Annotated in this window: 45 protein-coding genes, 1 other RNA gene and 1 pseudogene; 10 read left to right on the forward strand and 37 right to left on the reverse strand. The window is 52.7% G+C overall.

Translation table 11 applies throughout. The features are described 5' to 3' along the window. Positions 1-52: 52 nt before the first annotated feature. Both B4C79_RS10185 and B4C79_RS10190 read right to left on the reverse strand, forming a co-directional pair. Entirely contained in the window at positions 53-751 is a 699-nt protein-coding gene (locus B4C79_RS10185; RefSeq protein ID WP_291739886.1) for a transglycosylase SLT domain-containing protein, read from the reverse strand. Further along, a complete protein-coding gene (locus B4C79_RS10190) occupies positions 720-2,480 on the reverse strand; it encodes a proline--tRNA ligase (protein ID WP_105027258.1) in 1,761 nt (586 codons plus the stop codon). The genes B4C79_RS10185 and B4C79_RS10190 overlap by 32 nt, the downstream gene beginning before the upstream one ends. A 140-nt stretch (positions 2,481-2,620) precedes the next feature. On the opposite strand from B4C79_RS10190, the gene B4C79_RS10195 reads away from it, so the two are divergent. Further along, positions 2,621-3,181 carry an RNA pyrophosphohydrolase gene (locus B4C79_RS10195; RefSeq protein ID WP_008250450.1) on the forward strand — a complete coding sequence of 187 codons (561 nt, stop codon included), beginning with the start codon at positions 2,621-2,623 and terminating at the stop codon, positions 3,179-3,181. 30 nt (positions 3,182-3,211) lie between these two features. On the opposite strand, the gene B4C79_RS10200 is transcribed toward B4C79_RS10195, so the two are convergent. The 7 genes from B4C79_RS10200 to rplU all read right to left on the reverse strand — a co-directional run bounded on the left by B4C79_RS10200 (position 3,212) and on the right by rplU (position 8,338). Then, entirely contained in the window at positions 3,212-3,844 is a 633-nt protein-coding gene (locus B4C79_RS10200; RefSeq protein ID WP_291751169.1) for a hypothetical protein, read from the reverse strand. Beyond that, positions 3,841-4,401 (reverse strand): pesticin C-terminus-like muramidase, encoded by a 561-nt coding sequence (locus B4C79_RS10205; RefSeq protein WP_291739883.1) that lies wholly within the window; start codon positions 4,399-4,401, stop codon positions 3,841-3,843. Before B4C79_RS10205 ends, B4C79_RS10200 begins: the two co-directional genes overlap by 4 nt. An 83-nt stretch (positions 4,402-4,484) precedes the next feature. Continuing rightward, complete coding sequence (locus tag B4C79_RS10210; RefSeq protein ID WP_291739881.1) at positions 4,485-5,342, reverse strand: alpha/beta fold hydrolase; 858 nt, start codon at positions 5,340-5,342, stop codon at positions 4,485-4,487. A 19-nt stretch (positions 5,343-5,361) separates the two neighbouring features. Beyond that, a complete protein-coding gene (gene proB, locus B4C79_RS10215; RefSeq protein ID WP_105027262.1) occupies positions 5,362-6,483 on the reverse strand; it encodes a glutamate 5-kinase in 1,122 nt (373 codons plus the stop codon). 5 nt (positions 6,484-6,488) lie between these two features. Beyond that, positions 6,489-7,604: an Obg family GTPase CgtA gene (gene cgtA, locus B4C79_RS10220; RefSeq protein ID WP_171100569.1), complete on the reverse strand. Its 1,116-nt coding sequence runs from the start codon at positions 7,602-7,604 to the stop codon at positions 6,489-6,491. Between the two features lie 145 nt (positions 7,605-7,749). Beyond that, positions 7,750-8,010: a 50S ribosomal protein L27 gene (gene rpmA / locus B4C79_RS10225; RefSeq protein WP_105027263.1), complete on the reverse strand. Its 261-nt coding sequence runs from the start codon at positions 8,008-8,010 to the stop codon at positions 7,750-7,752. Between the two features lie 16 nt (positions 8,011-8,026). Next, the gene (rplU, locus tag B4C79_RS10230) at positions 8,027-8,338 is read right to left on the reverse strand and encodes a 50S ribosomal protein L21 (protein ID WP_105027264.1); all 312 of its coding nucleotides are present in this window, start codon (positions 8,336-8,338) and stop codon (positions 8,027-8,029) included. Between the two features lie 191 nt (positions 8,339-8,529). On the opposite strand from rplU, the gene B4C79_RS10235 reads away from it, so the two are divergent. The 6 genes from B4C79_RS10235 to zapD all read left to right on the forward strand — a co-directional run bounded on the left by B4C79_RS10235 (position 8,530) and on the right by zapD (position 14,941). Beyond that, positions 8,530-9,522 carry a polyprenyl synthetase family protein gene (locus B4C79_RS10235; RefSeq protein WP_291751171.1) on the forward strand — a complete coding sequence of 331 codons (993 nt, stop codon included), beginning with the start codon at positions 8,530-8,532 and terminating at the stop codon, positions 9,520-9,522. 110 nt (positions 9,523-9,632) lie between these two features. Further along, positions 9,633-11,330 carry a type IV-A pilus assembly ATPase PilB gene (gene pilB, locus B4C79_RS10240; RefSeq protein ID WP_291741590.1) on the forward strand — a complete coding sequence of 566 codons (1,698 nt, stop codon included), beginning with the start codon at positions 9,633-9,635 and terminating at the stop codon, positions 11,328-11,330. 20 nt (positions 11,331-11,350) lie between these two features. Next, positions 11,351-12,589, forward strand: coding sequence for a type II secretion system F family protein (locus B4C79_RS10245; protein ID WP_291741593.1), 1,239 nt, complete (start codon positions 11,351-11,353; stop codon positions 12,587-12,589). After that, on the forward strand, positions 12,586-13,425 hold the full coding sequence (locus B4C79_RS10250; protein ID WP_291741595.1) for a prepilin peptidase: 840 nt from the start codon (positions 12,586-12,588) through the stop codon (positions 13,423-13,425). Before B4C79_RS10245 ends, B4C79_RS10250 begins: the two co-directional genes overlap by 4 nt. Positions 13,426-13,432: 7 nt before the next feature. Beyond that, on the forward strand, positions 13,433-14,059 hold the full coding sequence (gene coaE / locus B4C79_RS10255; RefSeq protein WP_291741597.1) for a dephospho-CoA kinase: 627 nt from the start codon (positions 13,433-13,435) through the stop codon (positions 14,057-14,059). Between the two features lie 120 nt (positions 14,060-14,179). Further along, positions 14,180-14,941, forward strand: coding sequence for a cell division protein ZapD (gene zapD / locus B4C79_RS10260; RefSeq protein WP_414673444.1), 762 nt, complete (start codon positions 14,180-14,182; stop codon positions 14,939-14,941). On the opposite strand, the gene B4C79_RS10265 is transcribed toward zapD, so the two are convergent. The 5 genes from B4C79_RS10265 to B4C79_RS10285 all read right to left on the reverse strand — a co-directional run bounded on the left by B4C79_RS10265 (position 14,916) and on the right by B4C79_RS10285 (position 21,816). Further along, positions 14,916-15,926, reverse strand: a complete 1,011-nt coding sequence (locus B4C79_RS10265; protein ID WP_291751174.1) for a Nudix family hydrolase — start codon at positions 15,924-15,926, stop codon at positions 14,916-14,918. The genes zapD and B4C79_RS10265 overlap by 26 nt on opposite strands. Positions 15,927-15,931: 5 nt before the next feature. Beyond that, complete coding sequence (locus B4C79_RS10270; protein ID WP_105027271.1) at positions 15,932-16,798, reverse strand: ATP-binding protein; 867 nt, start codon at positions 16,796-16,798, stop codon at positions 15,932-15,934. Between the two features lie 12 nt (positions 16,799-16,810). Continuing rightward, positions 16,811-18,040: a bifunctional glutamate N-acetyltransferase/amino-acid acetyltransferase ArgJ gene (argJ, locus tag B4C79_RS10275; protein WP_291739154.1), complete on the reverse strand. Its 1,230-nt coding sequence runs from the start codon at positions 18,038-18,040 to the stop codon at positions 16,811-16,813. Between the two features lie 49 nt (positions 18,041-18,089). Beyond that, on the reverse strand, positions 18,090-20,849 hold the full coding sequence (secA, locus tag B4C79_RS10280; RefSeq protein WP_291739155.1) for a preprotein translocase subunit SecA: 2,760 nt from the start codon (positions 20,847-20,849) through the stop codon (positions 18,090-18,092). Positions 20,850-20,949: 100 nt separating this feature from the next. After that, positions 20,950-21,816, reverse strand: a complete 867-nt coding sequence (locus B4C79_RS10285; RefSeq protein WP_171100590.1) for a M23 family metallopeptidase — start codon at positions 21,814-21,816, stop codon at positions 20,950-20,952. Between the two features lie 211 nt (positions 21,817-22,027). Between B4C79_RS10285 and B4C79_RS10290 the strand changes: the two genes are divergently transcribed. Continuing rightward, complete coding sequence (locus B4C79_RS10290; RefSeq protein ID WP_291739156.1) at positions 22,028-22,447, forward strand: hypothetical protein; 420 nt, start codon at positions 22,028-22,030, stop codon at positions 22,445-22,447. Positions 22,448-22,512: 65 nt separating this feature from the next. On the opposite strand, the gene lpxC is transcribed toward B4C79_RS10290, so the two are convergent. The 21 genes and pseudogenes from lpxC to B4C79_RS10390 form a co-directional block, all read right to left on the reverse strand. Further along, positions 22,513-23,433 (reverse strand): UDP-3-O-acyl-N-acetylglucosamine deacetylase, encoded by a 921-nt coding sequence (lpxC, locus tag B4C79_RS10295; RefSeq protein ID WP_171100592.1) that lies wholly within the window; start codon positions 23,431-23,433, stop codon positions 22,513-22,515. A gap of 146 nt (positions 23,434-23,579) precedes the next feature. Next, complete coding sequence (locus B4C79_RS10300; RefSeq protein WP_105027276.1) at positions 23,580-24,083, reverse strand: peroxiredoxin; 504 nt, start codon at positions 24,081-24,083, stop codon at positions 23,580-23,582. Positions 24,084-24,266: 183 nt separating this feature from the next. Further along, on the reverse strand, positions 24,267-25,436 hold the full coding sequence (gene ftsZ, locus B4C79_RS10305; protein WP_008250414.1) for a cell division protein FtsZ: 1,170 nt from the start codon (positions 25,434-25,436) through the stop codon (positions 24,267-24,269). Positions 25,437-25,500: 64 nt separating this feature from the next. Next, entirely contained in the window at positions 25,501-26,733 is a 1,233-nt protein-coding gene (gene ftsA / locus B4C79_RS10310) for a cell division protein FtsA (protein ID WP_105029701.1), read from the reverse strand. Between the two features lie 25 nt (positions 26,734-26,758). Continuing rightward, positions 26,759-27,538, reverse strand: a complete 780-nt coding sequence (locus B4C79_RS10315) for a cell division protein FtsQ/DivIB (RefSeq protein ID WP_105027277.1) — start codon at positions 27,536-27,538, stop codon at positions 26,759-26,761. Then, positions 27,539-28,510: a D-alanine--D-alanine ligase gene (locus tag B4C79_RS10320; RefSeq protein WP_171100594.1), complete on the reverse strand. Its 972-nt coding sequence runs from the start codon at positions 28,508-28,510 to the stop codon at positions 27,539-27,541. Further along, a complete protein-coding gene (gene murC / locus B4C79_RS10325) occupies positions 28,507-29,907 on the reverse strand; it encodes a UDP-N-acetylmuramate--L-alanine ligase (RefSeq protein WP_291739276.1) in 1,401 nt (466 codons plus the stop codon). The genes B4C79_RS10320 and murC overlap by 4 nt, the downstream gene beginning before the upstream one ends. Further along, complete coding sequence (murG, locus tag B4C79_RS10330) at positions 29,904-30,977, reverse strand: undecaprenyldiphospho-muramoylpentapeptide beta-N-acetylglucosaminyltransferase (RefSeq protein WP_291739275.1); 1,074 nt, start codon at positions 30,975-30,977, stop codon at positions 29,904-29,906. Before murG ends, murC begins: the two co-directional genes overlap by 4 nt. Next, positions 30,974-32,194 carry a putative lipid II flippase FtsW gene (ftsW, locus tag B4C79_RS10335; RefSeq protein ID WP_371133807.1) on the reverse strand — a complete coding sequence of 407 codons (1,221 nt, stop codon included), beginning with the start codon at positions 32,192-32,194 and terminating at the stop codon, positions 30,974-30,976. The genes murG and ftsW overlap by 4 nt, the downstream gene beginning before the upstream one ends. A gap of 29 nt (positions 32,195-32,223) precedes the next feature. Further along, the gene (gene murD, locus B4C79_RS10340) at positions 32,224-33,699 is read right to left on the reverse strand and encodes a UDP-N-acetylmuramoyl-L-alanine--D-glutamate ligase (RefSeq protein ID WP_291739274.1); all 1,476 of its coding nucleotides are present in this window, start codon (positions 33,697-33,699) and stop codon (positions 32,224-32,226) included. Between the two features lie 27 nt (positions 33,700-33,726). Further along, a complete protein-coding gene (mraY, locus tag B4C79_RS10345) occupies positions 33,727-34,881 on the reverse strand; it encodes a phospho-N-acetylmuramoyl-pentapeptide-transferase (protein ID WP_291739273.1) in 1,155 nt (384 codons plus the stop codon). Then, positions 34,871-36,265, reverse strand: coding sequence for a UDP-N-acetylmuramoyl-tripeptide--D-alanyl-D-alanine ligase (locus B4C79_RS10350; RefSeq protein WP_291739272.1), 1,395 nt, complete (start codon positions 36,263-36,265; stop codon positions 34,871-34,873). Before B4C79_RS10350 ends, mraY begins: the two co-directional genes overlap by 11 nt. Then, entirely contained in the window at positions 36,258-37,754 is a 1,497-nt protein-coding gene (locus B4C79_RS10355) for a UDP-N-acetylmuramoyl-L-alanyl-D-glutamate--2,6-diaminopimelate ligase (protein WP_291751182.1), read from the reverse strand. Before B4C79_RS10355 ends, B4C79_RS10350 begins: the two co-directional genes overlap by 8 nt. After that, complete coding sequence (locus B4C79_RS10360; RefSeq protein ID WP_240605750.1) at positions 37,751-39,469, reverse strand: peptidoglycan D,D-transpeptidase FtsI family protein; 1,719 nt, start codon at positions 39,467-39,469, stop codon at positions 37,751-37,753. Before B4C79_RS10360 ends, B4C79_RS10355 begins: the two co-directional genes overlap by 4 nt. A gap of 34 nt (positions 39,470-39,503) precedes the next feature. After that, positions 39,504-39,785 (reverse strand): cell division protein FtsL, encoded by a 282-nt coding sequence (ftsL, locus tag B4C79_RS10365; protein WP_105027286.1) that lies wholly within the window; start codon positions 39,783-39,785, stop codon positions 39,504-39,506. Further along, positions 39,773-40,744, reverse strand: a complete 972-nt coding sequence (rsmH, locus tag B4C79_RS10370; RefSeq protein ID WP_105027287.1) for a 16S rRNA (cytosine(1402)-N(4))-methyltransferase RsmH — start codon at positions 40,742-40,744, stop codon at positions 39,773-39,775. Before rsmH ends, ftsL begins: the two co-directional genes overlap by 13 nt. Before the next feature lie 2 nt (positions 40,745-40,746). Beyond that, complete coding sequence (mraZ, locus tag B4C79_RS10375; RefSeq protein ID WP_105027288.1) at positions 40,747-41,175, reverse strand: division/cell wall cluster transcriptional repressor MraZ; 429 nt, start codon at positions 41,173-41,175, stop codon at positions 40,747-40,749. A 229-nt stretch (positions 41,176-41,404) separates the two neighbouring features. Continuing rightward, an RNA gene (gene rnpB / locus B4C79_RS10380) (RNase P RNA component class A) lies at positions 41,405-41,808 on the reverse strand. Between the two features lie 83 nt (positions 41,809-41,891). Beyond that, positions 41,892-42,635: pseudogene (locus B4C79_RS15880) on the reverse strand (DUF3025 domain-containing protein); the annotation flags it as partial. Between the two features lie 3 nt (positions 42,636-42,638). Further along, positions 42,639-43,760, reverse strand: coding sequence for a dihydroorotase (pyrC, locus tag B4C79_RS10385; RefSeq protein ID WP_291739591.1), 1,122 nt, complete (start codon positions 43,758-43,760; stop codon positions 42,639-42,641). 61 nt (positions 43,761-43,821) lie between these two features. Next, positions 43,822-45,168 (reverse strand): glycerate kinase type-2 family protein, encoded by a 1,347-nt coding sequence (locus tag B4C79_RS10390; protein ID WP_291739592.1) that lies wholly within the window; start codon positions 45,166-45,168, stop codon positions 43,822-43,824. A gap of 52 nt (positions 45,169-45,220) precedes the next feature. On the opposite strand from B4C79_RS10390, the gene B4C79_RS10395 reads away from it, so the two are divergent. Further along, positions 45,221-46,024, forward strand: a complete 804-nt coding sequence (locus B4C79_RS10395; protein WP_171100611.1) for a class II glutamine amidotransferase — start codon at positions 45,221-45,223, stop codon at positions 46,022-46,024. Here B4C79_RS10395 and B4C79_RS10400 read toward each other — a convergent pair. Then, complete coding sequence (locus B4C79_RS10400; RefSeq protein WP_291739593.1) at positions 46,019-47,110, reverse strand: aminopeptidase; 1,092 nt, start codon at positions 47,108-47,110, stop codon at positions 46,019-46,021. The genes B4C79_RS10395 and B4C79_RS10400 overlap by 6 nt on opposite strands. Before the next feature lie 105 nt (positions 47,111-47,215). Here B4C79_RS10400 and B4C79_RS10405 point away from each other — a divergent pair, with 105 nt between their 5' ends. Beyond that, a complete protein-coding gene (locus B4C79_RS10405) occupies positions 47,216-48,397 on the forward strand; it encodes a M20 aminoacylase family protein (protein WP_291739594.1) in 1,182 nt (393 codons plus the stop codon). A gap of 1 nt (position 48,398) precedes the next feature. Here the strand turns inward: B4C79_RS10405 and B4C79_RS10410 are convergent, their stop codons facing one another. After that, entirely contained in the window at positions 48,399-49,418 is a 1,020-nt protein-coding gene (locus B4C79_RS10410) for a transglutaminase domain-containing protein (protein WP_291739595.1), read from the reverse strand. Between the last annotated feature and the right edge of the window lie 213 nt (positions 49,419-49,631).

Raw genomic sequence — 49,631 nt, forward strand, 5'->3', positions numbered from 1 at the left:
AAACACCGCCGCCGATTGGGCGTTACGCCAGCGGTGACCCTTCAAGTTCAGATCAAAAATCACCCGCAACGCGCGGCGCAGGCTTCGGAGGTTCAACATAGCTGTAGCCCCAATTCCGATCCAAACGGTCATACACCAGGTTGGGATAGGTCATTTTTCCAAGGCTGCCGTTGTAACGCCCCAAGGCCCGGTCCAGATTGCCTTTTTCAATGTCGAGGTAATGCCGCAAAATAAGGCAGCCATAACGAATATTCACTCGCGGTTCGAACAACTCACGAGAACTTCCCCTCGATAACACATCAGTCCAAAACGGCATCACCTGCATCAAGCCAATGGCCCCGGCATGGCTAACCGCATCGGCTCGAAAGTTACTCTCTACTTCAATCAGGGCGAAAATAATTTGAGGGTCAATGCCAACTCGCTGCGCTTCATAGCGAATAATCTTGATGAGTTCTGTTCGCTCGGTGAAATCGGGAACACGGCGGGCCAAGCGGCGCGACATCTCGGCCATCCAGTCAATTCGATGGCCGACGGAATCAAAAATTGGACGTGGTGCCGCTGGGGCACTCAAGGCGGTGCGAAGCGCCAGGCGAACATGGTCCGCCATGGGTTCGTACTGCTGATTGGCAAAAACTGGCGAACCAACACCAGCGACAGCCAATACAGCCATGGCCAGCGCAAGCGCCCGGCGGGCACTGCAGGCCAACCGGGCAAACGGATTACAAACTGACTTGCCTGCTGGCAAGTTCAACACGCAACTGCTCAAAAATTTCCCCAACTTCGACATCGCGTTTTTCAACCTTGCCATCGCGAGACTGAAACTCCACTTTGCCTTCTTTCAGGCCACGGTCGCCCAAGGTAACCCGCAGCGGCACGCCGATCAACTCCCAATCAGCGAACATCACACCTGGCCGCTCATCGCGGTCGTCCAGCATCACATCCACGCCAGCGTCTTTCAGCATCTGATAAAGCTTGTCGGCCTGAGCCTTCACTTCTTCGCTTTTCTTGTAGCCAATTGGGCACAACACCACTTCAAAAGGCGCGATGCTCAATGGCCAAATAATGCCGCGGTCGTCAAAGTTTTGCTCAATGGCTGCACCCAAAATACGGGTAACACCAATGCCATAACAACCCATTTCGATCACTGCGGGCTTGCCGTTTTCATCCAGAAACTTGGCTTGCAGGGCTTCAGAGTATTTGGTGCCCAAATAAAACACATGGCCCACTTCAATACCACGGCACATGGCCAGTACACCTTTGCCATCCGGCGAGGGATCGCCCTCAACCACATTTCGAATATCAGCCACCTCGGGCTCAGGCAAATCACGGCCCCAATTCACGCCTGCGTAGTGATAGTCTGCGGCGTTGGCACCGCACACAAAATCACCCATGGCGGCGACACTGCGATCAGCCACAACCCGCACCTCGCCTTTCAAGCCAACGGGACCCAAATAACCGGGTTGGGTACCAAACGCAGCAACAATTTCAGCTTCTGTGGCCAAGCGCAGTTCTTGTACACCGGTCAGCTTGCCAAGCTTGATGTCATTCACTTCATGGTCGCCGCGCACCAGTGCCAATACAATTTGTACCTTCTTGGCAGGCTTGGTTTCATTTTTATCCAGCCACTCGTTGGCAAACACCACGCTCTTCACCGTTGCGGTCAAAGGCAAACCCAACTGCGCTGCAACGGCTTCACAGGTTGAATTACCGGGAGTGTGCACCTTGTCGATGGCCTTGCTGGCGGCTGGGCGCTGCGCGGTGCAAACCGCTTCGGCCAGCTCCACATTGGCGGCATAATCTGAACTTGGACAATACGCAATTGCATCTTCGCCCGTGTCGGCAATCACGTGAAACTCATGGCTGCGGTTGCCGCCAATTGAACCCGTGTCGGCATTCACTGCGCGAAAGTTCAAACCCAAGCGGGTAAAAATACGGCGGTAGGCGTCGTACATGACATCGTAGGTTTTCAGGGCAGCTTCTTGAGTACGGTCGAATGAATACGCGTCTTTCATCACGAATTCGCGGCCGCGCATCACGCCAAAACGTGGGCGAATTTCATCGCGAAACTTGGTTTGAATCTGATACAGGTTCAAGGGCAACTGGCGGTAGCTCTTCACTTCCTTGCGTACCACATCGGTAATCACTTCTTCGTGTGTAGGGCCAATCACGAAATCACGGTCATGACGGTCCTTCAAACGCAGCAGCTCGGGCCCATACTTTTCCCAACGGCCACTTTCTTGCCAAAGCTCAGCGGGTTGAACAGCGGGCATTAGCAATTCAAGAGCACCCGCGCGGTTCATTTCTTCGCGAACAATATTTTCTACCTTGCGAATGGAGCGCAGCCCCACGGGCATATAGGTGTAAATGCCACCGGCCAAACGCTTGATCATGCCAGCCCGCATCATCAGTTGATGGCTGATCACTTCAGCGTCAGCAGGGGCTTCTTTCAGGGTATTCAAAAAAAACTGGGTGGCGCGCATTTGCAAAAAACTCGTGAGTAATGAATTGGTTAGAACAGCGATTGTACTTTTATCCGCTCGCAGCGCGGATACCCTAGGTGTACAAACGCAAGCTCGTGCTTATAATGACTCTGAATTGTAAAGAAATCTGCGGGGCGCGTATGCTTGATAAAGAAGGCTACCGTCCCAACGTCGGCATTATTTTGACCAATTCCCGAAAGCAGGTCTTTTGGGGTAAGCGAATTCGTGAACATTCCTGGCAATTTCCGCAGGGCGGGATTAAACATGGCGAATCGCCTGAACAAGCCATGTACCGGGAACTCCACGAAGAAGTTGGCCTGTTGCCAGAACATGTTGAAATTATAGGAAGAACCAGGAATTGGTTGCGGTACACCGTGCCTGATCACTGGATTCGACGGGAATGGCGGGGAAGCTACAAAGGCCAGAAACAAATCTGGTTTTTGCTGAAATTGGTTGGAAGGGATTGTGATGTCAGCCTGCGGGCCACTGAACACCCCGAATTTGATGCCTGGCGTTGGAACGAGTATTGGGTTCCACTTGAAAACGTAATTGATTTCAAACGGGAAGTGTACAAACAAGCATTGGGAGAGTTGGCCAAACTGCTGTTTTCCAGAAATGACCCAAGGCGACTGCCAAGGGGAGATCACTGGGAACCCGCCGTTAAAACTGAGGAAACCCAAGAAAAACCTGAGTCGACATAAAAAAACGCGAACCACTTGGTTCGCGTTTTTTTATTGGGTAGCAATCCACATGCTTTTGGACTCGTCGAAAACAAACCAAACAGCCTCGTAAGAACGATAGGTGGCATCCAATATTTCGTCGATCACCCACACCCACATCTTCTTTGGCTTTTCAGGTTCCTTCACAAGCAAAACCGCGTTCAGCACGAAATTTCGCTCTTCTCCCTGGACTGCGCAAGTATTCACGCCGTCAACCGCTTCTGCACCGAACAACTGAGTCAACGTAGCATTCTCTGTTTCAATGCGTGGTCGAAGGGAATGCTTGAAACTGGCCAAATTTAAGCTTGAACACAATGACAGATCTTGATCAAGAAGCTTTCCGCCAGACTTTGGCGGCCATGTTTCAGCCAGCTTTAATGCATCGCAGATCAAATAATGCGAGCGTGCAGCGTAGTTCGCTGCCGACTCGGCAACACCACCTTCATGTCGGAAATATTGTTCACAGTTGCTTACGGTACTGCCATTGGTCAATTCAAGCAGAGGTCTAGGAATTAATAGCTCCTCGGATGAGTTTTGTACTTTCACCTGCACATTTGGATCAAGCCAGAAATAATCGTTTTGCGGGGATTCGGCACTTGAGCAGCCAACAAGCGCAACCAAAAAAGCCAGCAGGTAGTTTCTCAAAGTGCCTTCTCCATTAGGTCCGCTTCTTTATTTCTTCTTGTGGGGTATTGATCCTGGAAGTTGCGCAGAATTCTGACTGCGAGTTCCCAGTCCTGGGCGACAACTGAAGCCCAAAACTTAGGTGTGGATCGAACCAGTTCAAGCCCGTGTTGAAAAGATACTGAGGTGATGACAGTTTGAAACTCAGGCTTTAGATCCTCGAATTTCGTCGCACTATTGGAGATTGCGTTGTTGTAACGTCTAGCAAGTTGCGTTAAATAATGAGTTTTAACCACTTGATCAATTTGTAGACATTCGGTCGCAGTAATACTCAGCGGGCTTTTCTCGAGTTTCTTTGCAGCATCATGCTTCTTCAGCCCAAGATAAGGCGCCAACTTTTTAAACAAAGAACCCTGAATACCAAGTCGACGTAGATCATCCTCGTTACGTGCGCCCAAATCAAAGCCTGTGGCAACGGTTACTCCGCTTTTGCTCTTTTCCAGATCGGGGATGTAGCCACCGGTTCTGCACCCTCCTTCCAACTTAGAAAGAAACGAATAATCAACCTCAAACGACATCGCCATCTCCATTGAAAAAATGGAGAGTAGCGGGAGTCGAAAAACAGAGCAAAAACAGCTACATTTAGGTAATCATAGTTAGGCTAATTGGCGATCAACGGCCTCAATGCCGCCAACACCTGTGGCGCATTTTCCAAATGCGGATAGTGCCCCAAACCAGCCAGTCGAATGGTTTGTTTGCCAGGCACCAGTTCCTCGAAGCGCTGCACCATGTGTTCGCCGGAAATGGGATCTTCGACACCGTCGATCAGCGCAAAGGGCATGTCGGCTTTCTGCAAGGCTTGCACCCAACGGTCGCGGTTTTCTCGCCTCTCACGCATGTACTGAATCAGCAGGTGCATGCACAAGTTTCCTTTTTTGTGGGCCATCAACGTCCACGCCGCATCAATGTCGGCATCGCTCAGCCCTTCCGAGCATACGCTGCGAAGGCTGGCCGCCAACTTTTCCTTTTTCATGAAGCGTGTGAATACAAAGCCCAGAGGACTGAGCAGCAGTTTTTGGACCAGAATGGCGCGGTGTGTTTCTGGAAAAAGCCCGCCGTTGAGCATCACCACGCGCCGCAGGCGAAAACTCAGCTTTCCCTCCGCATGTCGGGCCAATAGCTCTTGCCCCACCGTGTCACCCACGTCATGCGTAATCATCGAGCATTCCTCAACCCCTTTGGTTTTCAGCAAAGCTTCTGCAATGTCGGCCTGATTAAAAATGGAATGCTGCCAGGTGCGCGGCTTGTCAGAATAGCCATAGCCCAGCATATCAAATGCAATCAGGCGATGAGTTTCGGCCAGTTCAGGCCATAGCAAATGGAAGTCGTAACTGGCGGTGGGAAAACCATGAATGAGCAGCAGAACAGGTTTGTTGGCGGCGGCTGTGTCTTGCACAAATATGGAGTGGCCTTTCCATTCAAATAACTGCCCGCTGTTTTTCCACATCGACAGTTCCATAGGCTCACTCCAATTCGTGTTAGGCCAATACCACCATGTTGTCGCGATGAATCAGCTCAGGTTCATCCAGATAACCAAGGATGGACTCTATCGCGCTGGTGGGTTGCTTGGCAATTTTTTTGACCTCAGCAGCTGCATAGTTCACCAGGCCACGCGCCACCTCGTCGCCCTCAGGGCTTAAACAGGCGACTACATCACCACGCTGAAAATTGCCTTGACAACCGGTGACACCAATGGGAAGCAGGCTGCCCTTTTTCTTGCGCAAAGCCTCTGCGGCACCCGCATCCAGCAAGAGTGAGCCTTTCAATTTTAAATGGTCGGCCATCCATTGCTTTCGCGCAGCCAGGCGACCCAGTGGTGCTTTCAGGTATGTACCTACAGCTTCGCCCTTCATCAGGCGAACGAGCACATTGGGCTCGTGCCCACTGGCAATTACTGTTGCAGCACCACTTCGTGCGGCGCGCTTGGCCGCCAGAATTTTCGTGATCATTCCGCCAGTGCCTACACTGCTGCCAGCACCGCCTGCCATTTTTTCGAGTTCTGGGTTGCCCGCGGTTTCTTCGTGGATGAATTTGGCGTCCGGGTTTTTGCGGGGGTCGGCGCTGTACAGGCCCACTTGATCGGTCAAAATAACCAAGGTGTCCGCTTCCACCAAGTTGGTGACCAAGGCACCCAAGGTGTCGTTGTCACCAAAGCGAATTTCGTCAGTAACCACGGTGTCGTTTTCATTGATGATGGGCACCACTTTGTGGCCCAACAAGGAATACAGGGTGGAACGGGCATTCAGGTAACGTTCGCGATCCGCCAGATCGGCATGGGTTAGCAGCACCTGCGCGCACACCAGGCCATGTTCAGCAAAGCCTATTTCATAGGCGTGAACCAAACCCATTTGCCCCACCGCAGCAGCGGCTTGAAGCTCATGAATTTCGCGCGGGCGCTTGGCCCATTTCAAGCGTTTCATGCCCTCGGCAATTGCGCCCGAGGACACCAGCACCACCTCGCAGCCCTGATTGGTTAATTCAGCGATTTGCGCTGCCCAGGCGCGTATGGACTCCATGTCCACGCCCTTTCCACCTTTGGTGACTAGGGAGCTGCCTACTTTAACTACTACACGTTGATTTGCCAGAGATTTCTCTGCCACGGAAATTACTCCTGATCGTCGCCAGTTTCTTGAGGATTGATGAGTGTACCTGTGCTTTCGCGAAAGCGAGCGTCAGGCTCGGGCGGAAACTCAACCTGCATTTGCTGCACGAGGTTTTCGTACACCGAACGCATCAAGTTCGCCGTGTTCTCACCAGTCAAACTCGAAATGGGGTGAACCTGGCCCTGCCAACCTGTTTTCTCGCGGTAGCGGGTAACAAAATCGTCGATTTTCGCTTTCCTGTCCTCTTCCGCAATCATGTCGATTTTGTTCAACACCAGCCAGCGTGGCTTGGCCCAAAGGTCTTCGTCGTATTTGCGCAATTCCTCCACGATAGCCGCAGCCTCGTACACTGGGTCTACGTTTTCATCGAAAGGGGCCAAGTCGACAAGGTGCAACAGCACACGGGTTCGGCTCAAATGCTTCAAAAACTGGTGGCCCAAGCCTGCACCTTCGGCGGCACCTTCGATCAAACCTGGCACATCGGCGATCACGAAGCTTTGCGCATGCCCAATGCGCACCACACCCAGGTTAGGGTGCAGGGTGGTAAAAGGGTAGTCTGCAATTTTCGGGCGAGCATTTGACACTGCGGCAATCAAGGTCGATTTACCAGCGTTGGGCATGCCCAGCAAACCCACATCGGCCAGCACCTTCAATTCAAGCTTGTAACGGGCGGACTCACCGTCTTTGCCCTTGGTAAACTGGCGTGGTGCCCGGTTCACACTGCTTTTGAAGTGAATATTGCCCAAGCCGCCATCGCCGCCCTTGGCAATCAACACTTGCTGACCATGCTCAGTAAGGTCAGCTACAACCAGGCCGGTTTCAGCATTCACAATGGTGGTGCCAACCGGCATTTTCAAAACAATGTCAGGGCCGGCTGCGCCATAACAATCGGAGCCACGGCCATTTTCACCGCCTTTGGCCCGGTGTTGTTTTGAAAAGCGATAGTCAATCAAGGTATTCAGGTTGCGGTCGGCTTCGGCAAACACGCTACCGCCCTTGCCGCCATCGCCGCCATCTGGCCCACCTTTCGGAATGAATTTTTCGCGACGAAAGCTGCCAGAGCCATTACCGCCCTTGCCTGCGAACACCTCAATTGTTGCTTCGTCGATGAATTTCATGCTTGTTCCTGATAACTGCGCCTAACGACCGCGCCCGACAGCTGTGCCGATTTACTTTAAAAACGAATGCACCTGGCCCAAAACGAAAATAGCCCTGCAATGCAGGGCTATTGGACCAAGCACGGTGTGCGGTGCAAACGAAGGATTAACCCTCGCTGACCACGCTCACAGTTTTGCGACGCAAGGCGCCTTTCACTGAGAACTGCACCTGACCGTCTGTCAGTGCAAACAATGTGTGATCTTTGCCCATGCCGACGTTGTCGCCAGCATGAAAACGTGTACCGCGTTGGCGAATGATGATGCCGCCGGCATTGATTGCCTGACCGCCAAACACCTTCACACCCAGTCGCTTGGCTTCTGAGTCACGTCCGTTGCGCGTAGAGCCGCCGCCTTTCTTACTTGCCATGAGTCATTCTCCTCTATCAAGCGTTGATGGCTTGGATCTGGATTTGAGTGAAGTTCTGGCGATGGCCTTGACGCTTTTGATAGTGCTTGCGACGACGCATCTTGAAGATCTTCACTTTGTCGTGACGACCGTGTGCCAAAACAACTGCCTTGACCGAAGCCCCTTGAACCAGTGGAGTACCCACTTTTACGGTGTCACCGCTACCAACGGCAAGCACTTCGTCCAGAGAGATTTCTTGGCCAATGTCAGCAGGTATCTGTTCTACTTTAAGTTTTTCACCAGCGATAACCTTGTATTGTTTACCACCGGTTTTTATGACCGCGTACATAGTTGACCTCTAAACTTTCAATGATATAAACCCGAAAAAATTCGGATAGCCCGCAATTATGCTCGGAAAGTGCAATGTTGTCAAAGCCTTGTGATCATTCATCGTTCATTCTGCTCACGAAACGCGGCTTTTGGCAAACACCGTCAAGTACAATAAGCGCAACATAAATCATCCAGACATGCAGTGAACCCATGCCCAGCCCAGCGCCCAGTGTGAAAAGTGTGTTGTCCCCCATCGCGGCCGACATGCAGCAACTTGATCAGGTTATTCGAACCAGTCTGCACTCCGAGGTCAGCCTGATCAACCAGATCAGCGATTACATCATCAACGCAGGTGGAAAACGCCTGCGCCCCGCATTGGTCATTTTGACAGCCCGGGCACTGGGTGCAAACCCGCAACAAATGCAGCAAGCCATTGAATTGGCAGCGATTGTTGAATTTATTCACACAGCCACACTGCTGCACGACGATGTGGTCGATGAATCGGACATGCGCCGAGGGCGCCTGACTGCCAATGCCGAGTACGGAAATTCTGCTGCGGTGCTGGTGGGCGACTTCCTGTACTCCCGCTCGTTTCAGATGATGGTAAAAATTGGCTTGATGGACGTCATGGACGTGCTGTCGGAAGCCACCAACACCATCGCTGAAGGCGAAGTATTGCAATTGTTGAACTGCAAAGACCCCGATGTCACGGAAGCTCGATACATGCAAGTCATCGACTTCAAAACTGCGAAGCTGTTTGAGGCCTCGTGCCGCCTGGCGGGCATTGTGACCGGTCAAAGCAAGGAGGCGGTCGCCAACCTGGGGCGATTTGGCGCAGAAGTAGGAAGCGCTTTTCAACTGATTGACGATGTGCTGGACTATGCCGGGGAAAGCGCCGCCTTGGGTAAAAACGTGGGTGACGACCTTCGCGAAGGCAAACCCACCCTGCCCCTGATTCATGCCATGCAACACGCAGAACCGCAAGTGCAAGCCCAAATACGGAAGGCAATTGCCAACGGTGGCACCCAAGACGTCAGCGCCATCTTGGCCAGCATGGAACACACAGGCTCGCTGGCCTACACCCGAGACAAGGCCCATGCACTGGCACAATCAGCCAAAGTCCGCTTGGGAAAACTGCCGGGCAACCCATACACTGAAGCATTGACGATGTTGTGCGATGTTGCGGTGAATCGCGACACCTGATCCATGTGGAAAAAACATCCGCCTAGGTGATTGATAAGTACACACTGAATACGCATAGTTGGACAATGTAGTTGTTGATCCAAACCGTTCACTTTCAAGGACTTTGATCTATGAGCATCAGTAGTGCAATTGTCAAAAGCTCGGGGCTTGTGCGGGCGCTGACCGCCAAAGGAATTATGGACAATGCTCAATTAGAGCAATTGACCGCAGAGGAAGCCCAGGGCCGTTCAGTGGCTGAGTGGATTGTGAACAACGGATTGGTGAGTGCCGAACTTTTAGCCAGTACTGTTGCGCAGCATTTTGGCTACCCTTTACTCGACCTCAGCCAGTTTGACGATACCCGCGAGGGCATTGAAGCAGATTTGATTCAGGCCGAAAAAGGACTTGAGGCTTTTGTTTTGAATCGCCGCCACGGCTCGCTCAGTGTGGCCATGGCCGACCCCACTGACCTGAGCACCATTCAGCAACTCAAGTTTCGTACGCAGTTGCAAGTGGAGCCAGTCGTGGTTGAATATGACAAGTTGCTCAGCCGGATCGAAAAGAATGATCCGTCCCAGGGGATGGATGAGGGCCTGCTGACTGAGGTTGAGTCGGACGCAAACAGCTCGAACAACGAAGAAACCTCGCCAGACGTCGATGACGCCCCGATTGTGCGTTTTGTTCAACGTGTGCTCAGCGACGCCATGAAAAAAGGCGCCTCAGACATTCACTTCGAGCCCTACGAAAAAAGCTATCGGGTCCGATTCCGGATTGACGGCGTGCTTCAGGAAACCTCGCAACCGCCGCTGGCTGCAAAATCAAAGATCGCGGCTCGAATCAAGATCATGAGCCGCCTGAATACCACCGAAACCCGGATACCTCAAGACGGCCGCATTCGACTTACCCTTGGGGCTGACGAACGCAAAATCGATTTCCGGGTGAGCACGCTGCCCACCCTGTTTGGTGAAAAAATCGTCATGCGACTGCTTGACTCCAGCAAATCACTGCTGAAGCTTGAGCAACTCGGGTTTGACAACACCCAACGCCTGGCTGTCGAAAAAGCCTTGGCAAAACCACACGGCATGATCCTGGTCACCGGCCCCACAGGCAGCGGCAAAACGGTGTCGCTGTACACCTTTCTCCAAATGCTGAACAACGACTCAATTAACATCAGCACTGTAGAGGACCCTGCGGAAATCAACTTGCCGGGCATCAACCAGGTCAACATCAACGAACGGATCGGCCTGACCTTTGCCAAAGCCCTTCGAGCCCTGCTGCGTCAGGATCCTGACGTGATTATGGTGGGTGAAATCCGTGACCTTGAAACAGCGGACATTTCAATCAAGGCGTCACAAACGGGCCATAAGGTGCTGTCTACCTTGCACACCAACGACGCTGTGTCGTCCATTATTCGCTTGAAAAACATGGGCGTTGAAACATTCAACATTTCCTCCTCGGTCAGCCTCATTATCGCGCAACGGCTGGTGCGAAAGCTGTGCAATTGCAAGTCACCCAATCCGCTTGGCCTTCAGGCATTGACCACCTCTGGCTTGTTAAAAGAGGTCCCCCAAGAGGATTGGACACCCTTCTGCGCGGTGGGCTGTGAGGCCTGCAATGGCACAGGATACTCAGGTCGCACCGGGATTTATGAAGTGCTACCCGTGTCCGAGGCCATGCAGGAACTCATCATTTCGGGTGCGTCCGCGCTCGACTTGGAACGCCTTGCCCGCCAAGAGGGCATTGCCAGCATGAGTGAATCGGGCGTTGCCAAAATCCGCTTGGGAATCACCAGCATTGAAGAAATTCTGGGCGCGACAAAAGCCGATTAATCTGCTTGTGAGCACGCGCAATGAATGCAAACCTGAGAGAGAAACCCCCTGCAGGGGACCTGCTGTTTCTGTGGACAGAAAAACCCAAAGGCAAGGCACAAAAGGCACGGTCCGGCGAAATCCGGGCCAGGTCAATCGACCATGCCCGCTACCAACTTAGCCGCCAAGGCGTCAAGGCCAGCTCACTGCGAAAAGCGAAACCTTACAGCGGAAGCAAAATTCCACTGGTTCTGGTGGCCTCATTTGTCAGGCAACTTGCGGTCATGATCCAGTCTGGTGTACCGCTTGGGCAAAGCCTCGGCTTGATCGCAGGTGGCATGACCAGCAAATCCAAAAGGGCCATTCAAACCGTGGTCAGAGCCATTCGTGCAGATGTGGAAAGCGGCTTGAAACTCAGCGATGCCATGCGTAAACACCCTCGATGTTTCGACAACCTGTTTTGCAACACTCTGGCTGCTGGCGAAAATGCGGGGGAGTTGGACGCAGCACTTGGGCGACTGGCCACACACATTGAAAAAACGTTGCGGATTCGGCAAAAAGTTCGCAAGGCCATGATTTACCCAAGTATTGTGGTGCTTGTTGCGATTGCGGTCACCGTGGGCATGTTGTTGTTTGTATTGCCATCGTTCAAGTCTATTTATTCGCAGTTCAAGGCCGAACTGCCTTTGCTCACCACCCTGTTGCTGAAAGCCTCCGACTTTCTTCAGGAATATGGATTGATTCTGCTGGCTGCAGTGGGCTTGGGCGTTTACAGCCTGTTTCAGATGTACCGTCGAAATCAAAAATTCAAGAACTCAATGGACATACTGCTGTTACGCTTGCCATTGATCGGCGACCTGATGAAAACAGCTGTTCATGCCCGTTGGACACGCACCTTTTCAACATTGAGTGCATCCGGGGTGCCCATCACCTCCGCTCTGGAATCTGTGGCCAGCGTGTCCCAAATTCGAAGCTTTCAAGATGCCACGCTTGAAATACGGCAAGCCGTCGCCTCGGGTGGCAGAGTGTCCGACAGCATGGAAAACAGCCGGCTTTTTCCGCCGGAATCCGTCCAGATGATCCGGATCGGAGAGGAGTCGGGCCGAATGGACTCCATGCTGGAACGACTGGCCAACCAATTCGAAACCAATCTGGACGACAAAGTGGATACACTGTCCACCGTCATGGAGCCCATGATCATGTGCATTATTGGCATACTGGTGGGCGTGCTGATTGTGGGCATGTACATGCCAATCTTCAATATGGGAGACATTGTTTGATCGCGCTGAATGGTATGGTTCCCGCCCAATGGTTTGTGTTGAGCGTGCTTCTGGGGCTTTGTGTGGGGTCTCTGCTGAATGTGGTGGCCCACAGGTTGCCTATCATGATGCAACGCGCTTGGGATGCCGACCTGGCCGAAGCCCAGGGCCGTGAACCCGAGGAATTTCCGCGCTTTAACCTGTTTTTACCGGTGTCCCATTGCCCGTCATGCAAAACGCCACTGAAAGCCTGGCACAACATTCCAGTGATCTCTTACCTGCTTCTGCGTGGCAAATGTGGTCACTGTTCAAGTCAAATCTCCTTGCGCTACCCGGTGGTAGAACTGTTGTGTGGGGGGCTTTTTCTGGCCATCGCCCTGCTTCACCCGCCTGGTATTGTGGCCCTGGCTTTGATGGTATTTGCCGCCAGCTTGTTGGCGCTTGCCCTCATTGACCTTGACACCTACCTGCTGCCCGACAGCATTACTCTTCCCCTGTTGTGGGCCGGTTTGCTGTTTAACCTGTTTGCCGAGTTTGTGCCGCTGGCCAGTGCCGTGTCCGGTGCAGCCATGGGTTACGTGGTGCTGTGGCTGATTTACCAGCTTTTCAAACTGGCCACAGGCAAGGAAGGCATGGGGTATGGCGATTTTAAACTGCTTGCCGCAATTGGCGCCTGGCTGGGTGTGACCTCCTTGTTCAGCGTGGTCTTGTTTGCCTCCGTGTCGGGTGTGGTGTTTGGCCTGATAATTCAAACCATTCGCGGAAAGAAGAAAACCGATGCCTTTCCCTTTGGCCCGTGCCTGGTCATTGGCGCACTGGCGTGGATGGCCGGCTTCGACCTGACCAAGTGGATTTAAGCAAGCCATGCACATCGCCTTGAACAAACCCAAGCAGTTGGTGGTGGGCCTGACCGGCGGAATTGGATCTGGGAAAACCGCAGTATCCAACCGGCTTCAGGCGCTGGGTGCCACGGTGATAGACACCGACGAAATTGCTCACAGCCTGACCAAGGCCGGGGGCCTCGCCATACCCGACATACAAAGAACTTTTGGCCGTGAAGTCTTGCTTCAGGACGGAAGCATGAACCGCGATCACATGCGGGCTTTGGTGTTCAAAGACCCTGAACAACGATTGGCGCTGGAGAAAATTCTTCATCCAAAAATTCGCCAGCTTGTTCAGCAGCAACTGGACGCTGGAGCCCCACTTTACTTTGTGCTGGTTGTGCCTTTGTTGTTTGAAAAGGGGGGCTGGGGCGAACTGATGGATGAAATTGTTGTGGTTGACTGCCCGGTAGAACAGCAGATCCAAAGAGTGATACAACGCAACGGCTGGCCAGAAACGCAAGTACGCGCGGTGATACAAAATCAGGCCACGCGAGAGACACGATTGGCAGGTGCAACGCAGTTGATCGAAAACAATGGTGAGTTAGCTGAACTGATTGAAAAAATCGACTTTATGCACCAAAAATTGATAAAAAAGGCGCAAAAATGACCTTGCTATTTGCATGAAAACCACAGGTGCGCCACAATCACACCTGATGTTTCTTTTAAATGCGATGGCTCGGTGACTCAAGTTACAGACGAACAACAGACCACCAATCCGGTCACTCAAATCACCACATACGAGTTTCCACTCAACGAGAGAATTCGTACGCTGCTGCGCCTTGAAGATTTGTTCGCCAAGTTTGGCTTCTTCATGTCGCAAGACCATAGACTGGACCATCACACAGCCCTGCTAACCCTGTTCGAAATTATCGAAGTCGGTTCGAGAGCTGATCTAAAAAGTGATTTACTCCAGGAACTCGACCGACAGCGCGCATCGCTGGTTCAATTTCGCGGTCACCCGGGCGTTGATCGGCACATGCTCGAAGACACGCTTGCCAGCATTGACTCCACCGCCACGCAACTGAACCAGTGCAACGGTCGCTTGGGCTACCACCTGCGCGACAATGAATTTTTGATGATTATCAGAAGCCGATGCACCATTCCCGGCGGTGTCTGTGAATTTGATTTGCCCGGCTACCACCGCTGGCAATCCCGATCAGCCCAAGCGCGCCGTACCGATATAGAGGCCTGGTTTGAACCCATGCGGCCTTTGGCCAAGGCCATTGAACTGGTACTCAAAATTTTGCGCCACAGTGGCGAAATGAATGTGGTCATTGCCGAACAAGGCAACTACACCCAGCAAATGAGCGGCAAAACATTTCAATTGTTACGGGTAGATTTGCCCAGTGATCTGGAAGTGGTTCCCGAATTCAGCGCCAACAAATACATGTTGTGGATTCGATTTAACATTCCAAACGCCAACGGGATCAGTAAAAACAATCCTTACCTTGACGCCTTTGAATTCAAGATCCGGCTGTGTAATTTGTAACTTGGTGTTTGCAAGTTACCTGGCCAAGCCCAAACTGGCTGAGCATGGCAACTCCATGGGCACCATGCAAATGGGCATCCCGAATGTCGTCGGCAGCAAGGCCGCCAATTGCGAACACAGGCAAACGCGCAGCCTGCGCTGATTCAAGAAACTTCTCCCAACCCAAACCCGACTGCCCCGGATGCGAGGGAGTTGGCTTTACGGCACCCAACACGGCATAAGTCAAGCCACGATCAAAAGCAATTTTGAGGCTGTCGGCATCGTGAACAGACGCACCAGCGCACTGCAACTCCTGAAACTGACCCGACAGCAAGTGCGCTTGCGTCAAATGCAACGGACACGGCAAGGCGTCCAGATACTCGCGCAGGTTTAGCCAGGTGTCTGAATTCAATAACATGGCCTGACCGGTTTTCTGGCACAAACCATAACAGTGCTCAAAGGCCCGAATCAGGTCATTGCCGTTCAGGCTCTTTTCACGGAACTGGATGTAAATTGGCGTCTTGATTGTGCTCAAGCCTATCTCAAGTCGCCGGGCGCAAGCCTCAAAACCTGCTTCGTAATTACTCAATGCCATCACCACAGGCTGAGCCAATTTGGGCAGTAAGGGTTCAGTGGCAGGCAGAATAGGAGACAGGTCTGAGCTGTCAAGGCTGGCCCATGTGAAGCGCTGGTTCTCCAGCGACTTGGGGCTGCCTTCAAAACGCCACACACGGTAAAGGTGCAAACGCACGTTGGCATGCTCGTAGTCGTGTTCAATGCGGAACCACGGGCCACCTTCAAGGGCAGTGATGTCGAGTTCTTCTTTCAGTTCACGCACCAAGGCCTGCCAAACTGTTTCGTCTGGCTCTACCTTGCCACCTGGAAACTCCCAGTAACCGGCATAAGGTTTACCTTCTGGCCGACAACCCCACAGCACCTGGCCGCCGGCATTGAACACCACAGCCACTGCCACATCAATTCGGGGTTTTACAGGGTAAGTTGTCACTCAGCTTATAAACCTTTTGAGCCGGCCCAATGCTTGGCAAACTGATAGGCCAGGCGGCCACTGCGGCTACCGCGCTCAATGGTCCATCGAAGTGCGATGTGGCGAGCCTCGTCGGTATAAGGCATGTTGAAATGCTCCAGCCACACCTGCACAGCGGCCAGGTACTCATCCTGATTGAATGCATGAAAAGATACCCACACACCGAATCGGTCTGACAGCGATACCTTTTCTTCAATGCCTTCGGCGGGACGAATTTCGCCATTGTCCATGTGCTGGGTTTGAAGGTTGTCTTTCATCATTTGCGGCAGCAAATGGCGGCGGTTTGATGTGGCGTAAATCAACACGTTGTCCGATGTGCCCGCAATAGAGCCATCCAATACACTTTTCAATGCCTTGTAGCCAGCCTCGCCTTCCTCAAAAGACAGATCGTCACAAAACACAACAAAACGTTCAGGTCTGCCGTTGACCAGGTCAACCACGTCTTGCAAAAACAGCAGGTCTGTTTTGTCAACCTCGATCAGGCGCAAACCCTGGGGCGCGTAGCGGCTCAACATGGCACGCACCAAGCTTGACTTGCCGGTGCCACGCGCACCTGTGAGCAACACGTTGTTGGCGGGCAAACCTTTCACGAACTGGTGGGTGTTCTGGTCCACCTTCTCAAGTTGGGGGCCAATGTTTTTCAGCACAGCCGCATCCAGTGACTCGACTGTTTTTACTGGTTCAAGGCGTAATTGGCCCGCCCTGTGATGCAGGCGAAACGCAGTGGAGGCATTCCAGTTCGTGGGGGCTTTCATCACCCCCTGCTCCAAGGCTTGGGCGATACGGCCAAGCTGCTCGAGAATCGCTTTGGTGTCGTTGTGTTGGGTGCTCATCGCGCAGCCGTTTTAACTGCGGTAGTCCGCATTGATGGTGACGTACTCATGCGAAAAGTCTGTGGTCCACACGGTGGTGCTGGCGTTGCCACGCCCCAATTGAACGCGCACGGTAATTTCTGCATCGTTCATGACCGCCTGGCCTTGCTCTTCCCGATAATCGGGGTGGCGGCCGCCATTTTGGGCCACATAGACATCGCCCAGATACAGTTGAATTTTGGTTTGGTCGAGGTCATCAATGCCGGCATAACCCACAGCCGCCAAAATACGGCCCAGGTTGGGGTCTGACGCGAAAAACGCAGTTTTCACCAAAGGAGAATGGCCAATGGCGTAAGCCACTTTCAGCGCCTCTTCTTCACTGCCGGCCTGCTCAACTTTCACAGTGATGAATTTGGTGGCACCCTCGCCATCGCGAACAATTGCCTGGGCCAGCTTGATCGACTCGGCCTTCAGTGCCTCGAATACGGCTGCAGCTTCTGGCTCATTGCCGGTTTGAATATTCACAGCCTTGCTTTTGCCTGTGGCAATCACCACAAAGCTGTCATTCGTCGATGTATCGCCATCAATGGTGATTCGATTGAATGAGGCATCCGCCATGGCTGTAGTCCACTTTTCCAACACAGGCTGTGCAATGGCTGCATCGGTGGCCAGGTAACCCAGCATGGTGGCCATATTGGGGCGAATCATGCCTGCACCCTTTGAAACCCCTGTGATTGCAATTTCACCTGCACCCACTTTCAGCTTGCGGCTGCTGGCTTTGGGCAAGGTGTCGGTGGTCATGATTGAGGTGGCGGCATCCAGCCAATCGGCTTTGCCCAAACCTGCAACCGCCTGATCAATGCCCAACAACAGGCGATCCATGGGCAGGTTTTCAAGAATGACGCCAGTTGAAAACACCAACACTTGCTCAGGCTGAACACCCAGCAACTCGGCCACTTTGGCCGTGGTTGCACGTGCATCAGACAAACCACGTTCGCCCGTGCCCGCATTGGCGCAACCGGTGTTCACCACCAGGGCACGAATACCCTTGCCTGCTTTCAAATGGGCTTGGCATACCTGAACCGGGGCGGCACAAAAGCGGTTTTTCGTAAACACACCCGCCACACTGCTGCCCTCTGCCACACGCACCACCAAGACATCCTTTCGGTTGGGTTTGCGAATTTGGGCCATGGCATAACCCATGTCCAAACCGGCGACTGGAAACAAGGAATCAGCAGCAGGTACATTCAAATTCACAGGCATGGCAATCAACTCCTCGGCTTGCGCGTTTCGCGCGACTATTTCAATATTTTCAGGAAATTTTTCCGTGGCACTGCTTGTACTTCTTGCCGGAACCACAGGGGCAAGGATCGTTACGACCCACCTTTTCACTCACGCGGCGAGGAACGTTGGCTGGCGCAGCGGAACGCTCTGCTTCAGCAGACTGGTCCCCGTCACCACTGGCATCCGGGTGCTGGTACTGCATATTGTCCAAATGCGCAGCAGCTTCTTGCTCCAGCTGTTGCTCCGCTTGCTGCACTTGCTCCGCAGATTGAACTCGCACCGTTAACAAGACTTTGGCCACCTCGTCGCGCACTCGGTTCAGCAAGGCACCAAACAACTCAAAGGCTTCGCGCTTGTATTCCTGTTTGGGGTTTTTCTGGGCGTAACCACGCAAGTGAATGCCTTGGCGCAGATAATCCAGAGCGGCCAAGTGTTCACGCCAGTGGGTGTCAATGCTTTGCAAAAGCAATGTTTTTTCAAACTTGGCGAAGGAATCCACACCGACCAATTGAACCTTGGCTTCGTAGATTTCGTCGGCCATTTGAAGAATGCGCTTCAGGAAATCTTCGTCCGAGCTTTTGGCATCCTCTTCCAGCCATTGGCGCAAAGTGGCCTCAAGCTGGTACTCATTGCGCAATACGGCTTCCAAACCTTCCATGTCCCATTGCTCTTCAACGGATTCCTCAGGAATGTACTCACGGAACACTGATTCCAGCGCGCCATGGCGCAAGTTGCCAATGGTTTCACGAATTTCGGCCGATTCCAGAATTTCATTGCGCTGCGCGTAAATGATTTTGCGCTGCTCGTTGGACACGTCATCGTATTCCAGCAATTGCTTGCGAATGTCGAAGTTGCGACCTTCCACTTTGCGCTGGGCAGACTCAATTGAGCGGGACACAATACCTGCCTCAATGGCCTCGCCTTCAGGCAATTTCAAGCGCTCCATGATTGCGCGCACGCGGTCGCCTGCAAAAATGCGCAGCAATTGGTCTTCCATCGACAGGTAAAAACGCGAGGAACCCGCATCACCCTGACGACCGGCGCGGCCACGCAGCTGGTTGTCGATACGCCGGCTTTCATGGCGCTCGCAACCAATGATGTGCAAACCGCCAGAATTCAGCACCGCTTCATTGCGCAGCTTCCATTCTGCGCGCGCTTTCTCGATCAGGGCAGGCTTGGCTGCTTCATCAATTTCAGCATTGTTTTCAATGCCGGCCAGCTCGCGCTCCAGGTTGCCACCCAACACAATGTCGGTTCCCCGGCCTGCCATATTGGTCGCAATGGTAATGGCTTTCGGGCGCCCGGCCTGGGCCACAATCTCAGCCTCTCGCTCGTGCTGCTTGGCGTTGAGCACATTGTGAGGCAGCTTCTCTTTTTCAAGGAAACTGGCGATTAATTCGGAATTCTCGATCGAGGTGGTACCCACCAGCACAGGTTGGCCACGCTCGTAACAGTCTTTGATGTCTTCAAGAATGGCGTTGTATTTCTCACGCGCGCTTTTGTAAATTTTATCCTGTGCATCTTTACGCTGAATTGGTCGATGCGTTGGGATAATCACGGTTTCCAGACCATAAATGGACTGGAATTCAAAAGCTTCCGTGTCGGCTGTACCGGTCATGCCCGACAGCTTCTTGTACATCCTGAAATAATTCTGGAAGGTGATGGAGGCCAGTGTTTGATTCTCGGCCTGAATGCGAACACCTTCCTTGGCTTCCACCGCCTGGTGCAAGCCATCAGACCAGCGGCGGCCTGGCATCAGGCGGCCCGTGAATTCGTCCACGATGATCACTTCACCGTTTTGAACCACATAGTGCTGGTCTTTGTGAAACAGATTGTGGGCGCGCAAGGCGGCCATCACATGGTGCATCAGGGAAATATTGGCTGCATCATAGAGACTGGCGCCTTCCGGCAGCAATCCCATTTGGCTGAGGATCTGTTCGGCTTTTTCATGGCCGGCTTCACTCATCTGGATTTGGTGGCCCTTCTCGTCCACGTAAAAGTCGCCGGGCACCTCTTCCTCGCCGGGCTTTTGCTCGCTTTGCATTCGAACCAGCTGCTTGGGCAGGCTGTCCAGTTTGCGATACATTTCAGTGTGATCGTCAGCCTGACCGGAGATGATCAAGGGCGTGCGCGCCTCGTCGATCAAAATCGAATCCACCTCGTCGACGATCGCGTAATTCAGACCACGCTGAACACGCTCGCCCACGCTGTACACCATGTTGTCGCGCAGGTAGTCAAAACCGAATTCATTGTTGGTGCCGTAGGTGATATCAGACGCATACGCAGCCTGCTTCTGGTCGTGTGGCATGCGGGACAGGTTACAACCCACAGTCAGACCCAGAAAGCTGTAGAGCTTGCCCATCCAGGCAGCATCGCGAGAAGCCAGGTAGTCGTTCACGGTAATCACATGAACGCCTTTTCCTTCCAGTGCATTCAAGTAGGCGGGCAAGGTGGCCACCAGCGTTTTACCTTCACCGGTGCGCATTTCTGAAATTTTGCCCTGATGCAGGGCCATACCGCCGATCAGCTGCACATCAAAGTGCCGCATGCCAAACACCCGCACGCTGGCCTCTCGAACCACGGCAAAGGCCTCGGGCAGCAAGCTGTCCAGCGAGTCACCTTTGGCCAGGCGCTCTTTGAATTCGGCAGTTTTCGCACGCAAAGCGTCATCGCTCAAGGCCTGAACGGTCGGCTCGAGGGCGTTGATTTGGTTGACGGTTTTACGGTAGGTCTTTAGCAACCGTTCATTGCGGCTGCCAAAAAGCTTTTTCAGAGTGTCTGTGATCATAATGTCGGCTGGTTCGACCCTTGAGGGGCCTGAAAGTCAATCGACCGGGTTTTGGGTCCGGTCGATTCCAAAAACAGCCTAGAAGTTTAGCACGCGAAGTCTAGTCCAGCGGGACAGTAGCGCTTTCCGAGAATAAGCCGTTTAAGGCGGCCACAGTTGAAGGGCCAGGACGGGGAAGACCGTTCTTTTCCAGAAACTTATTGGGGTTTTGTGGCACACCGTCTACGCGCACTTCAAAGTGCAGGTGCGGGCCCGTTGAGCGGCCGGTGCTGCCCACCAGGGCAATTTTTTGACCAAGCCGCACAATGTCGCCGGGTTTAACCAGCAGCTTGGATGCGTGAGCATACCGCGTGGTGGTTTTGTTGTTGTGCTCAATTTCGACCATGTTGCCGTAGCCTGGGTGCCACTTGGCCTCCACAACTACACCTGCCGCGGCCGCCAAAATGGGCGTGCCTGTGGGGGCAATGAAGTCAATACCCTCGTGAACAGAACGACGGCCGGTAAATGGGTCAATTCGGTTACCGAAATTGCTGACTGCGATAGTGTCTAGAAGGGGAGATTCGTTGGGAACACTGAGAAACTTGACTCGGGCGCTTTGAAGGTCGGTGTCGATGATGCTGAATACATCAGCCTGTCGTTCGATTTGACTGGCCACATCGGAAATGGCCGTTTTGACTTCCCTGTAATTCAGCGATTTTTCGTCTTTTTGTTGTAAACCACCTTGGCCCAGTTGCTCTGTCAGGGTTACTTTGGTGTCAAGCCCGTTGGATTTCAACAAACGCACACTCACCGCATCCAGACGGGCCAGCTGCGCACGCATCTCGGCCAGCCGAATGGCCATGGCGTCCAAGGGGCTTCCGGTTTCAGCCACATCGTGGTGCTTGGCCAATTGTTGTGAATAAACAATATCTTGAACGACCGGAATCTTCTCACCATAACGCGCAGCCAAGTAGAGGCCGGCTGCCATGAAAGACCCCGCCAACATAACCAGCAAAACAAGCAACAAAGCAACGTGGCTGGTCTTTATACTGAGTACACTGGTGCGAGAAAAAGGACCCCGCATAAGAATTAACTGCATGTATAACCTCCTCAATCCGCGTAGCGAACCGAATTCACCCGTTTTTAACGGGTTTTAGTGAGAACACCCGGTGAAACCAAAGCATTCCGCATTATCTCCCTTGGCAAGCCTGATGCAGGAACCACAAACCAGCTCATTAATCACTCAAGCGGCGCAATCACGTCGGCTTGAGAAGATTATTCACACTTGGCCATCGCTTCGAGGCGTGACCTTTAGTGTTGGACCAATCAAAAAAGACAAACTAAAAATTTTCGTGTCGACCCCGGCGGCGCTGACGCGCCTGAGGCAATCCTTACCCAGCCTGATTCAACATCTGCAGGGTTCGGGCATGAATATAAACGAAATTCAGCTACAAATACAAACCAACCCGTTGACATCGAAGCAGTTGGAGCGTCGCCCAAAAAGGGCTGTTTTCTCGGATGCCGCCCGAAAAGCGTGGCTAGACCTTGAAAACCGGCTGGGGGATTCACCATTGAAGGAGGCTACCCAAGCCCTGAATAAACACCACAAATTCAAGTAGTTTCTAGAATGTATCCGAAAACTACAAGATTTTGTTGTGTTTAATATTATTTTACAATTGTCCCCTTAGGCAACTGCCCAATCTGCTCTGAATACAGTAGGTGTTTCCCTGACACTTTCGAAAGTCACCACCTCGAAGGCTGAAGCATCTTGAATCAAGGCCCGAATCAACTGATTGTTCAAACCGTGACCGGAACGATAGGCTTGGTATTCACCAATAATCGGGTGGCCAATCACGTACAGGTCGCCGATCGCGTCCAGTACCTTATGTTTCACAAACTCATCGTCGTAACGCAGACCATCTGAATTCAGGATTCGATACTCATCCATCACAATCGCGTTGTCGAGATTGCCACCCAGCGCCAAGCCTAAATTGCGCAAGGTTTCTACGTCTTGAGTGAAACCAAAGGTGCGAGCACGGGCAATGTCTCGGGTAAAAGATGTGCTGGAGAAGTCGATCTCGACCATTTGCCCGGTCTTGTCAATCGCCGGGTGACCGAAATCAATCTCAAACTTCAAGCGGAAGCCATCGTATGGCTTCAAACTGGCGTATTTCAGGCTGGCGCCCTCACCTTCCCGAACCTCAATCGGCTTTTTAACCCGAATGAATTTCTTCAGCGCAGATTGTTCAACCAAGCCCGCCTGCTGAATGAGAAACACGAATGAGATGGCGCTGCCATCCATGATGGGAACTTCTACTGCGGTCAAATCAATGTAAGCGTTATCGACGCCCAACCCGCACAAAGCAGACATCAGGTGTTCGATCGTGGAAACCTTGGCACCATCTTTCTCGAGCGTGGACGCCATGCGCGTGTCGCCAATGGCCAAGGCATTCACGGGAAAATCGACCGGCTCAGGCAGGTCGACGCGCCTGAACACAATACCTGTGTCAGGAGGCGCGGGTCGCAGTGTCATGGTCACCCGCTTGCCGGAATGCAAGCCGATGCCCGTGGCACTCAACACTTGTTTTAGGGTTCTTTGTTTCACACAACTTTCCTTGAATTGTCACCGAAGTGTAACCATCCGGTCAGTTCAACCCAAGATTTTTTATGGAGGTCAAACTCCAATTAGGGTTAAAAAAGGGTAAAAGTGTCGCAAAATTGCACGAATTACCCTGTTTTCTCGGTTATTTTTTAAATTTGGGACAACAGCTTTTCGGCGGTGCTGTTCTCGAAAACACCGGGTGCTTCCACATTGAACTGGGTTACCACACCGTCTTTGACCAGCATCGAATAGCGGTTGGAACGAACGCCCATACCACGAGATGTCAGGTCCAGTTCCATGCCAATTTTCTTGGTGAACTCGGCAGAACCGTCCGCCAGCATACGCACCTTGCCCTCTGCGCCCAAGGACTTGCCCCACATGCCCATCACGAATGCGTCATTCACGGAAATACACCAAATTTCATCGACACCCTTGGCCTTAAACGCATCGAAGTGTGCGATGAATCCTGGAACGTGTTTTGCGGAGCAGGTTGGTGTGTAAGCCCCTGGCAAAGCCAGGATGGCAACCGTTTTACCGGCCAGCTCTTTTTCCACTTCAAATTTGTTGGGCCCCAAAGAGCAACCCTCAGTTTCTTCATGAAAAAACTCAAACACGGTTGCGTTTGGCAACTTGTCACCGATCTTGATTGTCATTTTTATACTTCTCCTAAAACCTCAAAAATACACCACACAAGCGACCCTGGGTAGATCGCGGATTTGCAGTCTTCGGCAAAACTGCAAACTTCACCCCCGAACTACCAAGGGCAATGATAGGACACTCACTTTTCGAAAATGTTCTCGAAAAGCAGATCGCTTGTGTTGACTAACTCACTACCTTCAGTCTGCCTGACGACGCAAAAATGCGGGAATGTCAAACCGGTCCATACCACTGTCCTGCAAGGCCTGTACCCGTGAAGCGGCGTTGTCGCGTGGGTTGCGGAATACGGCCGGAATGGCGTAATCCGTTTCACCTTGCTGACCACTTACCGCATCAAACGTACCGGTGCGGGCCATGGGCTGGTACTGTTCAGCCTGTACCAAAGTGGGCTTGGCGGCTTTGCGGCCCAAACCCGTCGCAACCACAGTCACGCGCAAATCGTCGCCCATGGTTTCATCGTAGGCAGTACCGAAAATCACGGTTGCATCTTCAGCCGCATAAGCGCGGATGATATTCATCACTTCCTTGGTTTCTTTCAGCTTCAGGCTCTTGCTTGAAGTGATGTTCACCAACACACCACGGGCACCCGACAAATCCACACCTTCCAGCAATGGAGAAGCGATGGCCTGCTCAGCGGCTTCACGCGCACGGTCTGGGCCATTGGCCGTTGCAGTACCCATCATGGCTTTGCCCACTTCAGACATGATTGTTTTCACATCTTCGAAGTCGACGTTCACATTGCCTTCTACATTGATGATTTCTGCAATGCCTGCACATGCGTTGTGCAACACGTCGTCAGCTGCAATAAAGCAGTCTTCCTGAGTTGCATCGTCGCCCACCACTTCCAGCAGTTTCTCGTTCAACACGATGATCAGTGAATTCACTTTGCTGGACAATTTCTCCAGGCCTTCTTCCGCGGCCTTGCAACGTTTGGTGCCTTCAAATTCAAAAGGCTTGGTTACAACAGCCACGGTCAAAATTCCCAGTTCTTGGGCAACTTCAGCCACCACTGGCGCAGCGCCTGTACCTGTACCACCGCCCATACCTGCGGTAATGAATACCATGTGCGCACCACGCAAGGCATCGCGAATGCGGTCACGGTCTTCTTCTGCCGCCTGGCGACCGGCCTCGGGTTTTGCGCCTGCACCCAAACCAGTTTTACCCAATTGAATAAGCACGTTTGCTTTGGTTTTTGCCAGCGCCTGTGCATCGGTGTTGGCGCAAATGAATTCGACGTTTTGAACGCCTTGCGCAATCATGTGGGCCACCGCGTTACCGCCTGCGCCGCCCACACCCACAACTTTAATGACAGTCCCTTGGGTTTCTGTCTCGAGAATTTCAAATGACATGGTGTTTGCCTCCTATCTAGCAAAAATTAACATCGCCGAAAAAACTAATTAAAAAAAACCACAATTAAAAATTACCCAAAAACCACTCTTTCATTTTCTGTACGGTTTGCTTCAAGCCGCCACCTTGTGAAGCCACGCGGCGGCCACGCAAATGTTGGGCCCGTGCTTCGTGCAGCAAACCCATGGCTGTTGCAAAACGCGGGGTGCGAACCATATCAGCCAAACCACCCGCGTAATCGGGCACACCGATGCGCACAGGTTTCATGAAAATATCTTCACCCAGTTCTGCAATACCAGGCATCAAGCTGGTGCCACCCGTTAACACAACACCTGAGGACAACAATTCTTCGTAACCCGATTCGCGCAAAACCTGTTGCACCATCAAGAACAACTCTTCAAGACGCGGTTCGATGACAGCGGCCAAGGCTTGTTTGGACAAAGTTCTCGGGTCGCGCTCGCCAATGCCAGGCACATCGATTTTTGCGTGTGGATCGGCCAGTACTTGTTTGGCCACACCGTGGCGAATCTTGATTTCTTCCGCATCGGGCGTTGGTGTGCGCAAGGCCATCGCAATGTCGTTGGTGATTTGATCGCCAGCGATTGGAATGACCGCAGTGTGGCGAATTGCGCCGCCAGTGAAGACGGCAATATCAGTGGTACCACCGCCAATGTCGATCAGCACCACACCCAATTCTTTTTCATCTTCAGTCAATACAGCCATGCTGGAAGCCAGGGGTTGAAGCATCAGGTCCTGCACTTCAAGCCCGCAACGGCGTACACACTTCACAATGTTTTGTGCTGCTGAAACAGCCCCTGTCACGATGTGTACGCGCGTTTCCAAACGCACACCGCTCATACCCAGTGGCTCACGCACATCTTCCTGACCATCCACGATAAATTCTTGCGGCAACACATGCAGAATTTGCTGGTCGGTTGGAATGTTCACCGCCTTGGCGGTTTCAATCACACGGGCCACATCGGCCTGTGTCACTTCACGCTCTTTAATGGCGACCATACCCGAGGAGTTGAAGCTGCGAATGTGACTGCCGGCAATGCCGGTGAGTACAGTTTTAATTTTGCAGTCCGCCATTAACTCCGCCTCTTCCAAGGCCTGCTGAATGGAATGCACTGTGGCTTCAATATTGACCACCACCCCTTTTTTCAACCCCCGCGATTCGTGTTGCGCCACGCCTATGACTTCGAAGCGGCCGTCAGGCAGCAACTCCGCAACCATGGCCACAACTTTCGCAGTGCCAATGTCCAGCCCAACTATCAAATCTTTCGGCTCTTTGTTCATGGTGCCCAGTTTCAATTTTTCATATTCAGTTCAATTTCACGCTTGAAGCCCCAGCAGGCTTTGACGCCGCCAAACGCTCGCCCTTTACTGCAACACCCCGTGGATAGCGCAGATCAATTCTCTCTACTGCTGCCATCACCTGGCTTGTAATTTTTGGATAAACCGCCAGCAGTCGATCCATTTTCTGTTCTATGCTGAAATTCTCTTGTGTGCGGCCCAGTTCAATCGTGATGCCAGTGTCTGTTTCAATCGACCAGGCATACCGATCTGACAACTCCACACGCGAGGGCCACATGCCCAGCGTTTTCAGTTTTTCAATACTTGACACATACATTTTGGAAACAAGCAGTTCGCTGCCTGCTGGCCCATTCAACACGGCCAACTGCTGGTCTTCTGCCACCTCGGCCAGGTTGGCAGAGAACACTTCGCCATACGTGTTGACCAATCGTGTTTCTCCCCACAGCGCCAAGGGTGTGTGCCCCTGAATCTGGATGCGCAAGCCACTGGGCCAGGTTCGCTGCACAACAGCCTTGCGCACCCAGGGTTGGGCTTCCACCTGCTCCCGTACTTTCTGCAAATTGGCCGAGAAAAAAGTACCCTCAATTTTTGGCAACACATTGGCTTTGAAACCAATCAAATTCACACGCTCTACATCGCCCACCAATTCCACGCGCTTCAGTTCAAACACCGGGCGCTGAATCAACCACTGAATACACGCATAACCCAGCAGCACCATGGCCAGCGCTGTAAACAGCCCGGCAATAATGCTCATGAGTTTGTCGTCGTTCCAGATGGCTCCCAACATTTAGCGCGCGCCCCCCACGTTCAAACCAGATGCTTTCAGCCGCGCACTGGCGGCAATCTGCATCACCAAGTCGTCGTACTCCACGCCACTGGCTCGTGCGCTCATGGGCACCAGCGAATGGTCAGTCATGCCTGGCGAGGTATTCATTTCCAGCAACCAGGGTTTGCCACTTTCATCAACCAACACATCGGCACGCCCCCAGCCTGCACAACCCAACACCTGGTAGGCTTTCACGCAAAGCGCCTGCACTTCCGCTTCAAAATCGGCGCTCAGACCGCTTGGGCAGAAGTACTTGGTTTCATTGCCGATGTATTTGTTGTGATAGTCGTAGTTGCCATCCGGGGCCTGAATGCGAATCACGGGCAGTGCATGCGCACCTGCGCCTTCGCCCATCACGGGCACAGTCAACTCTTGCCCGCTGACAAACTTCTCTGCCAGTACATTCGGGTCGTACTTGTATGCCAGCTCGAAAGCGGCCTGTAGTTGATCTGCTGTTTTTACCTTGGTCAAACCAAGGGTCGATCCTTCCTGCGCTGGTTTTACGATCAGGGGCAGGCCCAAGCGTTGCACCACTTCATTCACATTGAAACCAGGCTCAAGACGAACGTAATCGGGCGTGGCCAGGCCTTGACTGATCCACGCAGCTTTGGTCAGAATTTTGTCCATGGCCAGGGCCGAGGCAGTCACACCGCTGCCGGTGTAGGGAATATTTAGCCACTCCAGCACACCTTGAATCGTGCCGTCTTCGCCAAAGCGGCCATGCAGGGAAATAACAGCGCGGTCGAAACCGCCTTGGGCCAATTCAACCATGCTGCGTTCGGCGGGATCAAATCCATGCGCATCCACGCCGTTGCGCTGCAAGGCGGCCAGCACCATGCTGCCTGATTTCAACGACACTTCCCGTTCAGCAGAACGACCGCCGAACAGCACTACCACTTTGCCCAAGCCTTTTGCGTCAATCCGTGTGCTCATGGCTTGCCTCCCATGACACTGGCGACCAGGCGACCAGGCAATGCGCCAATTGAACCTGCACCCATGGTGATAACCAAATCGCCGTCACGCGCTATATTCAAAATCGTACTTTCCATCCCATTCATGTCTTCTACAAATACAGGTTCTGTGCGCCCGGCCACACGCACAGCGCGGGCCAGTGAGCGACCGTCTGCCGCAACAATTGGTGCTTCACCAGCGGCATACACTTCTGACAAAATCACCAGGTCTGGTGTGCCCAAGACCTTGACGAAGTCTTCAAAACAGTCGCGGGTGCGCGTGTAACGGTGGGGCTGAAAGGCAAGTACCAAGCGCTTGTCCGGGTAGGCACCCCGCGCGGCCGCGAGTGTAGCAGCCATTTCAACAGGGTGATGTCCATAATCATCGACCACCAGAAAGTGCCCTCCCTCTTTGGCGGCCACTTCGCCGTAATGCTGGAAGCGACGACCAACACCATTGAATTTTTCAAGGGCGGTAACAATCGCTTCATCGGACACACCAATTTCCGTGGCCACGGCAATTGCTGCAAGTGAGTTGCATACGTTGTGGTCGCCAGGCAAGTTCAAGGTAATGTCCAGCGGTGCCTCGTCTTCACGCAACACCGTGAACTTCATTTGCCCTTGGCAAGCCTGAACATTCACTGCGCGAATTTGTGCCTGCTCCGACAAACCGTAAGTCACGATCGTCTTGGACACAAACGGCATGATCTCGCGCACACAAGGATCATCGACGCACACCGCAGCCACACCATAGAAAGGCAGGCGCTGTGTGAACTCCACAAAGGCTTGCTTCAAACGTGCAAAGTCATGCCCGTAGGTTTCCATGTGGTCGGCGTCAATATTGGTGATCACTGCAATGACCGGCATCAGGTTCAAAAACGATGCATCTGATTCATCAGCCTCAACCACCATAAATTCGCCAGTGCCCAGCTTGGCGTTTGCACCCGCCGAATTCAAACGTCCGCCAATTACGAAAGTGGGGTCGAGTTTGCCTTCAGCCAGAATGCTGGCCACCAAACTGGTAGTCGTGGTTTTGCCGTGCGTGCCAGCCACAGCAATGCCCTGCTTCAAACGCATCAATTCGGCCAGCATGACAGCGCGTGGCACCACAGGCACCCGTGCTGCGCGCGCTGCCAACACTTCAGGGTTGCTGCCGCCAACAGCAGTGGATGTAACCACTGCATCTGCACCCGCAATGTTTGACCGTTCGTGACCTGTAAACACGGTGGCACCCAATTTGGCCAGTCGCTGAGTCACGGCAGAATCAGACAAGTCGGAACCGCTCACCTTGTAACCAAGGTTAATCAATACTTCGGCGATTCCGCTCATGCCAGAACCACCAATCCCTACAAAGTGCACATGTTTGACTTTGTGTTTCATACCTTCGCAACCTGTTCAATGTAGTTCGCCACTTCCTGAGTGGCTTGTGGTTTGGCCAAGGCCCTCGCCCGCTCTGCTTGTTCAAGGCATGTTTCCCGGCTGATTTGTTGCAACCAGTTCGCCAGCCATGTGGCGTCCAATTCGTGTTGCTGACGCAGCCAGGCCGCATTCTCTTTCACGAGAAAACCTGCGTTGTGGGTTTGATGGTCGTCAACAGCATGCGGAAAAGGCACAAACAACGCTGCAACACCAATGGCGGCGACTTCCGCAACAGTCATTGCACCAGCCCTGCAAATCACCAAATCGGCCGCAGCCATGGCACCTGCAACATCATCAATAAATGCCAGCTGCTGGGCGCTTACGCCAGCCTTTTCATAGTTGTCGCGCAAGGCGGGCAAATTTTTCTCTCCCGCTTGGTGCACCACCTCAGGCCTGCAATCTGCGGGCAAGTTAGCCAAGGCTTTGGGTACCACCTCATTCAAGGCTTGTGCACCCAAACTTCCACCCAACACCAATAATTTCAACGGACCACTGCGGCCAAGAAAACGCGCGCGGGGCTCTGGCTGGCTGTAAATCATTTCACGCACGGGGTTGCCCACCCAATTGGAATTGGGCAGGGCATACGGGAAAGCAACCAGGTTTCGATCTGCCAATTTAGCCAACACCTTGTTGGTCAAGCCTGCAACCGAGTTTTGCTCATGCACCACCAAAGGAATATTCAGCAAGCTGGCCATCATGCCCAGCGGGAATGCCACATACCCGCCCATGCCCAACACTACCGCGGGCTTGGTGCGGCGAAGAATTTGAACTGACGTCCAGAATGCACGCAACAATTTCAAGGGCATGAAGACCTGCTGCACAAAGCCCTTACCGCGAAAGCCTGAGAACACCAAGGTATTCATTTCAACGCCATGTGCCGGCACCAATCGGCCTTCCATGGCCTGTGGGTTACCCGCCCATTGAACCTGCCAACCACGGGCTTTCAATTCAGAGGCAACACTCAATCCCGGGAAAATATGACCGCCGGTACCACCTGCAACAATCAATGCCAATCGCTGTGCTTTGCTCATGCCGCACCTCCCCGCATCATGGTTCGGTTCTCATGATCAATGCGTAGCACCAGTGCCAAAGCCGCACAGGTCACGAGTATTGCGGAGCCGCCATAACTCATCAAAGGCAAGGTCAAACCCTTGGTGGGCAGAACACCCAAATTCACGCCCATGTTGATAAAGCACTGAACTGCAATCCAGATGCCTACGCCCTTGGCCACCAAACCGGAGAATGTTCGCTCCAGTGCGATGGCCTGGGCACCCACGGCAAAGCATCGTTTGACGATGTAGAGGAACAGCAAAATGACAACCGTCACACCCACAAAACCAAGCTCTTCTCCAATGACCGCGAGCAGAAAGTCGGTGTGGGCCTCGGGCAGGTAATGCAATTTTTCAACACTGCCACCCAAACCTACGCCCAATACTTCACCTCGCCCAAAAGCGATCAAGGAATGTGACAACTGATAGGCCTTGTTCAAAGCGTTGTCGCCTTCCCATGGATCGAGGTAAGCCAACAAGCGGGCACGGCGGTAATCACTGAAGGCGATCAACAAGGCAAATGCCGCACTTAGAGCGAACAACACACCAAAGAAAACCCGTGCATTGATGCCACCCAAAAACAGGATTCCGAACACCACCGTGACAATCACGATGAATGCCCCCATGTCAGGCTCCAGCAAAAGCAGCATGCCCACCAGGAACATGGCCATGAACATGGGAAACAATACCTTCCCAAAACGCTGCATATAGGCTTGCTTGCGCACGGTGTAATCGGCTGCATAAATGATCGCGCAGACCTTCATCAATTCAGATGGCTGAATATTCAGTACGTACAGCGAGAGCCATCGGCGAGCACCATTCACCTCTTTGCCAATTCCAGGAATCAGCACCAAGACCAGCAAAGCGATGCAACACAAAAAGACCAATGGCGCCAACTCTTGCCAGGTTTTCATTGGAATCTGGAAAACACAAAAGGCCGCCACAAATGCCACTGCAATGGATACCGCGTGCCGAACCAAAAAGTGCGTGGTTTGATAGTTGGCATACTTGTTGGAATCGGGCAAAGCCACAGTGGCGGAATACACCATCACAAGCCCAAGGAACAGCAGCGCCAACACAGCCCAAATCAGGCCTTGGTCAATGGCCTGAGACACCGCAGGTCCACGGTTGACTTTGTACATGGAGGATGACAAACCACCACCCGCCGCAGTGGCGGGGATCAGGCTCTTGAACTGCATGCTGCTCTGATCTTTCTTGCCCCAATTGCCTAGCATGGCTGCCCCCTGTCGGCCGCAATGGCTCGAACGGCATCCACAAATACCTCAGCTCGATGCACATAATTCCTGAACATGTCCAGGCTTGCGCATGCAGGGCTGAGCAACACACAGTCGCCCTCACGGGCCTTGCTGGCCGCCACTTGAACAGCCTGCTCCAAAGTACTTGCTTTTTCGCAGGGCACCTGCGCACCGGCAAGGACACTCATCATGTTGTCAGCGTCTTTCCCAATCAACACCACATGCTTGCAGTAATTCGATACAGGCTGAATCAAGGGCGAGAAGTCCTGCCCTTTTCCGTCGCCGCCGGCGATCAACACGGTGGGCTTGGCCAAACCGTTCAATGCCGCCACAGTGGCCCCTACATTGGTGCCCTTGCTGTCATCGAAATAATCGACACCATCAATTTGCACAACGTGCTGTACCCGGTGAGGCTCGCCCTGGTAGCTGCGCAACCCATGCAACAACTTGGCCATTGGCATACCAAGGCCTTGGCACAAGGCCAAAGCAGCCAACGCATTGCTCGCATTGTGCAAGCCCACTACTTGCAAAGCCTCGGTCGGCATCAACAGCTTTTGGCTGGGTTCTGATTCCTCCTGCTTTTTGCGGCGAGTGGATGTCAGCACCTCTTGGTCTCCAACCAATTGCGCCAGCCACAACATACCGCCCTCCCGAATCAGGCCAAAGTCATTGGCATGAACAGGGGCACTTGTGCCAAAGGTGATCACCTCGGCTCCAGCAGGCAAATTGACCTTGGCCACGAGTTCATCATCCCGGTTCAGCACACACACGCCGTTCTCCGAAAAGATTCGGAACTTGTCTTCGGCGTACTCCCGCATGTCGGGGTGCCAATCCAGATGGTCTTGCGTGATGTTGAGCACGGTCGATGCATCAAACTTCAAGCGCTTGGTCCAGTGCAACTGGAAACTCGACAACTCAAGCACCCAAACATCGGGTAAATCATCCACTTCCAATTGCTCACGCAAAGCATCCAGAGCAGCCGGGCTGATGTTGCCTGCTGCAACAGCCTTTTTCCCGGCGAACTGCGCGAGGCATTCCACCATTCGAGTTGTGGTGGTTTTTCCATTGGTTCCGGTAATACCCACCACTTGCGGTTTGTAGTTTCTACTTTGCTGCAAGGCCTGAAGTGCGTCGGCAAACAGGTCAAGTTCAGAATCAACGGAAGTGGAATGTTCCGCAGCCTGTGCGAGCACCCCGACCATCAGAGGATGAGAAGGCGGCAAACCAGGTGACACCACCACACGGTTGAAGTCCCAATTCAAATCGCCTACCGAATTGAACACGCGCACATCGGGTTGAATGGATTGCAACTCTTGCAATCCTGGAGGCGTTTCACGCGTGTCGATCACAGTCAACCGGGCACCCTGCGCAAGCGCCCAGCGCGCGCAAGCCAAACCAGACTCGCCGAGTCCGACTTGCAAAACCGACTGATCAAGAAGCAAATTCATTCGTTTCAACTCAATTTGAACGCAATTTCAACGCAATTTCAGCGTAGACAAACCAATCAACACCAGAATCATGGTGATGATCCAGAACCGAACCACAACCTGGGTTTCCTTCCAGCCACTCAGTTCATAGTGATGGTGTAGCGGCGCCATTCGGAATACCCGTTTCCCACCGCTGTACTTGAAATAGAGCACTTGAATCATGACCGAGAGGGTCTCCGCCACAAACACGCCACCCATGATGAACAACACCACTTCTTGGCGAACAATCACAGCAACCGTACCCAGCGCACCACCCAAAGCGAGTGCACCCACATCACCCATGAACACCTGTGCCGGGTAAGCGTTGAACCAGAGGAAGGCCAAACCTGCGCCAGCAATAGCTGCGAGGAAAACAGCCAGCTCACCTGCGCCTGGAATGTATGGCAGCAGCAAATATTTGGAGTACACCGCATTGCCGGCCACGTAGGCAAAAATCGCCAAGGCGGATGCCACCATCACTGTGGGCATAATCGCCAAGCCATCCAGGCCATCGGTCAAGTTCACCGCATTACTGGTGCCCACGATCACAAAGTAAGTCAGAGCGATAAAACCCCAAACACCCAAGGGGTAGCTGATCGACTTGAAAAAGGGCACTATCAGGTCTGCATTGTTGGGCAGGTGCATTGAAAAACCGCTTTCAACCCAGGCCACAAAAATATCCAGCACTTCCTGTCCGCTTTGTGCAGAAACGGCAAAAGCCAGATAGAACGCACAGATCAACCCCACCACGCTTTGCCAGAAATACTTCCATTTCGCTGACAAGCCCTTGGGGTTGCGATACACCACTTTGCGGTAATCATCGACCCAGCCTATCCAGCCGAAACCGAAGGTGACGAGCATCACCACCCACACAAAACGATTGGAGAGATCAGCCCACAACAGGGTTGAAATACCAATACCAATCAAGACCAACGCACCACCCATGGTGGGTGTACCGGCTTTGGCCAAATGAGTTTGGGGACCATCATCACGTACAGATTGACCAATTTTGTATTGAGTCAATTTGCGAATCACCATGGGCCCAGCCACCAGCCCAACCAACAGTGCAGTGGCACATGCCAACACCGCACGCAAAGTCAAATAATTGAAAACACCGAATGCGCGAATGTCTTGCGCAAGCCATTGGGTAAGCTCAAGAAGCATGGTTAGCCTCCCCTGAATGATGTTGAATCAGCGCCTGCACAACTCGCTCCATTTTCATGAAACGGGAGCCCTTGACCAGCACAGACCATCGGCCTTGCTTCGTAGTATTCATGGTGTTTTCTATTAAGGTTTCTATGTTTTTGAAATGTATTGCACCCTCGCCGAAGGCCAATACGGTGTGCGTGGTCGCGTCGCCAAGGGCATACAGGTGTTTGACGCCGACCTGTTTTGCATAGCAACCGACTTCAGCATGGTATTCATCTGACTGATTGCCCACCTCACCCATGTCGCCCAGTACCAGCAAAGTACTGCCTGCCTGCTGACCAAGCACTTTGCTTGCAGCATTCACAGAATCAGGGTTTGCGTTATAGCTGTCATTGATCAACAACATCAGTGGCGTGTTCAAGGCAATTTGCAGGCGTCCACTCACTGGTTGAAATGCATTCAAACCTTTTTGAATTGCTTCATGAGTACAACCCGCTGCATGGGCCGCAGCTGCCGCTCCAGTTGCGTTGGCGTAGTTGTGTTCACCAATAAAATTCGGGTGCAATTCAATGTGCTTACCCAGAGCGCTTAGCATCACAGTGGATTGTTCAGAATCACGCCGTGCTGGCAAAATATCGAAATCCGCACCGCATCCAAAACGCAAGGTGCTTTTGCCGGTTGACAGCGCTTGCCAACAAGCATCGAACTCTTCACTCACCGGAAATACCGCACAACCATTGCGCGGCAAATGAGTGAATGCACTGCCGTTTTCTTTGGCGACAGCCAACACGGTTTTCATGAATTCCTGGTGCTCTCGCTGTGCATTGGTCAGTAGCACAACATCAGGTTTTACCAACCCGGCGAGGTAATCAATCTCCCCGGGGTGATTCATGCCCATCTCAATCACGGCCATCTGGTGCTGAGATCGCAGTTTCAACAATGTTTGTGGCACGCCGATGTCGTTGTTCAGGTTACCCGCAGTCACCAGCACTTGATCGTTGCCACATTGCGCCTTGCAGATGCTGCCCAACATTTCTTTGCTGGTTGTTTTGCCATTGCTGCCCACTACAGCCAACACCTTCAAATCAAACTGTTGCCGCCAGGCACTGGCCAAGGCACCCAAGGCAAGACGAGTGTCATTCACCACAAACTGGGCAATCGGCAAATCGAGTTCGCGACTAGTCACCAAAGCAGCAGCACCCGACTGCATCACCTGCTCTGCAAAATCATGGGCATCAAATCGTTCACCAATCAAACACACGAACAGATCACCCTTTTCAACCAAACGACTGTCTGTTTGAATCAGGCGCACAGCACCTGGCACCTCTGGCGCATCCTGTTTCAACTGCTTACTCAAAGCAGTCGCAACGTGTTCAAAGGCCCAGTTCAACTCAAGCATGCGCACCTCGCTTGCCCAGCGCGCTCGTCGCGCACTGCACATCTGAATGCGCAATTACTTGTGCACCAATCGTTTGAGTACTTTCGTGCCCCTTGCCAGCCAATAACACGACATCTTTGGCGCTCGCTTTGGCAACGGCAAATTCAATGGCCCGCACGCGATCAACCTCGACATGAAGTTTGTCCTGCCGGGCCTTGTCGATTCCATCCACTATCTCTTGCAGAATGTTTTCTGGTTTTTCACTGCGTGGGTTGTCTGAGGTAACCACCACGAAATCGGCTTTGTCAGCTGCCGCAGCTCCCATCAAAGGGCGTTTGCTGCGATCCCGATCGCCACCACAACCAAACACCACCCACAGCTTGCCTTGGCGTTTGTTGGCAAATGGCCGAAGCGCCAGTAGTGTTTTTTCCAGTGCATCTGGGGTGTGCGCGTAATCAACAACCACCGCCGGTTCGCCTTCAATGTGCTGCATGCGTCCAGGTGCTGGAGTAACCTCTGCCAAAGCGCTCTTCACCTGGCTTGCGTCGTACCCAAGTCTTATCAAAGTCGCAAACACCAATGCCATATTGTCAGCATTGAATTCGCCAATAATGGACGTGTCGATCTGGGTGCTTGCACCGTTGATTTTCAATTCAATGCGTTGGCCGTTTTCTTGATGGGCAACACTCAGAATTTGGCACTCAGCACTGTCTGCGCGCCCTACAGCGGAGCAATCAATATTTCTGCGCTGCACATTGGCCAAAAACTCCATGCCGAAAGAATCATCCGCATTGACCACCGCCAACCGCAAAGTCGGCCAGCTGGCCAGAATCATTTTGGAACGGCCATATGCTGCCATGTCCCCGTGATAGTCCAGGTGATCCTGAGATAAATTGGTAAAGAGGGCGACATCGATGCTGACACAGGCCAGCCGACGCTGCTCAAGCCCGATCGACGAAGCTTCAATGCAAACCGTGTCGAACTGGTGTTGACGCAATTCATGCAGCAGGTGATGAACGCCCACCACATCTGGAGTGGTCAAACCGGTGTGAGCCTTCAATTGATCCGGCTCGCCATAACCCAAAGTGCCGATCACAGCGGCTTTCTTGCCAAGATGATTGAGTGCCTGCGCCAACCAGCGGGTAACAGTGGTTTTCCCATTGGTGCCCGTCACCGCAATAATGGTCATCGCATCGCTGGGGGTTTCGTAATAACCAAAAGCCAGGTCGGCTAACATGGTTTTCAAATGCAGTACGGGCAACACACTGGCGCTTTGGTAGGCGCGCTGGTCGTCATAATCGACCAGTACAAGACCACACCGCTGCTCGATCAACAGATCATCGGCCAAATTTCGCGGATCAAACTTTTCACCAGGCACGGCAAGAAACACATCCCGAGGACCTGTCAAGCGACGGTGATCTGTCACCAAGCCCGAGCAATCGGCGTAGAAGCCGCGCTCATGAAGCTCAGCCAACACCTCGGACACAGAATGCAAGTAAGCGCTGATCATAGGCGACTCCCTGCTGCGCTCGGTGCGGCAACAAACTTGCGCAACTGCTCTGTGGACTCGATTGCATCAGGCTGCACATTCAAACGAGTCAATACGCTTTTGGTAATGGTCGAGAACACTGGCGCCGCAACCAAACCACCGTAGTACACCCCCCCCTTGGGCTCATCCACCATAATGGCGACGATGACACGAGGATCAGAAACAGGTGCCAGGCCAACATAAGAGGAAACGTACTTGTTCACGTAACGTCCACCTTCCTGCTTGTGTGCTGTACCGGTTTTGCCAGCAACCCGGTAGCCCTGCACCTGCGCCTTGATGGCTGTACCTTCCGGCCCGGAGGCCAGCTCAAGCATGTGCAACATGCTATCTGCAACTTTCTCGCCAATCACCCGGTGGGACACAACAGGGTCTTGCGGCCCACGCTTGATCAAGGAGGCCGGAACGAAGTGTCCCTTGTTTGCAAAGATAGTGTACGACTGCGCCAACTGAATCAGGGACACAGAAATACCATGCCCGTAGGACATGGTCGCTTGCTCGATCGGACGCCATTTATTCCAGGGGCGCACACGACCAGCCACTGAGCCGGGGAATGCAATCGAGGGAGTTTGTCCAAAACCCAGCAAATTGAAAAAATCCCACAAATCCTTTCGCTCAAGCTCCAGCACAATTTTTGAGGTACCGACGTTGCTGGACTTCTGAATGATTTCCTCAACAGTCATGACACCATGCGGCTTTGTGTCACTGATTGTGGCCGGCCCGATCGACATACGTCCATTGCCAGTGTCAATTTTTGTACTGGCTTTTACCTTGCCTTGATCCATCGCCAAGGCCACACCAAATGGCTTTAAGGTTGAACCGGGCTCGAACATGTCAGTGAACACTCGGTTGCGCAACTTTTCACCATGCAACTGCCCCCTGTTGTTGGGGTCGTAGGTGGGAATATTGGCCATGGCCAGCAATTCACCAGTTTTCGCATCCAGCACCACGGCAGCGGCAGCCTTGGCCTTGTGCTGCTCAACCGCTTTCTTCAGCTCCGACAAAACGATGTACTGCACATCTGCATCCACGGACAACACCAAATCCTGTCCATTCACGGGCGGGCGCAGCTCCCGAATGTCTTCAATCACATTGCCCAGGCGATCGCGTAACACATTTCGTTCGCCGTCTTCACCTGTAAGCCGGTCATTGAAAGCAAGCTCGACGCCTTCCTGGCCTTTGTCTTCAATGCTGGTAAAACCCACCAAATGCGCCATGGTCTCGCCTTGGGGGTAATAGCGCTTGCTCTCGGTCACAAACCCCAAGCCAGGAATTTTCAATGCCTTGGCTTTTGCGGCAACATCAGAATCCACCTGACGGTCCAGATAAACAAATGCGCGCTTGGAATCTTTACGCATCTGGGCAATCATTCGGTCGGGCTTCAAACCAAGTACGGCCGCAAGCTTGCGTAGATCTTCATCCTTGGCATCTACAATTCGACGGCCGTCATACCACACAGCCTGGGCCGGAACACTTTGCGCCAACACCACCATATTGCGATCCAGCAAACTGCCTCGACTCGCCTGCAGTGGAAGCGTACGCTCCAGGCGTTTGGCGCCCTGTTCCTGCAAGAAGTCATTGGAAATAACCTGCAAGTAGGCAGCGCGCGCGATCAAGCCACCAAATGCCAGAAAGATGCACACCAAAACAAAACGCGATCGCCAGGCTGGCAATCGCATTTCCAACAATTCTGATCCGCCGAAACGAACAGCTTTACTCACGTTGAAAGCCCCCCTCCAGCTGCATGAAAACCACCGAGCCCGGGGCCGGAGGATTCATATCCAGTCGGGTGCGCGCAACTTCATCCACACGCTCACCTTTGGCCAAGGCCACTTGCTGCAATTGCAAACGGGTAAACGCCACTTCAATCTGGTGCTCAGCCTGTTGCTCCTGGCCCAATGCAACAAACAAGGTTCTCGCAGCGTGTTGCTGCTCAACCACCAACATGGCGCAAAAAATCACCAAAGCAAGCAACAGAATATTCAAGCGCCCCATGCGTTCCCCCCTACCGAAGGACCAGCCGGCCACTCGGCCAGCTTCTCAGCCACGCGCAACACGGATGAACGTGAACGGGGGTTCAACTCACACTCTTCTTTGCTCGGCTTGATGCGATCCAGCTTTCTCATCAACGGCGTGGGCTCGGGCAGCGGTAGTTTGCGCAAACGGGCATCCTGTTGCGATTTTGGATTCGCCAGCTTCTCAATAAATTGCTTGGTAATTCGATCTTCAAGTGAATGAAAGCTGATCACCGCCAGCCTTCCACCCACCTTCAATCTTTTGAAGGCCGCAGTTAAACCTTGTTCGAGCTGCGCAAGCTCCTGGTTGACGTGAATCCGTAAAGCCTGAAAGGTGCGCGTTGCAGGGTCCTGGCCCGGCTCCCGCGTGCGAACTGCCCCTGCCACGATCTGGGCAAGGTCGAGTGTTGTAGTGATCGGCCGCTCCGCGCGGCGAGCAACAATCGCTGTTGCAATCTGAACAGCAAACCGTTCTTCCCCATAATTCTTTATCACCTCTTTGATTTCCCGGGCCTCTGCCCGAGCAAGAAAATCGGCCGCTGACTCTCCAGCCTGCGGATCCATGCGCATGTCCAGTGGACCATCCCGGCGGAAACTGAATCCCCGCTCAGCCTGATCGATTTGGGGTGAAGAGACGCCGATATCCATCAACACGCCATCCACTTGATCGATCCCCAGCAAATCAAGCGCCGACTCAAGATCGGCGAACGCACTGCGAACACCCCGAAAACGGGAGTCTTTGATTTCACCCATGGCCTGAACTGCTTGAGGGTCACGATCAAGGGCCACGAGTTGCCCCTTCGCCGAAAGCTTTTCGAGCAAAGCGCGGCTGTGTCCGCCCCTGCCAAAGGTACAGTCCAGATAAAGTCCATCGGGCGTGTGCAACAGGGCGTCAACCGTGGGTTGAAGAAGCACGGGGATGTGTTCATCGGCACTCACCTTCAGAAACTGAATTCGTTCAGTGATTCAGGCATGCCCGCAGCAATTGCCTTTTCCTCTTCCACCTTCAACAGCGTGGAATCCCAGATCTCAAAATGACTACCCATGCCCAACAACATCACTTCCTTGCTCAACGAAGCTGCTTCCCGCAATTCTGGGGACACCAGAATACGACCTGCAGAATCGATTTCAACATCTGTTGCAAAGCCAAGGAAAATACGCTGCCAAGGGCGGGCGGACATGGGCCAAGCGGCAATTTTTTCTCGATGCTGCTCCCAAACAGGGCGCGGAAACATCAACAAACAGCCGTTGGGGTGTTTTGTAAGCGTCAAGGCTCCCTCGCACTGCATTTGCAGCGCGTCACGATGCTTCTGTGGCACATTCATGCGCCCTTTTGCATCCATTGATAAGGAAGAACTGCCTTGATACACGCGAATTAAATTCCCACAAAATCACACAAATCCCCACGAATCACCACTTTACGCATTATGAAATCGGTGGTCAAGCAGTTCTCTCGAGAAAACGCTTTACAACCAAGGACTTAGAAGCACTTTGAAGAAATTAATCAAGAAAAAATGACTGAAAAAATAAGAGCATAAAGACAACACTGAAAGTAATGTCTTAAGAAATAGCTGGGGAATTAAAACCTGATGAGGGGAAGTAGAAAGCGCGCCTGTAAGCCGGATTCTGTTCAATGGCCTTGCAGCCAAAGTGACAATCATTCCTCTAGGCTGAAAATTACTCTTCAGCTCAAGCCACCTACCCGCGCGCTCGGGGAGCGCCGTTGGCGCTTAAAGCGCCTGCGCGCCTATTTGGTGTTGCTCCAAGTGGGGTTTACCTAGCCAGCCTTGTCGCCAAGCCTGCGGGGGTCTCTTACACCTCCGGTTCGCCCTTGCCTGTGAAAGTTGCCTTTCCATCGGCGGTGTGTTTTCTGTTGCACTTTCCGTCGCTTTGAGTTTTGTCACCAAAACCTTATAGCGCCTGGTCGTTAACCAGCACCGTGCTCACTGGAGTCCGGACTTTCCTCTCCCTGAAATTCAGGCAGCGATTGTCCGACGCACTTTCCGAAAGCAAGTGTAGACCCATCCCAAATAAAAGCCAATCTTTCATGAGATGAAGAAACCCGACGTGTTGGCTTCGCGCGATAAACAGAAGAATCGTTGTAAAAGCCCGGTCGCTCAGAATCTCGAAACCAGCCCGGAACCCCCATCACTGGCAAGGGGCTCAAGTTACAGGGTGCGCGAAGTTGCGCTACCACCAACAACAGCAATCGCTGCAGCTCAGGCAATTCCATGTCAAGCGAAGGAACCTGCACCGGCACCACCTTTGCACACAAACCTTTGTGAGGCGCACTCATGCAATCCAGCAAACCGTGCCCCAACAATAAAACCCTGGCACGGGTACTCCAGCTTTCTCGCTGATCAAGCAGCAAGGTTTTCCAGTCGTGCTGTAACAAGGCCGTGCAGAGCGACCACTCCGTGGTCAAAAGAAGCGCGCCGCTTTCATCGAACAAAGTCAGGGCATCGCGCAAGCGACTTCGACCATTGCCAGACAAACTTCCACTTTGGTCCGCAGAGCAACAGGCGTCCTGTACATGAAGTGCATTGATCAGCTGCTTTACTTTGGGAAATGCCAGCCATACCTGCCCGTTGTACCAATCGTGGGAAAGATCTCGAGTCGGGATCTGGCCAGTTTGCACAAGGCGCTCATATTCGAGCGCCCCCAAATTTTCGGTTGAATGCAAAAAAACGGGGGTGGCCTCAACCAGCTCACCACGCAGATCATTCAACCGACGGGAAACAGCGCCCTCATGATCAAATCGAGAATCAAAACGGGCACGGTTTTCACCATAGGGCCATAGCCAGGGGCTACCTGCTGAGTCTGCCACCACCGCTCACCGAAGACGGGTAACAGTCCAATCCAGCACCTCTCCTGCCCTCAAAGGCACAATCCCACTTTCTGTAACAAAGGGCAGCCGTTGCGGTACTTCAAAAGACTTGCGCTGTAGCTCAAACACACCTTCGTTTACAGGCACACCATAAAATGCAGGGCCATTCAAACTACAAAACTTTTCAAACAGCTCAACGCTTTCCAATGCCCCCATCTGCTCAAAAGCTTCAGCGTACATGGCCATGGCGTAGGGTGCAGAATAACAACCGGCACAACCACATGACATTTCTTTCAAATGCCTGGCGTGCGGAGCACTGTCTGTACCCAGGAAAAACTGCGGTAAACCACTGGTTGCCGCTTTCAACAGTGCCTTGCGATGCACTTCGCGCTTCAACACTGGCAGGCAATACCAATGTGGCTGTAAACCACCCTTGAACAAAGCGTTGCGGTTATAAAGCAAATGCTGAGGTGTAATGGTTGCAGCCAGCAGCAACCTGCCCTGCGCGTCACGCCCCGAATTCTCTGTGACAAACGTGGCCGCTTGCTCAGTGGTGATGTGTTCAAAAACTACCCGCAAATTCGGAAACTGCCGACGCAAAGGCTTCATCACCGTCTCTACAAATGCGGCTTCGCGATCAAACACATCCACATCCGCATCCGTCACTTCACCATGTACCAGCAAAGGCAAACCATGAAGCTCCATGGCCTGCAACACGGCGCCGCATTGGCCCAGCAAATCGGAAACACCAGCTTCAGAATTTGTGGTCGCGCCAGCTGGGTACAACTTCACTGCTCGCACTACACCACTGTTGGCCGCTTTTTCAATTTCCTGAGGGCTCGTCGCACCGGTCAGGTACAGCACCATCAAGGGTTCAAACAAACGCATGACGGCCTGTTCCTCCGCGGAATAATCGCCCGTGCGACAAGCTTTCTCTACGGCATCCAGAATACGCTGACGATAAGCCACGGCTTGATCCACCGTGGTCACAGGCGGCTTCAAATTGGGCATCACAATCGCACGCCGGAAATTCAACGCCGTGGCCGCAACTACATGCTCCAGGGCCTCGCCGTCGCGAAGGTGCAAATGCCAATCATCGGGCGGAGCAATTTGAATGGTCTGAATCATGAGGGCCAGATAAAGTTTGGAACGATCTGTATTTTACCTCACGCAGATTGCCCGAACTTTCTCAGGGCTTGCCGATCAGAATAATCCTCAGGTCATTCACATTGGTCATCGTGGGCCCCGTCATCAACAATCGATCCAGGCGTTTAAAGTAGTCGTAACTGGTGTGTTGATCCAAGTGCAACTGAGGCGCAAGCTTGGCAGCCTTGCAGCGCTGCCTGTCGCCGGGCAACATCAACGCACCGGCATGCCCGCCAATACCGTCAATCCCGTCCGTGTCTGCCGCAATAGCTGCAACCTCAACAGGTGCGCTCATATCCCGAAGGTAAAAAGCCAAAGCCAACAAAAACTCGGAATTGCGCCCACCCCGCGCTTGCCTCAACTGCGTGTCATTCAGGGTTACAGTACATTCGCCGCCACTGATAATCGCCAGCGGAGCAGCAGGCCAGCCCCCTTGTCCCATGGCTGCTTGCCTGGCAATAGCTGCATGCACCTGCGCCACATCTCGCGCCTCACCCTCCAAAGTATCGCCAAGGTTCAAAACCTTGTATCCCTTGACCTCAAGGTGTTGGGTTACAGCATTCAACGACTTCAAATTGCTGGCCAGCAAATGGGTTTTCACTTTGCGAAAAACCAGCGAACTCCGCTTGGGTGTATCAGGCACCGCACCCTTTATCCCTTTCTCGAGATACCTGGCAATTGAGTGTGGCACTTGCACCGCCCAACGCTTGATCACCTCCATGGCGTCGTGAAAAGTACTCTCATCCGGACTAAATGGGCCTGAAGCAATTGAGGAAGGATCATCTCCCGGTACATCCGATATTAACAACTGAAACACGGGCGCACGACAAACTTGCGCCAACTGCCCCCCCAACGTTTGTGTCACATGCTTGCGCACGATGTTCATTTCGTCGATCGGCGCACCGCAGGCCAACAAGGCACGGTTCAACTGCTGCAAATCAACAAAGGGAATATCGCGCACAGGCACGCTGAGCAAACTTGAACCGCCGCCCGACACAAGCGCGATTACAGCGTCATTGGAAGGCACTTCCGAAACGGCTTTGTGTAGTCTGCGCGCAGCACGCTGTCCATCTTCATCCGGCACAGGGTGCGCAGCCTGAACCACCTCGATCGTTGAAGTTTTCACCTCATGTCCGCGCCGGGTTACAACAAACCCTTGCAGTTTTTCTGACGAACCGGCCACACCCTCCAGGGCTTTGGCCATGGATGCGGCCGCCTTGCCTGCACCAAAAACCCACACACGCTCGCGCTCCGGGGCCAACTGGCTCAACCAAGGCATGATTTGCTCGTGCCAAGCCTCCTTCAAGGCTTGCTCGGGCTGGGCCGCCAAAACACCCACATCAAAAACCTCAGTTAAAAGGTCTTTGTAAAAATCATCCTTCTCAGACATGAAAAGTCTCTTAAAATAAAAATCAATTAATCAACAATTTACCAATTAAACCATGTGTCAATTGCTCGGCATGAACTGCAACACGCCAACCGACATTCAATTTTCATTTGAGGGCTTTGCCAAAAGAGGCGGCTTGACCGATGAACATGCAGACGGCTGGGGCATCGCATTTTTCGAAGGCTCCGCGGCAAGATGTTTTATCGATCACCGCCCTGCCTCTGATTCCCCAGTGGCGGAATTAATCCGGAATTACCCCATCCGGTCTTACAATGTGATATCCCATATCCGCAAAGCCACAGTTGGGCAGGTCAAACTTCAAAATTGCCATCCATTCATTCGAGAACTCTGGGGACAGGCTTGGGTGTTTGCGCACAACGGTGATTTAAAAGATTTCAACCCAAGTCTTCAAGGCGACTTTTTGCCCATTGGAGAAACTGACAGCGAACTCGCGTTCTGCCTATTGCTGCAAACCCTGAAAAACGAATTTGGTTACCGTACCGCCGGCAACCGCCCCAGCGTGGCAGAAGTCGATGAGGTGCTTCGCCCGGTGTGTTCGAAGATCGCTGAACACGGCACCTTCAACATGCTGCTGTCCAACGGGCAAGCGATGTACACGCATTGCTCTACCAAACTCGAGTACATCGTTCGCGCACATCCTTTCAAAGCCGCGCATTTGGTTGATTGCGACATTCAAGTCGACTTTGGTGCCGTAACCACACAGAACGATCGGGTTGCGGTAATTGCAACCTCGGCGCTCACGAACGACGAGGTATGGACACCCTTCGAGCCGCAATCCTTTCTGGTGTTCGAAGACGGCCGGCCCGTGCTGAAGAACGGTCACAGCCTGCTTTTATAAACATTTGAAGCCAAAAGACAAAGGCTCGCGATGCTCCAACTCCGTCAACAGCGTTTCACGCTGTTGACGGGAGAATTCACCCAACATTTCGGTGGCTGTATAAAAACGTTGAAAGCTTTGATCACAGAGGTTGTGCAAAGCCTTGAAGGCAGGCACATATTGAGTGTACAAACCAGACACACCCAACTTCGCGTTGTTCAAATCTTCGGCCATAAACCGGTCATAACCAGCCCATCCGCCCCAAGACTCCTTCAATGCATCGTAATCAACCAGCAACTGCTTGAAACGCTGCTCTTTCAATCTCAACACCTGCGGCGTGTCCAGCCTATTGCTGTTCTCATAAATCTGTTCCAGATCATCGCGAGCACGCGCCAACATAAGCCTGAAAGCATTTCTGCGTGAATCGAATAGATCATACTGCGCCTTCAGCACCTCCCGCCCAGGTTGAGCAAGCCAGGCAATCACCCCCAATTCCTCAACCGCCGTCGCAAAGCTCTCGTTGAACATTGTGTCGTCGGCAATGTAAACCACCTGGTGCGCTAGCTCATGAAAAACCAGCCTGGCCAATTCACCTGCCGGATAATTCACAAAAGTATTCAAAACCGGGTCGGGCGTAAAACCCAAGGTTGAGTACGCAGGCACACCCAGCACCGCCACATCCAAGCCCTGTTTACGAAGGTCATCCGCAAGGGCCGCTGCGCGAGACTCCGAATAAAAACCCTTGTAAGAAATACAACCGATTAAAGGGAAACACCAGGTTTCCAAAGTCAAACTGTCTGGCTGGGAAGCGACCACATTCCACACCGCATAGGCGCGATTCAAGTCAGCGTAAGTGCGGTAACTCCGATTGTCAGGAAGCCCCAGCTGCACCACAGAAAACTCCCGTATTTCCTGGACATATTGCAATTGAGTGCGCAACTTGCCCGAAAGATCAGGACGCAACAACACCTCATCAATGTTCTCTGCAGCCCCAAGAACACGCAGGTGACCCGTGGTGGCCTGCCAAAAATAAGAACCCGTGCTGCAAGCATTCAATAGAACAGCGCTCACCAACAACAAGCCTGACAACATACTGCGCCGAATCATTCCTGCCCTACCTTGGATGAAGAACTTTCATAGTAAAGCACAGCGATTGCCACAGTGAGCAAAACCTGCGATTCTTAACGCTTGTACCAACCAGCGAAGTTTGTTGTGAATCCGAGCAAAATTGAATCCTGGGTCAATACCCGTCGAGACATCCACGCCCACCCTGAATTGCGTTACGAAGAAAACCGTACCGCTGATATCGTCGCCAAGCGGCTTGCTGAACTTGGATACACAGTGGAAACCGGGATTGGACGTACTGGCGTGGTTGGCCTTATTCGCGGAACCCAAGGGCCAGGCAAAATGATCGGCCTGCGAGCCGACATGGACGCGCTCCCCATCCAGGAACGCAATCAGTTTCCGCACGCCTCCCGCCACCCCGGGAAAATGCATGCCTGTGGTCACGATGGACATGTGGCCATGCTGCTGGGAGCCGCGCAGGAAATCGCAGAAAACCGTAACTTCAAAGGCAGTGTTGCCCTTATTTTCCAGCCTGCAGAAGAAGGCGGAGCTGGTGCCCAACGCATGATTGACGACGGCCTGTTTCAGCGCTACCCAGTTGACGCGGTGTTTGCCATGCACAACTGGCCCGGCTTGAAGGAAGGCGAGTTTGCTGCACACACGGGTGCGGTCATGGCATCGAGCAATGAATTTTCAGTCAAAATTCAAGCCAAAGGCGCTCATGCTGCCATGCCTGACCTTGGCATTGATCCGGTGGTCATTGCTGCACAACTCATTCTCGCGTTTCAAACCATTGTCAGCAGAAACTGCAAACCTGTGGAACCTGCAGTATTGTCAGTCACCCAGATTCAGGCTGGCGAAGCAATCAATGTGATACCCGACCATGCGATATTGCAGGGTACTGTTCGTACCTTCAGCATTGAAACGCTGGATTTGATTGAACAGCACATGAGCAAGCTCAGCACCGAGCTTTGCGCAGCCTTTGGTGCAACTGCTGAAATGGAGTTTGAACGCAAGTATCCGCCCACCATCAATTCGGCGGAAATGGCCGAACTGGCAAAGAATGCCTTGAAGCGAGTGCCTGAAGTAACTGCAGTTCACACCAACCTTCCTCCGACCATGGGCGCGGAAGACTTTGCATTCATGCTTCAACACAAACCTGGGGCATATCTTTGGATAGGCAATGGCGATGGGGGTCATCGCACTCACGGACATGGCATTGGGCCCTGCACGCTGCACAACCCAAGCTATGACTTCAATGACAAAATACTTCCGCTTGGTGTTAAGGCATGGCTGGCAATAACGCACGCCTTTCTCGAGGGCACTTGAATTACTTGACTCGATAACCCAACAAAGCCTCAAACTCATGTTGTTTTGGACGTCGCCCCATGACCAGCAACTCTCCCTGACTCGGAACAAGAATCAGGGAATGAACCTTGCCACTTTTCTTCAGTGGTCTCCATGACTTTCCCTGAACAATCATCAATTCTTCAAAAATTGCAGACTCGAGAACAAAACGGTGTTCCCTGCGTTCAAGCACACCACTTACGGGCGCCGACATCACTCGCAAAGCATCTGGAGGTAAATCAAAGGTCGACACCAGATTAAAACGGGGCTCCCTTCGCGCAGCATCGACTATTAATTTTGGATCCAGCCCCACCGCAGCTGCATACAAGGCATCGTCGGGCAATTTGGCAAACAACGACTGGTTAACAGCAAATGCCCGTTGATACCCCAATTCATCAGCGCCGTCATAATGACTTAACATCGCTTTTTCTGGCGGAAGAAGAAAAAACAGATCGCTGTGCAACGATTGAAACCCTTGTCGACCCACAAAACCAGCCCCCCAGGTGGAATCCACTACCTTCCAAACACCATCGACTTTGACTGCATTCCAGACATGATTGACAGGTTTGCCATTCCGGTGCGATGTTGCAGGACCACCTTTCACCAAACCATAAATTGTCTTTACCTCAAGGCCTGCCATTTTCATCAAACGATGAGTTACATCGGCATAAACCGCACAACTACCGCCCGCAAGCTTGTGCAGTTTCTCAAGTGAATGTTGTGACGGATCCCCAATCCTGTTGGCCAAACCCGCGTCATGTTTGAAATGATAAGTGACCCACCGGTAGACCAACCAGGCCCTCTCTTCATCCGTTTCAGCAACCGAAAGTAAGGAATGAAATTTTGATTCTAGCCGTGTTTCATGCGTAGCCAGTGTTTGGTGAAAGTGGGTATTTAGTTGCTGGTATCGAGAAACGCCTTTATCAGCGCAAACGGCAAACGGGATAAGAAGAACCAATAGGCCAAAAATATACCGTGACCGATGATCAAGAAGATACTTCAACTTCAATTCCAAGATAAACAAACAGAAAGCAACGAAGATATAGGAATAAATGCAAAATCACATGAAACGAACACCAATTGGGACCAAGCAGCTTCGTTCTGAAAAAGCTTCGTTCTGAAAAAGCTTCGTTCTGAAAATTGTGCAGACGCCGTTAGACACGGTTGAATCGCAGTGGAGCACCGTATTGATCTGAAATAAAAAAACCCCGCCTCA

The organism is Limnobacter sp. UBA7229, from assembly GCF_002473065.1.
GTDB classification, from domain to species: Bacteria; Pseudomonadota; Gammaproteobacteria; order Burkholderiales; family Burkholderiaceae_B; genus Limnobacter; species Limnobacter profundi.

Coding starts and splice junctions, on each gene's coding strand:
- ftsL (WP_105027286.1), bottom strand. CDS start 39,785: ATGGGGCGCTTGAATATTCTGTTGCTTGCTTTGGTGATTTTTTGCGCC.
- B4C79_RS10285 (WP_171100590.1), bottom strand. CDS start 21,816: ATGGCAGCCGGCCTCTACTTGGCTGCGCGTTATGGTGAGAAGATTCCG.
- coaE (WP_291741597.1), top strand. CDS start 13,433: ATGCACATCGCCTTGAACAAACCCAAGCAGTTGGTGGTGGGCCTGACC.
- rplU (WP_105027264.1), bottom strand. CDS start 8,338: ATGTACGCGGTCATAAAAACCGGTGGTAAACAATACAAGGTTATCGCT.
- B4C79_RS10360 (WP_240605750.1), bottom strand. CDS start 39,469: ATGCGATTGCCAGCCTGGCGATCGCGTTTTGTTTTGGTGTGCATCTTT.
- murC (WP_291739276.1), bottom strand. CDS start 29,907: ATGAAACACAAAGTCAAACATGTGCACTTTGTAGGGATTGGTGGTTCT.
- ftsW (WP_371133807.1), bottom strand. CDS start 32,194: ATGCAGTTCAAGAGCCTGATCCCCGCCACTGCGGCGGGTGGTGGTTTG.
- pilB (WP_291741590.1), top strand. CDS start 9,633: ATGAGCATCAGTAGTGCAATTGTCAAAAGCTCGGGGCTTGTGCGGGCG.
- mraY (WP_291739273.1), bottom strand. CDS start 34,881: ATGCTTCTTGAGCTTACCCAATGGCTTGCGCAAGACATTCGCGCATTC.
- B4C79_RS10315 (WP_105027277.1), bottom strand. CDS start 27,538: ATGTTGGGAGCCATCTGGAACGACGACAAACTCATGAGCATTATTGCC.
- argJ (WP_291739154.1), bottom strand. CDS start 18,040: ATGCCTGTGAATTTGAATGTACCTGCTGCTGATTCCTTGTTTCCAGTC.
- B4C79_RS10195 (WP_008250450.1), top strand. CDS start 2,621: ATGCTTGATAAAGAAGGCTACCGTCCCAACGTCGGCATTATTTTGACC.
- cgtA (WP_171100569.1), bottom strand. CDS start 7,604: ATGAAATTCATCGACGAAGCAACAATTGAGGTGTTCGCAGGCAAGGGC.
- ftsA (WP_105029701.1), bottom strand. CDS start 26,733: ATGAACAAAGAGCCGAAAGATTTGATAGTTGGGCTGGACATTGGCACT.
- ftsZ (WP_008250414.1), bottom strand. CDS start 25,436: ATGTCATTTGAAATTCTCGAGACAGAAACCCAAGGGACTGTCATTAAA.
- murD (WP_291739274.1), bottom strand. CDS start 33,699: ATGAATTTGCTTCTTGATCAGTCGGTTTTGCAAGTCGGACTCGGCGAG.
- B4C79_RS10390 (WP_291739592.1), bottom strand. CDS start 45,168: ATGTCTGAGAAGGATGATTTTTACAAAGACCTTTTAACTGAGGTTTTT.
- B4C79_RS10235 (WP_291751171.1), top strand. CDS start 8,530: ATGCCCAGCCCAGCGCCCAGTGTGAAAAGTGTGTTGTCCCCCATCGCG.
- B4C79_RS10190 (WP_105027258.1), bottom strand. CDS start 2,480: ATGCGCGCCACCCAGTTTTTTTTGAATACCCTGAAAGAAGCCCCTGCT.
- B4C79_RS10400 (WP_291739593.1), bottom strand. CDS start 47,110: ATGATTCGGCGCAGTATGTTGTCAGGCTTGTTGTTGGTGAGCGCTGTT.
- B4C79_RS10210 (WP_291739881.1), bottom strand. CDS start 5,342: ATGGAACTGTCGATGTGGAAAAACAGCGGGCAGTTATTTGAATGGAAA.
- B4C79_RS10270 (WP_105027271.1), bottom strand. CDS start 16,798: ATGAGCACCCAACACAACGACACCAAAGCGATTCTCGAGCAGCTTGGC.
- B4C79_RS10350 (WP_291739272.1), bottom strand. CDS start 36,265: ATGCTTGAGTTGAACTGGGCCTTTGAACACGTTGCGACTGCTTTGAGT.
- B4C79_RS10245 (WP_291741593.1), top strand. CDS start 11,351: ATGAATGCAAACCTGAGAGAGAAACCCCCTGCAGGGGACCTGCTGTTT.
- murG (WP_291739275.1), bottom strand. CDS start 30,977: ATGAGCAAAGCACAGCGATTGGCATTGATTGTTGCAGGTGGTACCGGC.
- B4C79_RS10300 (WP_105027276.1), bottom strand. CDS start 24,083: ATGACAATCAAGATCGGTGACAAGTTGCCAAACGCAACCGTGTTTGAG.
- pyrC (WP_291739591.1), bottom strand. CDS start 43,760: ATGATTCAGACCATTCAAATTGCTCCGCCCGATGATTGGCATTTGCAC.
- B4C79_RS10320 (WP_171100594.1), bottom strand. CDS start 28,510: ATGAGCACACGGATTGACGCAAAAGGCTTGGGCAAAGTGGTAGTGCTG.
- B4C79_RS10205 (WP_291739883.1), bottom strand. CDS start 4,401: ATGTCGTTTGAGGTTGATTATTCGTTTCTTTCTAAGTTGGAAGGAGGG.
- B4C79_RS10395 (WP_171100611.1), top strand. CDS start 45,221: ATGTGTCAATTGCTCGGCATGAACTGCAACACGCCAACCGACATTCAA.
- rpmA (WP_105027263.1), bottom strand. CDS start 8,010: ATGGCAAGTAAGAAAGGCGGCGGCTCTACGCGCAACGGACGTGACTCA.
- secA (WP_291739155.1), bottom strand. CDS start 20,849: ATGATCACAGACACTCTGAAAAAGCTTTTTGGCAGCCGCAATGAACGG.
- B4C79_RS10355 (WP_291751182.1), bottom strand. CDS start 37,754: ATGATCAGCGCTTACTTGCATTCTGTGTCCGAGGTGTTGGCTGAGCTT.